This window comes from Peribacillus aracenensis, from assembly GCF_025175645.1.
Taxonomy (GTDB): Bacteria; Bacillota; Bacilli; order Bacillales; family DSM-1321; genus Peribacillus; species Peribacillus aracenensis.
Genome location: NZ_JANZMJ010000036.1, coordinates 1 through 57,671 on the forward strand (window position 1 = coordinate 1; position 57,671 = coordinate 57,671).

Here is a 57,671-nt window from a genome sequence, read left to right on the forward strand (position 1 = left end):
GTATAGGTAACATAGGTAAAAAGTATCAATAGTTATATATTTTGGAGGTGTATGTGTGAAATATTATATAGCATCAGACGAAAAAAATTTGAAGCAAGTAAGGTCATTAATCAAGAAATTGACTTCAAAAGGGTTTACTTGTGTGAATGACTTGAATTTAATTATGAATGATGAAAAAAACCAAATAAAGGACGTCATTGGAGAATATGAAAAAAAAGGGATTGAGGAAGCTGATTTCATGCTGATCTTCCTAACAGCAGGTAAAGGTAATCTATATGAGCTTGGATATGCTTTATCTTTAAATAAGAAAATTATAGTGTATTCACCCGAGAAAGACAATTATCATATTAATAAAAAATCAATATTTCATAATCTGCCAGAGGTTACAATCTGCAGCGGGACTTTTTATAAGCTGGTTAAATTGATACATACGCTTTCCCAGGAAGGATCTGAAAAAGATTCACTGCATCTAAAATGAATGTCAAATGTAAAATTTAAAGGATACCCTCAAATAAAATTTCTTTTGCACGAAGTGTTTAATGTAATGAAAATGAGGGTAAAGACCATTAAAAAAAGGGAGAGGACTGTTTTGGCCATTATTGATATCGACCAATTATTGTTAGCCACTGAAGCGATTGCGGAAGAGTCAGTTCCATTCCATCTTGATACATTTGACATCGATCAACTTTTAGATAAAACGGATTATTGGAATTGGTAAGGAAAAGCATGCCCAGAGAGGATATGCTTTTTTTTTGAGTGAAAAATAACCTGATTACCGGTATAAAATTATACATGTAATCAGGCAGGTGAGGATATTTTAGAAAAAATTAAAAACGGCGTCCTTTTACGAATCCTAAAATCACAAACATCGCGATGGTGCCTATTACAAAAATTGCTTTAATGGATGTTGAGAGAATTTCATCGTACATTTGTATTACCTCCTTGTATGTAATGACAGTGCGATTATGATTAGCTGTTGATGTATAAATTATAACATAAAGTCAATAACAGATGGTGGGAAAATAAAGACGATATGGGTAATAATGTATAGGTTGTACAATTAAAACATAAAAAAAGATATCCTCTAAACAGTGGATATCGGTATTGAAAATTATTTAATTCCAAGCGCTTTTTTCGTTTTTGGTCCGACGACTCCATCTGAAGTGAGGTTTTTGGATTTTTGGAATTTCTTTACAGCAACTTCAGTATTTTTTCCAAATGACCCATCTACTCCTTTAGTGCTGTATCCGAGTTTAGTTAATCTTTTTTGCAGTTCAATTACTTGGGGGCCACTGCTTCCTTTCTTCAGGGAAGGGTTGGTATTTACGGGAAGGCTCACAGATCCGCTCACTTTATAGCCATTCGTGGCAGCTATGGTGGCAAATGATTTATTCGAACTGGCAATCAACACTACAGTGTTCATTTTCACCCTTTCGTACAGCCATTGAACATCATTGTTATACATACGAATACAACCGGCACTTATATATTTCCCAATGGTGGTAGGATCATTATTTCCGTGTATTGCGTAGGTATTTCCTGGTGTATTCCTTGCATTGATCCCCAGCCATCTTTTACCTAGAGGGTTTTTTGGGTCTCCGCCTCTAATGTTGCCTTTATAATAGGGCCGATTCACAATCTTTGTCACTACCTTGAACTTTCCTTCAGGGGTATAGGAGGCATTCTTTCCTGTCGCCACGCTGAAAACCCTCACCAAATTATCATTTTCGTAATAGGCAAGCTGATTATTGGCTTTATTGATGATAATCAGTTGCCTTGCTGCCGCATCTGAAGTATTACTGAACCCAACTAAACTAAAAGCGAATATTAATAAAAATACCATCAATTTCTTCATGTTTTTCCCCGTCCCTCTTTTAAGCAACCTACATTTACACATACACTATCCTATGCATGAAGTGGAGCTAAAGTGACAATTTTTTAAAGTGGGGGTAGACTAAAAATATGTAATATTAAAACAAGGGCAACTTTCTGCTTTTTTGGCAAACGTAGAAATGATGGGCACTATTTTTGGCCATATTACATACATTATTGATGTGAAAGCGGAGGTGGGGAAGAATTGTCACGCCTAAAGGTGGAGGACTATCTAGAACAAGGCATCCATGGTCCAAAAGAAATCAAGCCTGGTGAACGCAGGGAATTTCTGGGCACATTAAGGGAGCGCGTCGTCATCGTCTTAAAAAAAAGCCAAGTCTTTGAAACGAATGTATATCCGGAGATAGAGCAAATGATGAAGCAGCATCCCCGTTCAAATTTATTTTTAAATGGTCAGATGGACTATCAATATTTAGGGAAATATATAAAATTGGCAATGAGTCATAATATTCCTTACAAAATTGTCCTGAACAAAGATCATAACTCCGATTTGGGTCTGGTATTAGCAGAACATAATGCCATAAATAAAGAGGAAATTTATATCGAGAAGAAATATCATGTGGAGCAGGTTATCAAAAAGAAAAGCTACAAAGCATTTTTTAAAAGAATTGTTAAAAAATTATTAAACAAACGTTGATAGAATTATCAACGTTTTTATTTTGTGTACAAAAGGGGGGATGGTCTCACCCGTACCATGATTTTAAAACAAAAATAGGTTATCCTTCTTGTTACGGTTTTATGAAATCAACGGGAACTTTTTTGAGGGTTTGTGAAATTTGAACTTTCATTTCCACTCCAGGCACTCGCTTTCCGAGGGCGGCCCGGGGAGCCTCCACAGCGCTCTTAACGCCTTTGGGGTCTCCCTTGGACGCATATCCCGCAGGAGTCTCGCGCCTTCCGTTCCAATCAACTGGAATGTTTTTTTAACGCTGTTTTCGCATAAATTGTTGCTTTCTTGCCCCCCTATTGATAGGTCGATAAAATCATGTTTAAGGTGGCGTACGGTATGTGGTTAGATGTGTATGAAGATGTAAATGAACTTACAAAAGAAGAGCAATTTTAGCTTTTAAAGCACTTAAAAACGACTTATTTCCAGATGAACCTGATAAGATTACCGAACTTCTCAAAACTATCCGAGAAACTCGTTTAAGTAGCGGAATGGCTTGGGTTCATTGTGGGAGTACAGCTGCAAAATGGAACGGAAAGTACAAGATACGTCAACGCTATCTGTGTAAAGATTGCAAAAAGACCTTTAACGATATGACCAAAACACCATTTTCAGGCTCACGCTATCCTGAAAAATGGGTAAAGTAAATGGAAATGATGGTTGGCTACACACTGCCTAAAATTGCTAAACGCCTAAAAATACACATCTCAACCGCTTTTTATTGGAGACATAAAATCTTAAATGCACTTCGTTCAATAGACTTTGAACAATTATAAGGTATTGTGGAAAGTGACGAGCCTTTCTTTCTTGAGTCAATGAAAGGGCAAGAAGTTACACACCGTAAAGCCAAGAAGCGTGCTGCAAAAGACGAAAAAAGAGGCATATCTAACCTAAAAATTGCTGTTGTGGTGGGCACGAGACCGTAATCATAATATCGTTGCTCTAAAAGCCGGTACAGGGCGTGTCAAAGCGAAGAGATTGATGCAGTGATTGGCAAATATATTCATCCAACTGCTTTACTATGCAATGATACGGCAACTAACTACAAGAAGTTTGCCAACATTAAAGGCTTAAATACGAAACAATCAATGAACGTCAAAAACTACGGGTGAAGAAAGGTATTTTTCATATACAGCACGTTAATAACTTTCATAGTCGATTGAAAACGTGGATTAGACGTTTCCAAGGTGTAGCTATAAAATACCTTGATAGCTATCCCTATTGGTTTCGTTGGTTAGAAATAGATAAGCATTTAGCATTTGAAAAACAAGTTGAGCAAAAGCTTATTTCAGCCTGTTAAGAATCAAATAATACAACAGTTCAGATGTTAAGAACTGCTTGAAAATCCCCACAGAAATAATTGTTAAATTATGGTATAATTATATTCGATTATACATATTTAGGAGGGTTACTAATGATTTTTGAAATGACTACTCAGGTTCGGGTTTCCAGCATAAAAGAAGGGCAAAGATGGTATGGAACACTGCTAAATAAGAAGCCTGAATTTACTCCACACGATGGATTTGCAGAGTGGGAACTCATTCCTGGTTGTTGGTTGCAGGTCGCTGAAGGAATTCTTACTGACGGTAACGGACCATTACGATTAGGGGTTACTAACATTGAAGCTGAAAGAGATAGACTTGTAGAAGAGCTAAAGATTGATAGTTTTGAAATTCATTCAAGACCAGAAGTTCCAGTTAAATGGGGAACTTTCACAGACCCGTGGGGAAATCGACTTGGATTTTTTGAATACTTGGATAAGAACGAAGAGCAAGAACGTATTAAAACAATCGTTGGAACAATAGAAGTTTAACAGCTTGTAGAAAGGGAACTTCAAGCAATTTTTGAGTTCCTTTATCTTACTAAGGCAAAAGCAACAAACTTTACCAAAACAGCGGTTTTTAAAATCCGCAGGTAAACTTATTGGATTTAAGAGCTTTGCGACACTCCTGCCGAAAAACTGGCTAGCCGAGACACCGCAGCCGCTTGCGGTGAGGAGGCTTGGCAGGCAGTCGGCGGAAAGGGAGCGGATTTCTGAAATCAATTGAACACTTTTCAAGAAAAAAACTGCAGCCAACCCGCTTCTCATTGAGGTTACTATATCTACAATCTGAAGCGTTGATAGGATGTCCTTTTTAAAAAAATTACTTCTAATTAGGATTACTTAGGATACAGCTCCTTAATTAAGTAACCCCTTTTCGTAATCTGTAAAATTTCCTGAAATTCCCTATAATCGTTTTTACTACGGAATAAGTGGGGATAGCGATTAAAATGCCAATGAATCCGTATATTGATCCTGCAGCAAGCAACAATAAGATAATGGTAAGCGGGTGAATGTTAAGCCGTTTTCCCATAATATTCGGTGTAACCAAGTGCCCTTCGACCTGTTGAACAACGGTAAGGACAATGAGTACTTTCACTGCCAATCCAATGTCTTGCTGTAAGGCAATGAAAAGGGCAGGGATGATGCTTATTAATGGACCAAGGAATGGTACAACGGTAAAAATCATGGCGAATATGGCTAATACGAGTGCATAATCGAGACCGATGATCAAGTAGCCGATATACATCAAAGTCCCAATGACGATTGATATGATGAATTGACCTATAATATAAGTTGAAAGGGCTTTATCGACGTCTTTTAATATCGTGTTTCCCTCTGATTCAACATCGTTCGGTATATATTTTAATAGAAATGGTCTTAATTTATCTCCATCCTTCAAGAAATAGAATAGAATGAAGGGTGTAATGACCAATACTGTTAATACACTCGTGATTGTGGAAAAAATGGTATTGACATTCACTATTAGTTTTTCCGAGTAATCTTTCAAATACGTGACCGCTTTTTCTTTTAGATCCTCCATATTAACCATGCCAAAATCATTTTTCTCAATCATCACTTCAGATTCTTTAGAGAATTCCTTGACTTTGCTTGGGAGGTTTTCAGATAATTTTTGAAATTGGTCCACGATTACAGGACTTCCAAAGTAACTTACCATCCCAATCATGCTAAATATAATCAAAAACACGGTGAAGATGCTAATTGACCTCGGGATAAATTCAGTTAATAAGTTAACTACCGGCCGTAATATATAGTATAAAAGCCCAGCCACAATAATAGGGAAAAACATGGCAGCAATGATTTTTTGTAGCGGCAGCAGAACGTAATCAATCTTACCTAGTAAAAAAATAATTAAAATGATCAAAATGGTCGCGCATGCATATTTGAAAAACGGTTTATTGATCCACAAGACAATCCCTCCTAAATCCATCTCTTACTTGATTCCCTGATTTAGCTTAATGTTAAACTATATAACTTGTTCAAAGTTTGGTGCAAAACATGTTATAATGATGAACGTTTATCATTCATCTTTAATTCGATTGGAATGTTTCACTTTTGAATCTAATCACCTGATATAAAAAGTTGGAATTCGTATTTCTTATACTTTTTTGGAATTCCGATAGATAAAGCAGCAACCAAACGAAGCTGTTGGAATCGAATACAAGACTTTCACTGTGAAATGATGGTTAATTTTTAAAAAAATATCGGTGTCGTTTTCCTGCCTTTACGTGCATAAGTCCTCAATAAAGTCCGCCTACAAGGATTGCACGGCTAACTGCATTTCCCATGACTACTGCGATTAAAGCATTAGAAATGATCACAACTGTACGAGCAAACATTCCGGGATGATGGCATAATCCATAAAATCTTCGGTTGTGCTACAGTTCAAAAAGATACACTGTAATAGCCAGAAACAAACTAAAAAAAGCATCATCAAAGGTAAATTCCGTTTAGGGAAGTTTACTTGATAATGCCTTTTTGCAAGTTTTTAAATTAGGATATTTTACTTAATGTGTTTGTTACTCCTTGATTCTGTGCTCTTTGCATTTTTTTAATGTCGAGACGCAGCCAGATGGAGATGGCGAATGCTATCGCTATTAATACTGCGAAAACGTAGAATACCGGGATGTAGCTGTTCGTACTTTCCCTGATTGCAGTAACCAACATTGGTCCGCAAACCCCGCCTAGAGACCACGTAGTTAAAAGATAACCGTGGATTGCCCCAATTTCCTTAGTTCCAAATAAATCCCCGGCAAACGCAGGGAGATTTGAAAATCCTCCACCATAACAACTAACGACCAGCAAGATGAGTCCTTGGAACAATAGTGTATTTGTAGTCGTCGGAAGTAAAAGGAACGCTCCGATTTGAATGATGAAGAAAATGACGAAAACATTTGGGCGGCCAATATAATCAGATGCTGCTGCCCAGCCAAGTCTTCCTCCGCCATTGAAGATTCCCATAATGCCGACTAATGTTGCTGCACCTGCTACAGACAGACCAACAACGTCTTGAGCCATAGGTGAAGCTACAGAAATCATCATGATTCCTGCACTGGTATTTATCAATTTCATGGACCATAACATCCAGAAGTGTTTAGTTTTAACCGCTTCTTTTGCAGTTAATTGCCTTAGGTCTTTCTTTAGTTCTTTCTTACCTGATTCAATATCTTTCTTCATTCCTTCAGGTAGCCAGTTGGCCTTTGGAGGTGCAATATAGGATGCACCTAAGAACATCAGTATGAAATAGCCTGCTCCTAAAATATAATAGGTAGTATAAATGCCAACGGATTCCATAAGGCTTGCAGCTACTGGGGCTGTAATGAGAGCTCCGGCACCGAATCCTAATACTGCCATTCCTGTTGCCAATCCCCGGCGATCTGGGAACCATTTGACTAAAGTCGATACTGGTGAAATGTACCCGATCCCCATGCCAAGTCCACTTAAAACCCCATATGTCAATAGGTATAGCGGAAGTGAATCGACCATCACTGCTAAACCGGAACCGGCTTGGCCTAAACCAAATAATACAGCCGCGACCATAGCTGACTTTCTCGGACCATTTTTTTCCACGAATTTACCAAAGAAGGCTGCAGAAGTTCCTGCAAGCGCCATCATTATTGTGAATGCTAACGTTACCTCAGTTTCTGACCACCCCATAGTCTCAACTAACGGTTTTTTGTATACGCTATAGGCGTACGCACCACCAATGGAAAGGTGAATGGCGATAGCTGATAAAGCGATTAACCATCTGTTTTTTGTCATGTTGTTACCCCTTTTCGTCAAAAATAAGAAAGTTGCATGCGTTTTATCTATAATATCTCATTTTGCATGCGTTTTATCTATCTTGTGGGATAAGTATATAAGATTATTATTTAGTAGTAAACTACTAAATTGAATTTTGTGAAAATTTCCCTCTTTATTCCATTTGATTAAAATTGGAAATGGCACGAAAAAGCCATTTTATGAATCAGTATAAAAAAAGTTATATTTTCTTAGGTGTTAGATAATATATATAAGTTTGTAGGTATCAGCTTTAAGTGTTTTTAGAGCACCTGCAATCACGAACTTGCTGCATATCTTTTTATTTATCGATTTTATTGTTTGTAAAAAGGAAAACGAATGAATTTACTTAAGGTGCCATGATGAAATAACTAGAATTATTCTCATTGGCTTTATTTTAATTATTTTGGTAAAATTATTCTAATATTCACTATTTCAGGACACCTTGGCGACAATCGGAATTGATATTTTTTGATAGATTTCAGGAATAATTCATCCTTTTTTCAGGAATCATAGTCTGGAAATCAAAAAAATTCCATTTATTTTGAAAAAATTCCGAAAATTTCGTCTTGAAGGCTTGAACTATGATTCCTGATAGGAGTAAACTAATTAAAGATAGATTTTATGGAAGTGAAATCTTGTAAATTTAATCAACAAGGGGTTTTGGTAATGAAGGAACATGACATGCAAATCACGCTTAGTACAACAAAGAAAGAAAAGCCACAGGCGGACCAGCTTGAGTTCGGTAAGCAGTTTACCGATCATATGTTTATAATGGATTACACACAAGGGCAAGGGTGGCATGATCCAAGAATTGTTCCTTATCAACCGCTCTCATTAGAGCCGTCAGCTATGATTTTTCACTATGGTCAATCCGTTTTTGAAGGATTGAAAGCATATGCAACACCTGAGGATGAAATTATCTTATTCCGTCCGGAAAAGAATTTCCAACGCTTAAATAGTTCAAATAGCCGATTATGCATACCGGATATCGACGTTGATTTTGCGTTGAAGGCCTTAAAGACTTTAATTAGCGTTGATAAGGATTGGGTTCCCCAGGCAGAAGGGACATCCTTATATATCAGGCCGTTCATTATAGCTACTGAGCCATATCTAGGAGTTTCTCCATCGGATAAATATCAGTTCATCATCATCATGTCACCAGTGGGCTCGTATTATAAAGAAGGTATTCATCCAGTTAAAATTGCAGTGGAGTCAGCCTTCACACGTGCAGTTAATGGAGGTACGGGTGAAGCCAAAACGGGCGGTAATTATGCCTCGAGCCTGAAAGCCCAAGAAGTATCCGAAAAGATGGGCTATGCCCAAGTTCTTTGGTTAGACGGAGTAGAGAAAAAGTATATCGAAGAAGTTGGAAGCATGAATGTTTTCTTCAAAATTAATGGTGAAATTATCACTCCTGCTTTAAATGGAAGTATCCTTCCGGGTATTACTCGTGATTCCATTATCGAATTGCTGAAACATTGGGGCCTTCCCGTGTCGGAAAGACGCATTTCGATGGAGGAAGTCCATGAAGCCTATAAATTAGGTCAATTGGAAGAGGCATTTGGAACGGGTACAGCCGCGGTCATTTCACCAATTGGTGAATTTTTGTGGAATGGTGAAGAAATGATTGTTCAAAGCGGGGAAACTGGAGAACTTTCTAGAAAGCTTTATGATACACTGACAGGTGTGCAAACAGGTAAAGTCGCAGACGAGTTGAACTGGACTGCGAAAGTTGAAGAAAAAGTAACTCAATAATACTTAAACAAAAAAAACCTTCTTTGAAGGTTTTTTTTGTTTTCACATAATCATTTTGTTTCTTATGGCAACCGCGACGGCCTCTGTCCGATGATTCACTCCCAATTTCCTGATAGCAGAAGAAATATGATCTCTGACGGTAAATTCACTAACGCTCATTATTGGTGCCATTTGCTTTAATCCCATTCCATTGGCTAAATATTGAAGGACCTCCACTTCACGTTTGCTTAGAAGGTAAGTGGGAGGGGCGGAATCCATTGTTGAACCGACAGCCAGTTTTAAATAATGGGAAAGCTTATTTAAATCATTCTTGGTAATTGGCTCGTTAGCGTGAATGGGGTCGACCAAAACTAAACCAACGGCCAAGTCATTCACAATTATCGGAATGATTGCCAATGATGAGATGGAAAATCTTTTAACGTATTTTGCAGGGATGGAGGATTTTGCATGCTGTATGGTTAAGTACATGGGTTTGTTATGGATGACTGCTTGGTGGATGGGGTATATATCATGAATATTTTCTCTAACATTATGTAATGAAAAGGTATCTTCACTTGTACATGCACATATTCCTTCACCCATTCCCGTTAAACATGAATAACTGAATAAAGATGCTCGTTGAAATGAAAAATAATCCACACAGCCTTTTACAATCATTTGTGATTTATCTGCCATATCTTTTTGTTGGGATATCTTTCTTACATGATTCAACAGAGTTTCCTCAAGCATTCGACTTTATTCCTCCCTACATTTTCAGTGCTAGGATAAACGCTACTAATATCTTACAATATAATGAAAACCCTTTCAAATTTTAAAAAATCCAGAGATTCAAAAGTTTAACGTTCATAATTTCAAGGAGGCATTACCATGAAAAGAATGAATTTAACGACCACCAGCCGGAGTTTTAAAGAAGATTCCCTACCATTTAAACTTTATCAAAAGGCAAAGAAATTCGGTATATGGAATCCTCGTGATATTGATTTCAACCAGGATAAAGAAGATTGGAAGTCATTTACTGATATTGAAAGGCAAGTGTTATTAAGGATCATTTCCCTTTTTCAGGGCGGGGAAGAAGCGGTGACTTTGGATTTGCTTCCCTTAATTATGACGATTGCCAAGGAAGGCAGGATTGAAGAAGAAATGTACTTAACGACATTTCTGTTCGAGGAAGCGAAGCATATGGAGTTCTTTCGTTATACATTAGATCAATTAGGTGAAACGGGTGATTTGACGGTTTATCACTCAGACACTTATAAATCGATTTTTTATGAAATATTGCCTGAAGCCATGGAGAAACTTTTATCCGATCAATCTCCTGAAGCATTGGCAGAAGCAGCCACTGTTTATAATATGTTTACAGAGGGTGTGCTTGCGGAAACTGGATATTTTGGGTTTTATCAGACCCTCGAAGCAAATAAAATGATGCCTGGTTTATTAAAAGGTGTGGGTCTTTTGAAGAAGGATGAATCACGCCATATTGCTTATGGGACCTTCCTCCTGCAGAGAATCATCAGTGAACATCCGCATATCTTTAAACAGGTTGAAAAGCGAATGGAGGAGCTTTCACCACTAGCCATCGCGTTAAATACAGAGGGATATGATCTGTTAGGAAATCCATTTGATAATGACCAACAAGCTATATTGAATTTTACCATGAAACAATTAACAGTACGGATGGAGATTTTAGCCAGGGCAAAAGGAAAGGGGATTGAAGAGATCTATCAAACTAACGAAAAGGAATATGGTGTTATATAAAGCCGATAAAAGAGACAAGCTTAGTGTCCATTTTACTTTTCATACTGACTGGCCATCAGAAACTTGATAGCCGGGCATGAACAATTCTTAATTGCGATTATAAACTAGTATATCTGAGGTGAAATTTTATGAAGGTAAACGCTCATTCGAATTTTTGGTTAAGGTCTTCAGTTTACAGTGGCACTAACACTCGTTCACTCATTCCGGCCCTATTCAATGGTTTCGGGGCCAAAAGGATTTTACTCGTGAGTGATGCCGGCTTGGAAAATGCAGGTGTCGTTAAAAAAGTTGCAGAAACTTTTGAGCAGCAGAAATTAGGTGCCAAAGCTGAAATAGTGGGACAGTTTCTGGATGTTACACAAGACGCAGCTAGTGAATGTGTAAACGAAGCATTGAAATATGCACGCGAAGTGAATGCCGATGCCATACTTGCCATTGGTGGAGGGAGTGTCATCGATACAGCAAAGGCATTGAAATTCGGATTATATAAAGGAATTACGGATATAAATGATTCGATACCAAGCGGTTATCTGTATGAGGGTTTTCCAAAAGCGCAATCCATGAATATCCCGCATATTTCCGTAGCCACAACAGCAGGGACCGGTTCTGAAGTATCCCCGATCGCAGTCATATATAATGAACGTAAAAAAGTCAAAATGAATATTTACAATGTTTTTTTAAGTTCGGATGTTGCCATTCTAGATCCCGAATTAACAGTCGGACTGCCATCTGACATTACGGCGTTTACTGGTGCAGATGCATTGACACATGCAATTGAAGCGATCGTTTCACCTGCAGCGACAACAATAACCGATGCGTATGCTTATCAGGCCATTCGAGTTATTGAAAGAAACTTACCGAGGGCCGTAAAGGACGGAACGAATATTGAGGCCAGAATGGAAATGCTTCATGGAAGCATGATGGGAATCACTGCATTTTGCAGTGCACTGAATGCGATTCCAGTTCATAACTTTGCCCACGCATATGGGGCGTTATTCCGTATTCCGCATGGTTTGGCTAATGCCGTATTATTACCGGTCGTCATGCAAACAAATCCGGATTTATATCTTCCAAAGGCCCATTTGATGGCCGAAGCCTTTAATGTGAAAATACAAGATGAAGATTCAAACGGGATCTTAGCGAAAGTGGTAGAAAAGCTCCGTGTTTTCCTATCTGATCTTGGGCTGCCTTCCGACTTCGGTGCCTATGGAATTGACCATTCAGATATGAGAAGAATTCTTAAAGCGGTAATGACGGATCCAGCTGCCGCAAATTACCCGATGTCGGAGGAATTAATAATGTCAGTAGTTTCAAGAGTTACACCCGTGAGAATTAATTAATACTAAAAAAGGCCAGCCTATGAAGGTTGGCTCTTTTGCGTTGAGTAATACTTGCCATGTACTAAGTTCCGAAATTTTTCGTTCATTCAGTTCGTTTAATATATGATCTTTTGAATAAACAACCCCAACCGGAATCGGCTCTTTTAATGTTTTTTTCCTAAGTTCTCCTGTGCCATCTTTATAAGTTCCTTGACCATGCCTCCGCCTAACTTTCCGCCTATTTTTCCATTCTGCTTGGAGGTCAGTTCTCCGTTATAATCTTTTTTCAGCGGTACGCCCATTTCTTTTGCTACTTCAAACTTTGCTTCTTCGGGATCCTTTGTACCAGCAACTTTGGCTTTTAGATCATCGAGTCCTTTTCGCGCTTCAGATACTAGAATTTTCCTTCTCCTTGCCAATTTGCATCACTCCTATTTTTTTCTTAGGTTATCCCAATGTAAAGAAAATGATTAATAGGCAGATCGAAAGTTTTTAATTGAATCCCGATGAATCGGGATTCAGTCATAATCTCTTAAATAATGAAGTAATTATATAGGATACGATTGATTGAGTTTATTCCAGCCAGAAGAAGTTTTAGTTTATTTAAAGCGGGTAACATATAATAAAATGATGTAAGGAGAAAAATGATGCTGACTGCTAATTCAAGTTTGTTAACAAAAGAAGATATGACAAATCCCGATCGAGTGCCGCAATGGTTAATTAAGGAATATCAAACATTCCATAATACAGTGACCGATAAAACCTTTCCTTGTTATTTTGGTATGAAAGCTGAAAATAAAGGGGAACTTCGTTATGCTTATATCACACAGGAAGATTGGTCCAATCTCCCAAAAGCAGTGGAAAGCTTTCTTGATTTATTTCAGGAACCACCATATATCAGGCATGGCCTTTTTGTCTTTATGGAGCCTGAATCGATAGAGGGTGATATAGAATTGTACCGTAAAAGGTTTTGGGATATCCTGCAATACCTGCATAAAGCAGATGAAAAACCTTGGCCAATTGAAACGCCGAAAGATCCCGAGCATTATTTATGGGACTATCATTTTGCAGGGGAACCAATCTTCGTCTTTGGTAATGCACCTGCTTATAAACAGCGTAAAACCCGAGATTTAGGAAATAGCCTTGTACTTGGATTCCAACCAAGGATGATCTTTGAAGGCCTGGAAGGTACGGAAAAAGGCGGAATTATGTCGCGTGAAAAGGTTCGGGAACGAGTGGAGAAATGGGATAACCTTCCAAAACATCCTGATATCAGTCACTTTGGAGATGTAAATCATAATGAATGGAAACAATTTTTCATTGGGGATGATATAGAACCGATAAAAGGTAAGTGCCCCTTCCATCATAAAGAGTTAACTTAACCGAGAGCAAATTGCTCTCGGTTTTTTCGTATCTTACTTGGAAGGTAATGGGGATAAAAAATCAATCCGTGAAAATTCATGAAATGGACATTTGAAAATTAAAAACAAATTTCTTGCCTTATTGGATTTTCGGTTTTATAATGTGAAAGTAGCAATTGCAGTTAATTCGAGATATATGGATTAAATGCTATTTTTTAAATAACATAAAAAATTAACAATTGGGGGAACAAAAATGTCTAAAGTATTATTTGTTAAATCAAATGACCGCCCAGCGGATCAAGCTATTAGTGTCAAAATGTATGAAACGTTTTTGAACACATATAAGGAAGCAAATAGTAACGATGAAATAACTGAATTGGATTTATTTAACCTGAACTTACCTTACTACGGAAATACAGCAATTACTGCTCTATATAAACGCAGCCAAGGTATGGAATTGACTGAAGAAGAAGTGAAGATTGCCGATATCGTGCAACAATACTTGAATCAATTCCTTGCTGCCGATAAAGTAGTATTTGCTTTCCCACTATGGAATGCAACGGTTCCAGCACCATTGGTAACTTATATTTCTTATCTTGCTCAAGCGGGAACAACATTCAAATATACAGCTGAAGGCCCAGTCGGCTTAGTTGGAGGTAAAAAAGTGGCATTACTTAATGCACGCGGATCCGATTATGCATTGCCTGGAATGGATGCTGGCGAAATGGCGGAGAAATACGTAACGATGAATTTGAACTTATGGGGTATTACAAACCCAGAAACAGTCGTAATCGAGGGACATAATCAATACCCAGATCGCTCACAGGATATCGTTGCCGAAGGATTGGCGAAAGTGGCTGAAACTGCAGCAAAATTCTAATTATAAAAGGCGAAACCAGTATGTATTTTCAGCATACTGGTTTTTCTATGCAGATTTTTCTGAAAGTCGATTATAATAAAGGGTAAGCCTATAAGCATGAAAGGAAGTGCAGACAATATGCAAACGTTTAAATCACGTGACGAAATAAAAATGGAAGAAACATGGAACTTAAAAGATATTTACGATGATCAGTCTAATTGGGAAAAAGATTATCAAGAAGTCCTTAAGATGACAGAGAAATTAAAAACTTACGATGGCCATATTCAGTCGGCTCAAGATTTGTTCGAGTATTTACGATTAAGTGAGGAACTTGGGTACATTTATAACAAGCTATATGTTTTTGCCATGCTTCAAGCGGATTTGGATACACGGGTAACCTCATCACAAGCATTACTGGATCGGGCTGGTAAGTTAGGGCAGAAAATAAGCAATGCTTCTGCATTTTTCATGCCTTTTCTTTTGAGCCTGGAAGAACGCATATTAAAAGGGTACATAAATGAAATCGAGGGTTTGAAATATTTTGAGGAGGATCTACTGGATTCCTTCCGCTATAAAGCCCATGTGTTAACGAAAGAACAAGAAGAGGTGCTTTCCCAAATAGGCGAAGCCTTTTCAGCACCTCAAAAAACGTTCGGGATGATAAACAATGCTGATATTAAATTTGGTGAAGTTACGAATGTAGACGGCGAGAGGGTAGAGCTGACGCGAGGAATGTATTCCAAATTGATCGAAGACGATGATCGCGATAAAAGAAAAGAGGCCTATTTCGCCTATTATCAGCCATATGTACAATTGAAGAATACAATCGCTTCCACACTTTCCACAGCAATCAAGAATAATGTGAATCTGTCAAAACTAAGAAATTATCCATCTGCCTTGGAAAAATCATTATTTGGAGATCAAGTTCCAAAAGAGGTTTATGATAATTTGATTATGTCTACTAAGCAAAATATCGGACCCATGCATAAATACATTCATTTAAGAAAAAAATTGTTGGGTGTAAAAGAATTGCGTGCCTATGATTTAAGTGTACCATTAGTCGAAGGCGCTAAAGAGGAGATTTCTTACGATGATGGTTTTTCTTTGATGGTGGAGGCCCTGAAACCTCTTGGCGAAGAGTATATCACAATCCTGAAAACCTTTAAGGAAAAAAGATATATCGACGTCAGGGAAACACCTGGAAAACGTTCAGGTGCTTACAATTTAGGACTTTATGGCGTTCACCCCTTCATCCTATTAAATCACCGTGATGACTTAGATAGTGTATTTACACTTGCTCATGAATCTGGACATGGTATGCATTCATACTATAGCTCAAAATACCAACCGCAAATAAGTGCTGGGTATTCCATTTTTGTCGCGGAAGTTGCTTCCACTGTGAATGAAATCCTTTTGATTCGCCATTTAATTAAGACTACAAAAGATGTACAGAAGAAAAAACACTTACTTAACCATTTCATAGATAGTTTTAAAGGAACATTCTTCACACAGGTGATGTTTGCGGAGTTCGAAAAGATCGTACATGAAAAAGCTGAAAATGATGAACCTCTAAATGCCGAGGTTTTTAATACAGCCTATGAATCGATATTTCGTGCTTATAATGGAGATGAAATAATTTTCGATGAAGAAGTGAAGTATGGCTGGTCACGCATCCCACACTTTTATCGTCCGTTTTATGTCTACAAATATGCTACTGGTTACGTTTCAGCCATTACTATCGCTGATAAGATCCTTTCTGGGGACAAAAAAACACTTGAAAGTTATTTGACTTTCTTGAAAAGCGGGAGTTCCGATTTCCCATTGGAGCTGCTAAAGAAAACAGGCGTAGATTTAACTAAACCTGATCCAATCGAAAATGCAATGAAGATTTTCAGCGATCTGGTCGACCAATTCACTGATTTGTCCGAAGGCTAATCTAAACCATTTCTTCCAAAAGAGCCCATGGTATGATGTTATAAATAATGGTATAGTTAAAACATTGGCGTAGGAAAGGCCCAATCAATAGATTGGGCCTTATTTTATATGCTGAAGAAACAGGTAATTCGCGAAAAAAGTCATGGTGACAGCGTTATTTTAAACATCGGAGCCTAGCCAATGGGCCAGTTTCTTTGTACTTCAATGGCATATTTTGTGAGGAAAGTGAAAAATGAATTCGACAGTAAATTATATAAAAGAATGGCAGCAGGCACTACAACTTGAGATCCTGCATTTGAAAAAGTATGGCAGCACAAAATACTTGGTTTCAAACGGCCATCTGCTTACAAGTGACGGTTCTTTCAATTATTATTTTGAAACAGGTTCATCGATAAAAATCCCTGTCGGTTCCCTCGTTCGACTTGAATGGGGAGGGATTAAACAAGATGGAAGGATCCTTTCATCAGAGGGGAAAAGTATAATCGTTGTTTTTGATCGTTCTTTAGGAGATATGATAGGTGAAGCCTTTTTATACCATGATCCCTGGGAATTGCTGGAACAATTGATTATGCGCTTGGATGAAATCAAGAGAAGCAAAAGGAAAAGGCTTCGGATCAAGCGCTTGATGGATCCGTCCATGCCGCAAAAACATCCATTAAATGAAAAACAAAGCAGTGTGAAAGAATTATATGCGCGCTCGAAGTTCAATCCTGTCACTTTTGTTTGGGGACCCCCAGGTACAGGAAAAACCTATACACTGGCTCGTACAGTAGCCAATCATTATTTACAAGATAAAAAAATTCTGGTTTTGTCCCATAGCAACCAGGCTGTCGATGTTTTGATGGCTGAAATTTCATCATTCATTAAAAAGAAAGATCGTTTCAAAGAAGGCGATGTGCTTCGCTATGGATCTCAAACCGGTGAATCACTAGCCAACCATGATGATATTGTTACAGGGCAATTATTAGGGAAACATGAACCGACATTAGTTAAAGAAAAAGAAGAGCTTGGCGAAGAAAAACGTCTATTAAAGTATGACTTGGCAGGGTCATTCAGTAAAAGGGATACAGATCAATTAATTGAGATAGAGAAAAAGCTGGCCAAAGTCTTGGAGAAAATCCGCCAAAAAGAGGTTCAATTCGTAAAAGAAGCAAAAGTCATCGGAACGACCTTAGCTAAAGCCGCAAATGATGAAACGGTTTATCAAAAAGAGTATGATCTGGTTATTTTGGACGAAGCGAGTATGGCTTACGTACCTCAGGTAGCTTTTGCTGCAGCGTTAGCCAAGCATATTATCGTTTGTGGTGATTTCAAACAATTGCCACCCATAGCTTCGGCTCGCGATTCCCTCGTGAAACTTTGGCTGAAGGAAGACATATTTCATCGGGCCGGTGTTGCCCAGTCTGTTGAAGAAGGAGAACTCCACCCTCATTTATTCCTATTAAAGGAACAGCGCCGCATGCATCCGGATATTTCAGCATTCACTAATCGTGTCGTCTATAACAATTTTGTTGGCGATCATAAAAGTGTTGCGACTAGCAGGGAAGGCATAATGCTGTCGGAACCGTTTGCCAATAAGGCAGCAGCACTTCTAGATACAAGCTTAGCAGGGGAATATTGCATTACTGAACGGACATCCCATTCGAGAATGAATATATGGCAATTGCTTTTATCTTTTCAACTGATTCATGAAGCTTATGTGGGCGGATCAAGGTCAATTGGTTATGTTGCCCCTTATCGTGCTCAGGCAGACTTAATGGAAAAACTATTGGATGACTTATATGGGAAAGAACGGCAAACGGCGGATATCATCGCTGCAACTGTACATCGTTTCCAGGGAAGTGAACGTGAGATGATGATCTTTGACACTGTTGATAGTTATCCGCAAAACAGGGCTGGAATGTTATTGACAGGGAGAGAAAGTGAAAGGCTCATTAACGTGGCCATAACAAGGACTAAGGGGAAGTTCGTACATGTATGTGACACTTCATTTGTTAACAAACACGTTTATCGCAGCAAAACACTTCGTCAGCTTGTCGATCATCAAATTCAAAATGATCAGATTGTATCAAAGAAAGACATTGGAAAATGGGTTAAACACCAGCACCCGAAATTGCAATGGATGCATGCCCGTAAATTGGGGGACTTTCAGGAAGATATTGAATCAACAAAACAAGAAATGGTTATCGCTGTTCCAGATTTGAACAGTTTGTCAGAAGAATGGCAGCAATATTTGATGAAAAGAAACCCTGCAGTGAAATTGACGGCCATTTCAGCAAAAAGAAACCCTGATATCAACGTTGATCATTTTATTTGTTCATCTGTTTCCTTTTCCTTTATCATCTTTGATAAAAGAGTTGTCTGGCTAGGTTTGCCCGTCGAGTCCAATAATCGGGTCCAGCCCCCATTTATTGCGGCTCGTTTGGATTCGCAAATAATGGCGGATGAATTACTATCTCAATTCAAAAAAAGTGAATAACTTCGGAAAGGCCCTTAAAAAGGGCTTTTCTTTATATGCATTTCTTCCAAAAAAACCTCGATAGAATAAGTGATGAAATGACTCCTTAAGCCAGCACCTGCGCAATTAATGTATTAAACCAAATACCTCGCTAGAATATATCGTTCGCTTCTACTCCCCGATTTAGTTTCAACCCCTTATAATATCCGTTAAAGGCTGCAAACTAAAATAACAAAGCAAGCGTTTCAAGCGACTTTCGACTAGTTATGATTTACCATTAAGTTACGAAAGCCAAGAAAGGCGGTAACAAAAAATGAAACTGAGCATTTTGGATCAATCCCCAATTGCATCCGGACAGTCAGCACAAGAAGCATTGCAGGCATCATTACAACTAGCACAAGAAGGGGATAGACTGGGTTATAGCAGAATCTGGTTAACGGAACATCATGATCTGCCGGGATTGGCCTGTTCCGTTCCAGAGGTTATGATAAGCTACATTGGTGCACAAACAAAAAATATCCGGATTGGATCAGGGGCAGTGCTGCTTCCGCATTATAAGCCATATAGGATAGCAGAGACTTATCATATGCTTGCAACACTTTTTCCAGGACGGATTGATATGGGACTGGGGCGTGCTCCTGGTGGCTCTGCCGAAGCAACGATGGCATTATCCGATAATTTTCTTCAGAATGTTTACAAAATGCCAGAACTTGTTCAAGAACTGGTGTATTTTCTAAGTGATGAATTTCCAAAAGAACATCCTTTTTCAAATCTCTCTGCTGCTCCTATCCCAATGGTACCGCCTGAGCCCTGGATATTGGGGACAAGTGGGAAAAGTGCAAAACTTGCCGCTGAGAATGGCATGGCATACGCGTTTGGTGAATTCATGAGTGAAAATGATGGCGTGCAGAGTTTTCACCAGTACCGTGAGGACTTTCAAACAAAAGGATTACTTAAAGCACCTAAAACGATCGTTACGGTTTCGGCCATATGCGCAGAAACCGAGGAACGTGCAAAAGAAATCGCTCTTAGCAACATTCTATGGAAAATTCAAAATGGGCAAGGGGAAAGAACGCAGGTTCCAAGTATAGAAGAGGTAAGGAACCATGTGTGGACTGAAAAAGAAAAAGCACTGGTGGAAACCTTGGATAAAAAACTGATTTTTGGTACCCCTTTACAAGTGAAGAATCGGCTTTTGGAGATTCAGGAGAAATATCAAGCTGATGAAATCATGCTGATAACCATCACTCATAAGTTGGAGGATCGGCTTAATTCGTTTCGTTTGATTGCCAGGGAAATTCTTAACAGTTAATCCGTTCGAGCATTTTATGTGCATTTTGTGTGCATTTTCTATATGATGGCTTTGCGTCCAATTTATCATAATTGAAAGAAAGAAGATGAAGATATGAATGCTGATCAACAAGCTAAAAAACTTAGCGACATTTCTTTTTCCGTTCTGGATTTGGCTTCTATCGTTGAGGGTGGTACAGTTTCGGGAGCTTTTAAAAATACAGTAGAATTAGCTAAACATGCGGAGCAATGGAATTACAACCGTTTCTGGGTTGCAGAACACCATAGCATGCCTGGGATTGCAAGCTCTGCAACGTCAGTGCTTATAGGCTATGTTGCAGGTAGGACGGAAAGAATTCGTGTAGGTTCTGGAGGTATAATGCTACCGAATCATGCACCGCTGGTTATCGCAGAACAATTTGGAACATTGGAAGCAATGTATCCTGGTAGAATAGATTTAGGACTGGGACGTGCTCCGGGAAGCGACCAATTTACAGCCATGGCACTCCGGGGGGATGTACGTAATAACGGTCAGGATTTTCCTGAACAATTGGCACAGCTCCGTAGCTATCTAGATGCGGACTCTAAACATAATCGTGTTCGCGCCATCCCTGGCGAAGGACAGGATATCCCGATTTGGCTGCTTGGTTCAAGCGGCTTCAGTGCAGCATTATCAGCACAGCTGGGATTGCCATTTTCATTTGCAAGCCATTTTTCCCCTGAAAACACTCAACCAGCTTTAGCTCGTTACCGCAATAATTTCCAACCATCCGACGTTCTTGATAAACCTTATGTCATGGTTGGTATCAATGTATTTGCAGCTGATACTTCGGAAGAAGCGCAAAGGATCGCTACATCTTATCAACAGCAGTTCTTGAATTTGATAAGGAACACGCCTGGTCAACTTGCTCCTCCAGTTGATACGATGGAGGGCCTTTGGACAGAATATGAAAAGGCCATTGTCATGAAGCAGCTGAACGCTTCCATTATAGGAAATCCAAAAGAGGTTAAAGAGCAGTTGCAGGCATTTTTAAATGAAACACAGGCGGATGAAATGATTATAAACTCTGCCATTTATGATCAGGGTGCACGCCTTCGTTCTTATGAAATCATTGCAGAAGTTACTGGAATGAAATAAGTGTCAAAGAATGAGCTTGCAGATTACGTGTCTGCAAGCTTTTTTATAAAATACATACCGATTGTCTTCATAAACAAAGTTAGGAGAGAAGAATGAAACGAGAAGATCCTTTATCCTTAATATTTCACTTCACAGATAAACAAGGTGACAGCCGGCCTCTTTATTTTACGAACCCGAAAAAAGTGTTCACCGCCCATTCAATTGAGGATGTCCTTCCCCAATTCCAAAAAGTCCAGGAAGCGATTCAACAGGGGCATTATGCAGCGGGATATGTCTCCTATGAAGCGGCACCTGCTTTTGAAAAATCTTTTAAAGTAAAAGATGGAGCCAAAATGCCATTATTATGGTTCGGGATTTTTGATCGACCGGAAGAAGAATTACCTAAAAAAATGACCGGGGCTTTTAATCTAGCTGAATGGCAATCAGAAATGGATTCAAATACCTATCATTCCGGGTTTCAAAGAATAAAATCCGAAATCGAGAAAGGCAATACGTATCAAGTCAATTATACGATGCGTCTGCAATCCCAGTTCAAAGGAGATGACTTCGCTTTCTTTGAGCGCTTGAAGAGAGCCCAACGCTCGAACTATAGCGCATATTTGAATGTGGGGACACATCGAATCCTATCGGCTTCACCCGAGTTGTTTTTCCGTTGGGAAGATGGTCAGCTGATTACTCGCCCAATGAAAGGAACGGTAAAACGGGGAACGACTCTGAAAATGGATCAGCTCAATGCAGAATGGTTAGCAGCCTCGGAAAAGAATCAAGCTGAAAATTACATGATTGTGGACTTATTGAGAAATGATTTGGGAATGATTGCAGAACCTGGAAGCGTCAAGGTTCCACAACTTAAGGCAATTGAAAAATATCCGACCGTTTGGCAAATGACATCCACGATTACAGCCGATACGAATCCGGAAACAACAATCATTGATATATTCAAGGCTCTTTTTCCATGTGGATCGATAACAGGTGCACCTAAAATAAAAACGATGGAGATCATTGCTGATATCGAGAATTCACCACGTGAAGTTTATTGCGGTGCAATCGGGTTTATCACCCCTGAATCCGAAGCCGTTTTTAATGTGCCGATTCGTACAGTCGTGATCGATAAGGCAACAGGGAAAGCTGAGTATGGGGTAGGCGGGGGAATCACCTGGGATTCCGAGTTATCGGAAGAATATGACGAAGCCTTTTTAAAAGCCAAATTATTGACGGTGGAAAGGCCTGCTTACAAACTATTGGAATCGATGAAACTCAAGGATGGCGAATATTATTTGTTGAATGATCATATCGATCGGATGAAACAATCCGCTGATTACTTCGATTACCGATTCTCTGAATTGTATTTAAGAGATCGGCTCCAAAAGTATGCGGAATTAAACCTTGGGACGTTGCAAAAGGTAAGGGTGCTACTTAATGAAAATGGTGAAATTGAAGTCTCCGGACAAGCAATCAAGCCCCTTGATGCGGAATTTACGGCCATCTTGGCTGAAACTCCAATATCAAGTGCAAATCCATTTCTATTTCATAAGACCACCAATCGTGATGTATATGAAGGCTTTCAGATGAATAATCCTGACTTCCAGGATGTTCTGCTTTGGAATGAAGAAGGATTCATTACGGAATTCACGAATGGAAATGTTGTGGTGAAGATAAATGGTGAACTCTATACCCCTCCGGTGGACTCAGGTCTCCTTGCTGGAACATTTCGTCAAGACTTAATCAGGAAGAAGGAAATCAAAGAAAAAGCCATTTCAAAGGATGATCTAAATAACGCTGAGGAAATTTGGTTTATTAATAGCGTGCGAGGGAAATTAAAAGTGAATTTATCTTTCTAAGCTGATTATTCGTAAAAAGTGAAAACTGAAATCTATATTGCAGTTTAAGAATGCTTGCGAGTGAAAAATATTTAATTGCTGACGATTAAACCGGAAATTCAGGAATGAGTATTAGAATAGCATTCGGCTCCAGACATTCGGCCGGAGTGTCGCAAATTTCTTCAACGGTTTCATCACAAATAAAAGTCTTGTATTAAAATCATGAAAGGGAATCGGGAAGAGAGCATTCCGAACCTCATTTTGTTTGACAAGTGCAAAGAAGTTCACGACAGTGAACTTCTTTTTCTTTATAAACCCCATGAGATCAATAAAAGGTGGATGGCCTTTTCCAATTCGGATTCAGGGATCCCTGCAAAGCCCAATATGATTTTTGGAGGGGCATCGTCAATTTTTTCAATAGAATATGTCGATAGTCCATAAATTTTAATATGATTTTCGTTTGCCCTTTGAATAAGTGTCTCTTCATCCATGCCGTTCTTAACGATGAGGACGATATGCAATCCTGACCGTTCACCAATGATCTTTATTTGCTTATGTGGTTTAAACAAATCGATCACTTTATCCAACTTGCGACGGTAAACTTTCCTCATTCGATTCAAATGCTTTTCGAAATCCCCTTCCTTCATGAACTGTGTCAACACATGCTGATCAATCCGAGAAACGGTGGAATGGTAAAAAGATAATTCCTGTTGATGAATTTGTAACAATGGAGCGGGAAGAACCATATAACTGATCCGAATCGATGGCATCAACGATTTGGAAAACGACCCTAAATAAATGACCTTATCACCAGCATCCATACTTTGTAAGGAAGGAATTGTTTTTCCACTATAACGAAATTCGCTATCATAATCGTCTTCGATAATATAGCGGTTAGTTGCCCCTTGGGACCAGTTCAACAATCGCGTCCGTCTGTTAACGGATAGGATCGTCCCATTTGGGAAGTGATGAGAGGGAGTGACATACACGACGTCGATCTTTGAATCTTCAATTTGGTTAACCTTTACGCCTTCTTCATCAATTTGCAGGGGGTGGACTTCATTTGGGTAGCTGCGTAAAATCCGGTGAATCAAGTGATACCCAGGATCTTCAACACCATAGATGGCATTTTTATCGAATAGGAGGACAAGCTGCTGCAATAAAATTTCCATTCCTGCACCAATGATGATCTGTTCGGGAACACATTGTACACCACGTGCATGATACAAATAATGTGCAATTTCACATCGTAGTTCATATTCCCCTTGAGAATCCCCCAGTAAAAGAAGATCTTGATGTGATTCATCGATTTTGCTTTTCGTGTATTTTCTCCATTTTTCAAATGGGAAGTGTTCCGTGTCAATTTGGCTGGGATGAAAATGATACAGTAATTCCCCTTTTTTATGATCATCTTTTTCCAAGGATACTTGGTTCGTTTGTGTATATTCTAAATCCTCGAATGTTTGAATATAGTACCCTTTTCTGGGTATGACTTCAACGTATCCTTCAGCAGTCAATTGTTCATATGCAGTCTCGACAGTATTTTGACTTATTTGAAGGAACTCTGCCAATTTCCGTTTGGACGGCAACTTTGTACCGTAAAGTAGACGGCCATCAATGATTTCTTTTTTAATATGTGAATATAATTGTTCGTACAAAGGTATTTCACTTAACCTAATTAAATCACAAGAAAGCATATTCATTTTGTTTCCACCTTTTATAATAATTTAATGCTGACCCCATTAATTTTATTAAAACTGATACTTTCAATGTGGTCAACTATTTTTTATACTAAGTCTAACAAATCTAAAAAATGCAAATATTAGGGGGAAGAGAAATGGAAAAATTATTAGGAACTGAAACAGTAAAAAGAGGAATGGCACAAATGCAAAAGGGTGGCGTAATCATGGACGTCATTAACGCTGAACAAGCAAAAATCGCAGAAGCATCAGGTGCTGTCGCTGTCATGGCATTGGAAAGGGTTCCTTCCGACATCCGTGCGGCTGGCGGGGTAGCTAGAATGGCAGATCCGCGAATTGTCGAGGAAGTAATGAATGCAGTGTCCATCCCGGTCATGGCTAAAGCAAGGATTGGCCATATTGTTGAATCAAGGGTACTTGAATCCATGGGAGTGGATTATATCGATGAAAGTGAAGTGCTGACTCCTGCTGATGAAGAATACCATATTCTGAAAAGTGATTTCACCGTACCTTTCGTTTGTGGATGCCGTGATTTAGGCGAAGCTGCACGCCGTATTGGTGAAGGAGCATCAATGCTTCGTACAAAAGGAGAACCAGGTACTGGTAATATTGTGGAAGCTGTGCGTCATATGAGAAAGGTACAGTCACAAATTCGTAAAGTGAGCATCATGAGTGATGATGAATTAATGACAGAGGCAAAAAATATTGGAGCCCCTTATGAAATTTTAAGAGAAATCAAACGCACAGGTAAATTGCCTGTAGTTAACTTTGCAGCTGGCGGAATTGCCACTCCAGCTGATGCAGCACTGATGATGGAATTGGGAGCAGATGGCGTTTTCGTGGGTTCTGGTATTTTTAAATCTGAAAATCCAGAAAAATTCGCATCGGCAATCGTTCAAGCTACTACATATTTCACCGATTATGAATTGATTGGCCGGTTATCCAAAGAGTTGGGCAGTGCAATGAAAGGAATTGATATTTCCAAACTAGCTCCGGCAGAACGGATGCAGGAACGTGGATGGTAATATGATAACTATTGGTGTTTTGGGATTACAGGGAGCAGTTGAAGAACACTTGAACCAAATCAAAGCTGCCGGCGAACAAGCAATTATAGTAAAAAAACCGGAACAGTTGCTGGAAATCGACGGCTTGATCATTCCAGGCGGAGAAAGCACTACGATGAGGAAGCTAATGGATCGTTATGGATTTATGGAACCGATCAAAACTTTCTTCGAGGGTAAAAAACCTATTTTCGGTACTTGTGCAGGGATGGTATTGGCGGCCAATGAATTGGCTGGCGATGAGAATGCCTATCTTGGACTAATGGACATTTCCGTGAAACGGAACGGATTTGGACGTCAACGGGATAGTTTCGAGGCGGAACTAACAATCAAAGGAATGGAAGACCCTTATAAGGCTGTATTCATCCGGGCGCCGTTTGCTGATGGAATTGGAGAAGGTGTGGAAGTATTGGCTGTTTATGAAGAGAATGTAGTGGCTGCAAGACAAGACCATGTCCTTGTCAGTGCGTTTCATCCAGAATTAACAGGTGATGATCGTTTTCTACAACTTTTCATTGAAATGGTGAAGACCTCCGTAAGTAAGGTCGAATTGAAAACCTCCTAAACAAATGAAGCTGTCCTATTAATAGGGCAGCTTCAATTTTGAATGCTCCTAACACTTTAAAAATACATTTTGCTTGAATTCAACATCCTTTACTTTTATAATAAAAAAGTAAGTGATCACTAACATACTTTTTATTGGTGAGAGGGGAATGGAAATGACAGCAAGAGTTGCAGTTATTACAGGAGGAGCAAGCGGAATTGGCCGAGCAACATGCTTGAAATTCGCAGCAAAGGGGGACAAGGTCGTCGTTGCGGATTTTAATGAGGAAATGGGACAGGAAACTGTTGAACAGATAAAAGCGGATGGTGGAGAGGCCATCTTTGTTAAAACGGATGTTTCTAAGCAGGAAGAAGTTGAATCGTTAATCAATAAAGCAGTGCAAACATACGGAAGGATCGATATCATGTTTAATAATGCCGGCATTGGTGCAGGCGGTATGATCCTCGATCAAGATATGGAGGGTTACTTCAAAACGATTGGAGTGAACCAGCACGGAGTTGCTTTTGGAATCATGGCAGCAGGAAGGAAAATGAAGGAGCTAGATAACAAGGGGGTCATTATAAATACCGCTTCCGTGTTTGGCTACTTAGCTTCCCATGGGACTTTTGCCTATCAGGCAACTAAAGGCGCAGTAAGAATGATGACACAGACAGCAGCTTTGGAATTGGGCGCTTATGGCATACGCGTAGTGGGCATTGCGCCAGGCGGGGTTGACACTCCTATCATACAAGGCTATAAAGATATGGGAATCATCGATAAATTGAATGCAAGTCAAATGCGCGGTAAATTAATCAAGCCAGAAGCCATTGCAAATGCCGTCTATCTATTATCGTTAGAGGAAGCGGATGCGATCAATGGAAGTGTAGTCATGGTCGATGATGGCTATGCATCTTTTAAGTGATTTTCAAAAAATAGAAACATCGTCCCAATCAGACGATGTTTTCTATTTATGATATATGGGAATATTAATTCTAACAAATCAAAGGTAATATTGACCGATTGCTACCACCGAGATATCATAGAAATAGATTGGTGAAACCGGTCTTATCTTTATAAAAGAAGGTTGATATTTTTGAAAAAAGGGCAGCAAACCAAAGAACGAATCATAAATGTAGCCCGGACTCTTTTTGCCACTAAAGGTTTTGACATGACAAGAACGAATGAAATTGCCTCTGCATGCAATGTTTCCGAAGCTACTATTTACAAATACTTTGACAGCAAAAAAGATTTGCTTTTGGCTACAATCACCCCTAATGAAAATGAGGAATCCGAAGATGTGACTAGCCATCTAGCCACGGATGAACTAGTGGAGAATCATGTTTGCACCATGATAAGAAAAATTCTTGAAAATAAAGAACAGTTTTCAATATTATTTAGGGAAACACAATTCGATCAAGATATTTCAAAGCAATATATAGATCAGATTTTCAAGCCAAATGCCAAGCATATTGAAATACAAAAGAGAATAGATAGCGGAGAGATACAATATATCTCTGACATTATCCTATTTAATGTAGGGATCATTTCTTTTACATTGGCATTATCTACACATTATGAAATCCATCAACAAAAAAAGGAGCCGTATTTTACTTCTGAACGAATTAAGAACATTGCACAACTTTTGGTATATGGTATTCATGGTAAACAAAATCATACATAAAGAAACGGTCATATTTAAAGGCATGTGCATCAAGCCGCAAATATGACCGTTTTATATGCATTCAGAAACGATACAGTCAAATTTGTGAATCCATTAAACCAGAGTGTAAGATTTGACTTATATTTTTCAGACTATTACGATAAATGCATACTACACGAAATGCTTTACGAAGAATTTATCTGGAAAATCATGTAACAATGGAGGGGTATTATATGAGCGATATCGTAATTTTATCAGGAAGTCCGGCTATTCCATCAAGAACGGACATTTCACTAAAACATATTCAATCATTAGTCGAAAAAGAAGGATTTACCACAGCTTATTTCTCAATAACGGATTTCTCAGCAGATGATTTATTCCAAGGGAAATATAATAGTGATGATATCTTAAAACTTTCAGAGAGAATTCAAGCAGCCAGAGGAATCATCATTGGTTCACCGGTTTATAAGGCTTCCTATACAGGTGTATTAAAAGCCTTGATTGATTTGCTGCCAGAAGGCGCTTTCAAGGGTAAGCCAGTTCTGCCAATCATGATTGGTGGAAGTAACAGGCATCTATTGGCGATTGACTATGCGCTTAAACCATTAATCTCAATATTAAAAGGCGAGCCGCTTCAGGGCATTTATTTTGTTGATAAAGAAATAGATAAACAGAATTCTGAAAATCCGATTAATGATTCACATTTAATTGACCGTGTCCAGAGTCAAGTTCAAGAATTTGTAGAAGCGATACAGTTAAGAAATTAATGAATTCAAGTAATCCTTTCAACAAAAGGACAGGCATTCAAACGTATTTCTTAAAGTGATTACAGCCGTCAATAATAGGTTTATTAATGAAAATAGACTCATTTTTTTGGAGACTTTATCTAAAAAAATAAGTCTATTTTCGTATTTAAATGAACATAAAATCATAAATTGAATAGTGTGTATAAAAATAACAGTTCATCCATAATATTAAACCAAGTTATTTTATAAGAAAACTCCATTGACAAGGATTAAATATATGTTAATATTTAAAATAATAAAACTTATCCAGAGCGACGGAGGGAATTGGCCCTTTGAAGTCCAGCAACCTGCATGATGGATGCAAGGTGCTACCTCCAACAAAATGTTGATCATTTTGGAAGATAAGGTAATGATATTTACCTTGGGATCTTTCCATCATGGAAAGATTTTTGTTTTTGGAAAAATTTCAGGTAAACCATAACAATGTAAGGTTGTATGGAATTATATAAAACTAAGAAATACATTTAATCAGCGTCGAAAATAAAATATTCGCGGATTTTCTTAAAGGAGGAACTGGTTTGGATAAAGAGAATCAGCTTGAAGAAATATTTGAACGACTTCAAGAAATGCTTAATTCAATGAAATATGGATCCATTACACTTATAGTCCAGGATGGTAAAATCATTCAAATGGAAAGAAATGAAAAATTAAGAATTAAATAAGGTATCTGCTGACTAGAAAAACTAGAGGCGGGTTTAACTGATATAAAGAGAGTATTGGTTAGATTCGTCTCTTTTTCCTAGAATCAGATAAACTGGGGAAGATTAAAACGGGTATTGATCAACAGATACTCTAACCTGATACAGCAAGTTTTTAGAGGGGGCTACAAAAGTTGGCTGGATTAATAAACTATGAAAATTTCAATTCAGGGGAATTCCCTGTATTTCCTGAAGACAGTGACACAAAAGGAGCTTTGGAAGTTCTGCAATGGGCGAATGACCATTATGGAAACAAACTGATTTATGCTTGCAGTTTTGGTATTGAAGGCATCGTGCTTACGGATTTATTGGCGAAGGTCAACCCTTCGGCAAAAATTGTTTTCCTTGATACAGATGTTCATTTTGAAGAGACCTACCAATTGATTGAGCAAGTGAAGAAGCGCTATCCAAAACTTTCAATCGAAATGAAGAAACCTGCCTTGACGCTTGAGGAACAAGCAGCGGAATATGGGGATGAATTATGGCTTAGTGATTCCAATAAGTGCTGTAACATCCGTAAGATCATTCCGCTTACCGATGTGCTTTCAACGGCAACAGCCTGGCTTTCGGGACTGCGGAGGGAGCAATCCGAGACAAGGGCTAAAACCGAGTATATCAATAAGGATAATAAGTTCAAGTCGGTTAAAATATGTCCACTCATACATTGGACATGGAAAGACGTTTGGCGCTACGCCCACAAAAACGGACTTCCATATAATATCCTGCATGATAATGGATATCCTAGCATTGGATGTAAAACGTGTACAGCACCTGCATTCAATGCAGATGATTTACGCTCAGGCCGTTGGCAAGGAGCACAAAAAACGGAATGCGGATTGCATTTATCTTAAATAAATAGAAACCATAGGGGGAAATTAGCATGACAATCAGTCTACCGCACGGAGGAACATTAATCGATCTTTGGGAACCAAAATATGATTTTAGTAAAATAACAAAGTCAATCGAAATCGATGAAATCGCTTTAAGTGATCTTGAATTGATAGGCACTGGTGCCTACAGCCCGATTAAGGGATTCTTTACAAAAAGTGACTATGAGACAGTGGTCAGGGAAATGAGGCTTAGCAGCGGACATGTATGGAGCATCCCGATTACGCTGCCTTTGACCGAAGAAATTGCAGAAACCCTTACTATAGGTGAAGAAGTAACGCTGACTCATGAGGGTGAAACATACGGGGTTCTCACCGTTTCCGATATTTACACTCCGGATAAGCAATTGGAAGCGACATTAGTATATCAAACGGATGATGAGAAGCATCCCGGAGTGAAAAATTTATTTAACCGCGGTGATGTATATGTCGGCGGGGAAATAAAGTTGATTAAGAGAATAGAGCGTCCGTTATTCCAAGCTAATTATCTGGACCCTGTCGAGACAAGGAAAGCTTTTGCTGAAAAAGGGTGGGAAACGGTTGTCGGTTTCCAAACGAGGAACCCTGTTCACCGTGCACATGAATATATTCAAAAGACAGCATTGGAGATCGTCGACGGCCTATTCTTAAATCCTCTTGTAGGTGCCACTAAATCCGATGACATTCCGGCAGATGTAAGAATGGAAAGTTACAAAGTGCTGCTTGAGAAATATTATCCCAAGGATCGTGTCTCCCTTGCTGTTTTCCCTGCTGCCATGCGTTATGCAGGACCTAGAGAAGCCATTTTCCATGCAATGGTCCGTAAAAATTATGGATGCACCCATTTTATCGTCGGACGTGATCATGCGGGTGTGGGCGATTATTATGGCACATATGATGCCCAAAAAATCTTTGGGAATTTTAACGCCGATGAGTTAGGGATCACGTTATTATTCTTTGAACATAGTTTTTACTGTAAAGCATGCGGCAATATGGCTTCCGCTAAAACTTGTCCGCACGGCAGGGAAGATCATGTCATCCTGTCTGGAACGAAGGTAAGGGAAATGTTGCGTAATGGAGAAATTCCTCCAGCTACCTTTAGCCGTAAAGAGGTCATCGAGGTGTTGATCGAAGGTCTGAAAAAGAATGAAGTTTATAACTGATTGGACATGAATTGAAGGATCACATGAAGAGGGGGATTATTATATGAGTAAAAGTACGAATGTCACTTGGCATGAAACGTCATTGACCAAGGAGCTCCGCCGGAAGCAAAACGGGCATGAAAGCACAGTTCTATGGTTTACAGGACTCTCGGGTTCCGGAAAATCAACGATTGCGAACGCGGTCGCAAAAGAATTATATAATCGGAATATTCGAAGCTATGTTTTGGATGGTGATAATATCCGCCACGGTTTAAATAAAGATTTAGGTTTTTCTGAAGAGGATAGAACCGAGAATATTAGGCGGATCGGTGAGGTTTCCAAGTTATTCGTGGATAGTGGGCAGTTCGTATTGACTGCCTTCATATCTCCATTCAGGGCAGATCGGCAGATTGTACGTGATTTACTCGAAGAAGGGGAGTTTATTGAAGTATACATAAAGTGTCCGATCGAAGAGTGTGAAGTGCGTGATCCAAAGGGTCTATATGATAAGGCACGTAAAGGAATCATTAAAGATTTTACAGGAATCGACTCTCCGTATGAAGAACCAGAACAACCGGAAATCATTTTAGAATCCGACCAATACAGCATTGAAGAGTGCGTTGAACAGGTAATCGGCTATTTGACAGCAAAGAAAGCGATTTAATCAAGGAGGAAATGTAATGGTTTACGAAAAATCTTGGTCGGAAAATCCACTAATCGCTAAAAATAAAACGGAAATCTGGAAATTGGAAAAAGACGGATTGAAGATATTTGATGATATTCCACATTACGCAGCAAATGGTTTTGATTCCATCCCTAAAGAGAATTGGGATATGTTCAAGTGGGCAGGTCTATACCTGCAACGGCCAAAAGAAGCTGGTTACTGGATGATGCGTGTCGTTATTCCCGGAGGTATCCTGACGTATGATCAACAAATAACTCTAGCTAACATCGCTAAAGATTACGGGAGGGGTGTATATGACATTACAACCCGTCAAGCCATTCAATTCCACTGGCTGACTATCGAACAAGTCCCGGATATCTTAAATCGTTTGGAAAAGGTTGGAATGACTACGGCTGGTGCTTGTGGTGATATCACACGTAATATCATCGGGAATGCATTAGCAGGCATCGATCCCGATGAACTTTTTGATACACGCGAGGTCCTCTATGATGTATTTGAGTATTTCCGCCTTAACGAAGACTATTCAAACCTTCCGAGGAAATATAAAATGTCCATCAGTGCTAATATCCATAATGCTTCGAATGCTGAAATCAACTGTGTTTCATTCAATCCAGCCACTAAAGAAATCGATGGGGTGACGGAAGTTGGATTTCACGTGAAAGTAGGCGGAGGGCTTTCCTCCGTTCCGATGCTGGCAGAAGAACTTGATTTATTCATTTTACCTGAAAAAACAGTGGAAGTAGCGGCCGCCATCACGACGATATTCCGTGACTTTGGGTACCGTGAAAAGCGTCATCGCTCGCGCTTGAAATTCCTTGTTGCTGACTGGGGTCCTGAACAATTCAAGGAAAAATTGCTGGAATACACCGGTCCGCTTCCTGAAAAGGGAGAAAGTGCGGTGAAGGGATGGAATGCAGGTTATTTCTACGGCATCCATAAACAAAAACAAGATGGTCTTAACTATGTTGGAGTCAATATACCAGTGGGTCGTCTAAATCCGGACGAAGTGATCGAGTTTGCCGAACTTGCGAAAAAATATGGAAATGGTGAAATCCGCAACTGTAATTCCCAAAATCTAATCATTCCCAATGTGCCGGATGCAAAACTTGAGGAATTAAAGCAGGAAACCATCTTTGAAAGATTTCCATATCAACCAAAGAAATTCATTGGTTATTCCGTTTCTTGTACAGGCATCGAGTATTGCAACCTGGCCCTTGTTGAAACTAAAAACCGAATGAGGACCATTTCTGAATCACTGGACAAGGAAATAGATCTCGATGTACCTGTAAGGATGCATATGGTCGGTTGTCCGAATAATTGCGGTCAAAGAGCCATCGCCGAAATAGGGCTACAAGGCATAAAAATGAAAAACCAGGACAAAAAGATGGTCGAGGCATTTGAAATATACGTTGGAGGAACGCTGGACGAAGGCGGGAAGTTCAATGAAAAACTTAAAGGAAAAGTGGAAGCTGATCAGCTCTATCATGTTTTGAAAGAATTGATCCTATTTTTCAAAGAAACAAAACTTCTATCAGAAACCTTTCTCGATTTTGTTGAAAGGATAGGGGTAGACGAGTTACAAAGTAAACTTGATGATATATTAGCGGGAGTTTCCGTTTAATAGGGGAAGGTAAGCATTCCATGAATCTATACCGTTTTGAAGTCACTATCAAGGAAAAACCAATCCATGTCATCATTGTTGCCGATTCAGATGAAAAGGCGTTTGAACTTGTTGATATCGAACTGGAAAAGCATTATTTGAAATTGCCTGAAGTGGATGACATCTCATTATATGAAAAAAGGAAAATTAAAAATGGAGCAGGTTTCGTTTTATCGGAATTCGAAACAATTCTCTAAGGGAAGGCAGGTTGCAAAAATGGGGAAAGTATATCTAGTAGGAGCCGGTCCCGGAGATCCAGATTTAATTACATTAAAAGGATTAAAATGCATTCAAGAAGCTGATGTCATTTTATATGATCGACTTGTGAATAAAGAACTATTGAATCATGCAAAAGACGGTGTAGAGCTGATTAATTGCGGTAAACTGCCGGATTATCATTTATTGCAGCAGGATACCATCAATCGGTTCCTGGTCAAATATGCAAAAAAGGGGAAAATAGTCACCCGCTTGAAAGGCGGAGATCCTTTCGTCTTTGGGAGAGGCGGGGAGGAAGCGGAAGCCCTTGCCAAAAGTGGCGTAAGCTATGAAATCGTACCAGGAATTACCGCTGGAATCGCCGCTACAGCTTATGCGGGAATTCCAGTTACACATAGGGACCATGCTTCATCATTTGCAATTGTTACCGGTCATCGGAAAAAGGATGAAGAGGATAATATCAAGTGGGAATCACTTGCAAAAGGAATCGATACATTGGCCATTTATATGGGCGTTAAAAACCTGCCATATATTCAAGGAAAACTATTGGAACATGGAAAAAGCCCTGAGACTCCGGTAGCCCTTATTCATTGGGGGACATTAAAAACGCAAAAAACAGCTGTCAGTACATTGGCTAATGTAGTGGAAACCGCCAATAACGAACAGATTTCGAACCCTTGCATGATAGTCGTGGGCGATGTCGTTAATTTACGAGAAAAAATTAAATGGTTTGAAGGAAAACAATCCGAAAATTTGTTGGCGAATGAGGCCTTTTAATGGAAGCCATTTTATATATTTGCCATGGAAGCCGTGTTAAAGAAGCTTCAACCCAAGCCATTGATTTTATTAAAGTTTGTATGCAAGCGCAGCCCAATTCCATTCAAGAGTATTGCTTCTTGGAATTGGAAACTCCAACAATTGAAGAAGCCTACGAACGATGCGTACAAAAGGGTGCGATGAGAATCATTGCCATTCCAGTTCTATTGCTAACAGCTGTACATGCAAAACATGATATTCCAGTCATATTGAACAAAATGAAAGAACGGTACCCTGCCGTTGACTTAAAATATGGAAGGCCGATTGGTGTCAGTGATAAAATGGTTGACATATTAGTGGAACGGTTAGAGGAAACAAATGTAAAGGTTACGGAGGATTCCTTGGTTTTATTGGTTGGAAGGGGAAGCAGTGATCCCGACGTGAAAAGGGATTTGTCTCGATTGGCCGATTTGCTAAGGAATAGGTTTCAAAAAATCCGTGTGCAAGAGTGTTATTTGACAGCTGCCACACCGAGCTTAGGAGAAGCATTGGAATTTGCACAGGAATCTCGATCAAACCAAGTATTTATCATTCCTTACCTATTGTTTACCGGTCTCTTAATGCAGTCCATCGAAAATAGTATAAAAATGATCAAAAAAAAGAGGAAGCAGAAATTCATACTTTGCCGATACCTAGGTTATCACCCAAAGATTGAAAAAGCCATATCGGAACGAATTCATGAAGTGAGTGGGGAGGGAGCTTATGTATCCAATTACGCTTAATATTGAGAAAAGAAAGTGTGTCATCATCGGCGGTGGAAAAATTGGTTTCTTTAAAGCGGGTCCATTATTGGAGGCCGGTGCTGATGTGACAGTCGTAAGCCCCGAGATATGCACAGGTTTTCAATTGTTGGAGAAAGAAGGTAAGATTCGAGTTTTACTTAAAGAAGTGGAAGAAACAGACTATAAAGATGCGTTTTTAATCATTGTTGCAACAAACTCTACTGAAGTTAATGAACGAGTGTACGAAAATGCATCAGAAAGTCAGTTGGTGAACGTAATCAGTAATCATGTGCTGGGTAATTTTCATATACCGGCGACAGTGAATAGAGGCATGCTTTCCATAAGTGTTTCCACCAATGGAGCAAGTCCAACGCTCGCAAAAAAAATTCGGAATGACTTAGGTAAAGTATATGATGAATCATATGAAGAATATCTTGAATTCCTTTTTGAAGCAAGGATGATAATAAAGAATGGTTCATTTTCAAAAGAGGAAAAATCCAAGTTATTGAAAGATTCAATAGAGGATATTTATAAATATTCCCTAAAAGAAAGATATCGTTTTTTAGCTAGGCTTTTACCAGTAGAAGCTGAAGAAAATATATCATTGGGCTGATCAGAAAAACTGAAGGCACCTAACCAACATGTCATTTATTTTGGTTAGGTGCCTCTTTGTGTCTTAACGGAAATCTAAATGACTTATACAGGCAAACGGTACCGTCGGGTCGGTGTTATTTAGGTTCTATTTTAGTGAAAAAAGGGGAATGTCATGAAAAAGTTAATCGTTTTAGCCTTTATTGGGTTTTTAGCCCAATTAATCGATGGCTCGCTTGGAATGGGGTATGGAGTGAGTTCCACTTCCTTATTGTTGACATTCGGGATTGCCCCTGCCGTAGCATCAGCATCCGTTCATTTATCGGAAGTAGTGACCACAGCAGTATCCGGAGCTTCGCATATTAAGTTTGGGAACGTGGATAGAAATATGGTCTATCGTTTGATCATTCCAGGTTCTGTTGGTGCATTTGTAGGTGCATGTTTCCTGAGCAACCTGCCAGCCGAATTAGCAAAACCGTATATTGCCATATTTTTATTTGGCCTGGGTGTTTACGTTTTATTCCGCTTTTTATTTATTTTTAAACCGTCGAAGGAAACTGAAATCGTAAAGCCATTGACCGCAAAACAATCCATTCCGTTAGGCCTTTTTGCAGGCTTTTGTGATGCAACAGGCGGAGGCGGTTGGGGACCGATTGCAACGCCCGTTTTATTGTCAAAAAAAGGCATGACGGCGAGAAAAGCCGTAGGGACTGTAGATACGAGTGAATTTGCCATTGCTTTCTTCGGAAGTCTTGGTTTTATCATTTCGCTTGGATGGGAAGCTGTCAATTGGCTTTGGGTCGTAGCATTGATAATTGGTGGTGTGGTTGCCGCACCGATTGCAGCCTGGCTCGTCAGGATGCTTCCTGCTCAATTAATGGGTGTTTTAGTGGGTGGTTTCATTATCTTAATCAATGTAAGAACATTATTAGCTACATGGATTCCGGTTGAAGCTCATATATATATCTATACAGGCATCGTGATTATATGGCTTTCTGGAATTCTTCTTACCGTCAATAAGATGTCCAATGCGAGAAAACATGATCATATCGAACAACGGCAAAATGTTTCCTGATTTCCGAGATTGAAAGAAGCGAATATACACAAAAGCGTATTCAGAAATGTAACTTAAAAACTCGTAGGTACATAAATGCCTACGAGTAAAGTATTTTGCCATGGATTACCCCTTTAAAGTTGTTGCTGTTTAATAAAGGTTCTTGATCCTGTGAAATAGATTTAACTCTCTTAATTATCGAGAGATTGAAGCCCCCGGTCTATTCTCCAAACAGATTAATCAATGGTATCCCCTTTAAAAAGTCAGCTATCGTGAGAGATTTAATAATTTTAGAACAGCAGCAGAACCATTAATTGATGGCCATGCATTTAGTTCAAATGATTGAATTGTACTTTCATATAATATAATAAGCGTTATAATATTTTTTTATTATCGATTTTAAATCCCTTCCTGTTTGAAAATCGGGATTTAGTTGTTGGAGGCTAATTCACCGTCCCAAAATATCAGAGATTTCTATAAAAAATAAAAGGGCCTTTCGCATGCCTTTGTTTTCAAAGTAACCAGGCCCGTAACTACAATTGGTCTGCATGTGCATTTTCACATTCTCTTGTTCACCAGTGAAATGAATGAACTCTTTCTTAATACTTAAAAAATTGGATGCAATCAGCTACATGCTTTAATGTCCATTAGCTGGCTGTCGTTTTTGACGATGATTACAGGAAGATTGGGGACATCCTCTATTTTTGAATCCCAAAAAGCTTTGTTTAAAAGCATGCACGTTATTGCTTTATGCCGGGTTGTCTTGGTGAGTATAGATTTGGGCACTCAGAGGATATTCACTTTTCTTCCATAATTCCAATGAAGGGGAATGGGGAGAGATCGATTATCAAATCCATTGCATTTAGTGGAGCATTCTTTGGGAAGTAATTTTGTATATGTTTTTTTAACGGTACATTAAATGCAACAGCGTCATTTGTAAACTGTAAAAAAACTTGTATAACTAATTTCCGGAAGTGTGTCCCGTGAAGAGTCATGAACGGATTTTTTTTAGGAGCAATAGGTTTTTTAATATTCAATTTGTCAGTTTTTCACACATATTATTCAGCTATCATCGTTCATTCTTTTCAAAACGTTATTGGTTTTGGCTGTTTTCGCCCACTTTGTTGCTATTTACCAAGTAATGTGGTGTGGTTGTTTTCCCCTCCAGATGCTCGCTTTCCGCGGGGCGGGCGGTGAGCCTCCTCGGCGTAAACACCTGTGGGGTCTTACCTGTCCCGCTGCTCCCGCAGGAGTCTCGCACTTCCACTCCAATCAACCTTAAATAGTCGCGTTTTAAAAACAACAATCTTAACGAGAAGAGCCTTGGTTTTTAATATAAGTCGTGAAAATGGCGGAAAAGGTAGTTAAATATTTTTCAGTTTTGTACAATGATTAAATAGTAAATAGCAAATTTTAAAGGAGTTTTAATATGGAGGGCATCTCTGATCATTTAAAGGAAGATTTGGATATATTGTTCGTAGGTTTCAATCCAAGCATTCGTTCAGGCCAGACTGGCCATCATTATGCGAATCCAAACAATCGCTTTTGGAGAATCCTCTTCGAGTCGGGGCTGACACCAAGGAAATATGAACCAACGGAAGACTCGTCTTTACTTGAACTAGGTTATGGTTTTACCAATATCGTTTCAAGGCCTACAAAAGGTGCGGACGAAATCACTAAAGAAGAGTACATAAAAGGAAGGAAGCAATTAAAAAAGAAAATTGAAAAGTATAAACCTAAACTAGTCTGTTTTGTAGGCAAGGGTGTCTATCAGGAATATCGTCAATTACGAAAAATCCCTTGGGGGCTTCAAGAAGAACCTTCATTGAATGAGACCATTGAATTCGTTGCCCCTTCTTCCAGCGGTTTAGTAAGAATGCCGATAGAACATATCATCGAAATATATAGGGAGTTGCCAATTCTGCTTGGCAAGCTGAAAAGCAATTGATTAAAAACAAGGGTGGAATTTTATGAGTCAGGATAGTGCTGAATGGAAAAGCGATGGATTTTCCGAGGTTAATGATGGGGAAGGCTTTTGGCAAGGAGTAAAGGATTGCATTCCTACATTATTGGGATACCTAAGTATCGGTTTTGCTGCAGGGGTCGTCGAAAAAACGTCTGGATTAAGTATGATTGAAGTGGCACTTATGTCGCTTTTACTCTATGCAGGGTCTGGTCAATTCATAGCTGCGGGGATGATAGCTGCAAGTCATCCAGTATCGGCCATAATTTTTACGATTTTTTTTGTGAACAGTCGCCATCTATTACTTAGTGCTGCATTAGCTCCATATTTCAAGCAGCAAAGTTTGAAACAAAACCTGATAACCGGAGCCTTATTAACTGATGAAACTTTTGGAGTGGCCGTCACGGCGGCACAGAAGAGGAAACAACTTGATTTTCAATGGATGCTTGGACTGAATCTTGCAGCCTATTTAAATTGGTTCATTGCAAATATGACCGGCGGTTTCTTTGGCCAATGGATTCCAAATCCAGAAAAATATGGGATGGACTTCGCCCTGCCAGCGATGTTTATCGGCCTTTTGGTTCTGCAAATATTAAGTAAAAAGGACTTTTTTATAGATCTTGCAGTCGCTTTTAGCAGTATATTAATTGTTGTTGCAGTAAGTTTCTTCTTTCCTGGCAGTACTGGCGTCATAGTGGCAACTGTTGTAGCTGCAACGATAGGGATGGTGATTGGCAGGTGGAAATAAGCGGATATATCCTTGCTGTGATTGTAGGGATTTCGATTGTAACTTTCATACCTAGAGTCGTTCCTTTGGTACTGCTTAGTAAAATGGAGATTCCAAAGTGGGGCATCGATTGGCTAAAGCATGTGCCAGTGGCTGTAATGGCGGCGTTGTTGGCTCAAGAACTTCTATTATCGGAACAGGTCTTTTCAATTAAGGATAATGCGTTGAATTTGGCCGCAGCTATACCGGCTTTCCTGGTTGCCATTTTTACGAGAAGTCTATTGGGTACGGTTATGATTGGCGTGCTTTCATTGATGATATTACGATTTTTCTTTTAATATATACTAAACATTTAAATGATAGGCCGATATAACCAGTAATGGATTGCCATTACTGGGTTTTTATTTTCCAAAGAATATATTTCATGACAGGCAGCTTTTTTTAGTTCGTTTCGGTTAGGCAAATGACGCTTTTTAATGAACATTGGAAGCTTGATTATCAAAAAGGGCAGTGATTACATAAACTAAGGTGAATGTACTTCTGAAAAATTGTTTTGGTTAGCTGAATTGAAAGCGCTTCTAATTGAAAATGAAACAACAAACGTTTAGAAAATGTGAGTCTGTCAACAATGGGAATAGGCAAATTACTATGGAGGTGTTCAATTAATGAATGTGAATGGTGCACTAGAGGTTCTTGATCGCATGCGGCTTCCTAATGGCGCATATACTGCAAGCGTTTCCGATGATTATAATTATGTCTGGATAAGGGATGTCGTTTATACTGTAATCCCTTTTATAAATGATCCATCCGATCGTTATGAGAAAGCATATCATGCTTTATTCGACTTATTTCAATCCTATGAGTGGAAGATAGATATTCATACGGAACAGAAACCCCGGTTTTTATTTGAACATATCCATGCAAGGTATTCCACTGAGCTTAAAGAACTGCCCGATGAGTGGGGCCATGCCCAAAATGATGCGATAGGTGCCTTTTTATGGGGTGTCGGTGAAGGGTATAGGCATGGTAAAAAGGTGATGAGAAATCAACGTGATTTACAAATTGTTCAAAAGTTGGTCAATTACTTGGAATGCCTGCAATATTGGCAATCGGAAGATAACGGGATGTGGGAAGAAAATATAGAAATCCACGCTTCAAGCATAGGTGCATGTGTGGCTGGTTTGAATTCAGTCAAAATGCTGGTCAACGTCAAGGAAGAACTGATTAAAAAGGGAGAAGAAACTCTTCGCTTCTTACTTCCAAGGGAAAGTTATTCAAAAGAGACGGATTTAGCCCTTTTATCCTTAATTTATCCTTATCGGCTGGTAGACCGTGAAATAGCACTTAAAATATTGAAGAATGTCACGGAGCGCCTTGAAAGAACAAATGGTTGTATAAGATATGAAAAGGACCTTTATTATAATGACGGTCAAGAGGCGGAATGGTGTTTCGGGCTTCCGTGGTTAGGCTTATGCTACCTAGAACTTGGAATGATGAACAAAGTTAAGGAATATATAGATAAAACGAAAATGATCATACCGGAAAATTGGGAAGTACCCGAATTATATATAGGGGGCAGGAATATTCCAAACAAGAATACTCCTTTGGCATGGTCAGTATCATTATCCTATTTATTTTTGACGAAGACTTCCATGATACGAACTGAACAAATAACATGAAGCATTCATACATGATAACTTAAAGCTCTTTCCAAAAAAATGGGGAGAGCTTTTATTGGTATAATAATATTTTTACAATAAATGTATATTTTTATTGAAAAATGTTTAAATTTACAAAAAAACGGCTATTTATAACAATATCTTCACCTCCATTTGAAGGATTAATATCATTTCCATCGAATATATATAATAACTGGGGAAGGATGGTTAAAATACTATCGATTCAATACTGATGGAGGGGTTTTATTGAGTGCAATTATTGACCAGCTACAAGAGATTTATCCAAGCGATTTCGATTTGTATTTGTTTCATGAAGGCACCCTTTATGAAAGCTATAAAATGCTTGGGGCACACATTGTAACATCATTAGGTAAAGAAGGAGTACGCTTCGCCGTTTGGGCCCCCCATGCCAAGCAAGTTTCAGTAGTCGGTAATTTTAATAATTGGGACGGAAAAGATCATGCGATGAAACGGATCGAGCGATCAGGTATCTGGGTGTTGTTCGTACCAGGACTACAAGAAGGGGAACTCTATAAATACGAAATACATACACCTGGAAGTAAACGAATCCTAAAAGCCGATCCATATGCCTTTTATTCGGAAGTCAGACCAAATACAGCCTCGATCATTAAAAGGCTGGATAATTTTGAATGGCAAGATTCGAAGTGGATAGCTAATAGGAAAAAGGAAAATATTTATCATAAACCCATGTCCATTTATGAAGTGCACCCAGGAACATGGAAACAGAAAGAAGATGGCGAGTTTTATTCGTACCGTGAATTGGCTGATAGATTGATTGATTATGTGATTGAAAATGGTTTTACACATATTGAAATCATGGCCATAATGGAACACCCATTTGATAAATCGTGGGGATACCAGGTCACGGGCTATTATTCTGTAACCAGTCGTTACGGCTCGCCGGAAGATTTTAAATATTTAATTAACCTTTGCCACAAAAAGGGCATAGGTGTAATTCTCGACTGGGTTCCCGCCCATTTTTGTAAAGACGCGCATGGACTTTCCCGTTTCGATGGTACGCCTCTCTATGAACCAATTGATCATACTAGAGCAGATCGCCCGTTATGGGGGACATACAACTTTGATTTTACCAAACCTGAAGTAATCAGTTTCCTTATATCAAATGTAATGTTTTGGATGGATGTATACCATATTGATGGAATCCGTGTCGATGCGGTATCGTCAATGGTTTACTTAAATCATGATAATCCATTGCCGATCAAGCTGAAAAACCAGTTTGGCGGTGAGGAAAACCTGGAGGCCATACAATTTTTACAAAAGCTTAACGAAGTGGTTTTCAAGAAATATCCCAATGCATTAATGATGGCTGAAGAAGCAACGGACCGACCACTTATAACTTCTCCTACCGATATAGGCGGCCTGGGCTTTAATTACAAATGGAATATGGGATGGACTAACGATATCCTTCGTTATATGAAACTTGAAACGGGGGAAAGGCCAAATCATCATAGTCTCTTAACATTTTCTTTTTTCTATGCTTTTTCAGAAAATTTTGTCTTGCCTTTTTCACATGATGAAGTGGTTCATGGCAAGAAATCTTTATTGAATAAGATGCCAGGCGACTATTGGCAGAAATTCGCTAATCTACGGTTACTCTTTGGGTATTTCATGACACATCCCGGAAAGAAGCTTCTATTTATGGGCGGTGAATTTGGCCAGTTCATAGAATGGAAAGATGAGGAACAATTGGATTGGCTTCTTTTGGAATATGAATCACACGAAAAGCTGGCCTATTACTTCCGCACCCTACAGGATTTTTATAGGCAATCATCCTCCCTTTGGCGACTGGATCATGTCCAGGAGGGATTTGAGTGGATAGATCCGAACAATAGTAAACAGAGTATCATTACCTTTATGAGAAAGGGTAAACGCAAAGGCGATTATTGCATTGTTGTCTGTAATTTTTCTGCACAGGCTCATGCTCAATATCAAATAGGCGTACCATCCCATGGTAAATATATAGAGGTTTTCAGCAGTGATTCAGCAGCTTTCGGAGGATCGGGTCAGATCAATGAGGAACCCATTAATGTCAAAAAGGAACCATACCATAATCAACCATTCAGCATGGAAATAACAGTACCTCCATTAGGCATTTCCATTTTTATGAAGCAAACAAAAAAAAGGCGGGGGAGAGTGAACGAATAATGGGAGCGAAAAAATGGATAGCAATGTTATTGGCAGGAGGCCAGGGTTCAAGGTTAGGTGAATTGACAATCGGTTTGGCAAAACCAGCTGTTCCCTTTGGCGGTAAATATAGAATCATCGATTTTCCATTAAGTAACTGCACTCATTCTGGTATTGATACGGTTGGGGTACTAACCCAATACCAGCCATTGATTCTAAATGATTATGTTGGTAATGGCAAAGCTTGGGACCTTGATCTGGATGTTGGCGGAGTTTCCGTACTTCCCCCTTATCAAGGGAAAGAAGGCGGGGAATGGTATAAAGGGACGGCAAATGCTGTTTATCAAAATATCCAATATATTGATAACTATGATCCGGAACATGTACTGATTCTCTCGGGTGACCATATTTATAAGATGGATTACAGTAAGATGCTGGATTATCACATCGAAAAAAATGCAGAGGCAACCATAGCTGTCATTCAAGTACCGTGGCAGGAAGCAAGTCGTTTCGGGATCATGAATACCAATGATGATGATAAAGTCACTCAATTCGATGAAAAACCAAAGTATCCAAAGAGCAATCTCGCTTCAATGGGAGTTTACCTTTTCAAGTGGAAAACCCTAAGAAAGTATTTAATAAATGATGAAAAGGATGAAAATTCCTCCAATGATTTCGGCAGCAACATCATTCCAAAGATGCTTGAAGACCGAAAAAAGCTATATGCCTATCGTTTCAATGATTATTGGAAAGATGTCGGAACGGTCGAAAGCCTTTGGCAGGCACATATGGACTTATTGGAGGATACGCCAAATTTCCAGTTGGATGATCAGCAATGGAAAATTTTTGCCCGCAATGCAAATCATCCGCCGCAATATATATCACCGGATGCCGAGGCCAGTCAGTCGCTAATCAATGAAGGGTGCATGATACATGGGAAAATTGAACATTCGGTTTTATCCTATAATGTACAGGTAGGCTATGGGTCAACCATAAAAGATTCAGTCATCATGCCTAATGTCACGATTGGTGAAAACGTTCATATAGAAAGAAGCATCATAGCCAGCAATTGTGTTATAGAAGATGGTGCCGTAGTTGGCAATTCAGCGATTACATCCGATATTACCTTAATTGGTGAAAATCAAACCATTATCAATCCAAACAAAAAAAAGATCACTCTTAATTAGAAAAAGGGGACGATGCTATGGAAAATGTGTTGGGTATTATTAATTTAATCAATGAAAGACAACATTTAAAAGATCTGACTGCGCACCGAAATGTAGCATCTGTGCCATTTGGTGGACGCTACCGTTTGATTGACTTTACGATGTCGAATCTCATTAATGCAGATGTATCAAAAGTAGCCGTTTTCCCAAAAGAAAAGTATCTTTCTGTTATGGATCATCTTGGCTCAGGTAAAGAATGGAACTTGGCTCGGCGTTCAGGAGGCTTATACATCTTGCCCCCTATCCATCCCGATGAAACGGTAACGGGTGATATGAAACAATTTCATGATCATCTCAGCTTTTTCGAACGTGCAGAGGCAGATACTGTCATCATTTCCCCTGGAAGCCATGTATGCAAATTGGATTTTAATGAAGTGCTTGATTATCACAAAAAACAAAAAGCGGATATCACTGTCGTATATAAGGATTATGTAGGGGAATTAATTGAAAAACCAATCTATCACACATGCTCGGTAGATAAGGATGAAGACATTACGGACATTAGCTTTTATACCATCCCTAGACCTGGTGACCATGTTTGTCTAGAAACCTTCGTCATAAGTAAAACGCTATTGGTGAACTTAATCAAAAGCTGTGTTGCCAGTGGGGAATACGACTTTTTGAAGGACGCTGTGAAAGCAAATCTTCATCGCTTTACAGTCAAAGGCTATAATTTTACTGGAGATATGCCATTCATCCATTCCATTGAAAGCTTTCATTCCAGTAATATGAATTTCCTGAATCCTTCGGTAATCCGGTCTTTCTTCGGGGATACTTGGGATGTTTATACAAAAATCAAACATGAGGCACCAACCAAATATTCAAGTTCTTCGAAGGTTGCCAATTCATTAATAGCAAATGGTTGTGATATTGAAGGGACTGTCGAAAACAGTATACTCTTCCGTGGGGTAAAGGTGAAAAAGGGTGCGATTATAAGAAATAGCATCATTATGCAAAAAGGCGTGATTGAAGAAGGAGCCATCGTTGAAAATGTCATAACTGATAAAGAAGTGAGAATTACTAGTGAAAAATCAGTTATTGGTTTAAAACAGCCTACTGTAATAAAAAAAGCAGAAGTAATTTAATAGAGGAGGTGCGGCAATGAATGTTGTGTTTGCTGCTTCAGAATGCGCCCCTTTTATAAAAACGGGAGGGCTCGGAGACGTTATAGGAGCGCTCCCGAAAGCGCTGAAAAAACAGGGAGTTCATGTAAGTGTCATCCTTCCTAAATATGGGGATCTTCCTGAACAATTTAAACAGGAATTGGAACATATGACGAGTATTGAAGTTCCTGTTGGTTGGCGCCAGCAATTCTGTGGCATCGAAAAACTTGTTGCTAAGGGAATTACATATTATTTCCTGGATAATGAATATTATTTCAAAAGACATGGTAGTTATGGTTTCTTTGATGATGGCGAAAGGTTCGCCTTCTTTTCCCGTGCAATTTTAGAGGCTTTACCCTATTTAGGAGAAAAGCCGGATGTCATACACTGTCATGATTGGCAAACGGCCCTTGTCAGCGTTTTGCTGAAAGCTCATTATAGTAACCATCCATTCTATCAAGATATTAAAACGATATTTACTATACATAATTTACGCTATCAAGGAGTTTATCCTAAAGCTGTTTTAGCTGAATTACTCGATTTGAGTGAGTTATATTTTAATATCGATGGTCTTGAATTTCATGGAAATGTAAGTTATTTGAAAGGCGGCCTAGCTTTTTCTAACATTGTCACAACTGTAAGCCCAAGTTATGCAGAAGAAATTCAAAGTCCTTATTTCGGGGAAAATCTGGATGGTTTTTTACGTAAGAGAAATGGTGACCTTAAAGGGATTATCAACGGAATCGATTATGAAGAATATAATCCGGCGGCAGATGAACATCTTGCTGTTCCATTCGATTCCTATGAGGGTAAGATGGAGAATAAGCGTCAGCTACAGGAATCGTTGGACCTTCCTGTAAATGAGGGGGTCCCGGTTATATCGATGGTAACCAGGCTTGTTGATCAAAAAGGAATTGATCTTATTCTTCATGTTTTTCATGAAATGATGAACCAAGGAGTTCAATTCATTCTCTTAGGTACGGGTGATGAGCAATATGAATCGGCATTTCGCCATTTAGCTGACCAATATCCAAATCAGGTTTCAGTCAATACATACTTTGATGAGGGTTTAGCAAGACGGATATATGCAGGTTCTGATTTATTCCTGATGCCGTCACAATTCGAACCATGTGGTATCGGCCAGCTTTTGGCGTTGCGGTATGGTACTCTGCCTTTAGTGAGGGAAACTGGCGGACTTCGGGATACTGTCATACCGTATAATCAATTTACTGGTGAAGGCAATGGCTTCAGTTTTACGAATTATAATGCACACGATATGCTTCATACAATTGAGCAATCTGTTGGTCTGTACAAATTCCAGCCGAAAAGGTGGCGGAAAATGGCCGAAAGTGCAATGAAGTTAGACTTCAGTTGGACATCATCCTCCTTAAAGTATATTGAGCTGTATGAAAGTTTGATTCCTGTCATGAAGTGATAATTGGATAGGTAATACACAAGCACTTACGAATAATGTTTTCGTAAGTGTTTTGTTTCTTTTACCATCAAATATGGGTATATGTTTAGATATATATATAATTTTGCTGTGTAGGAGAATGAAAAGATGAAAAGAAGAAGAATGGAATTTGTATTTTTATTTATTTTAATTGCTTCAATCTATATGATCCTGTTCACTCAAGTAAGCTTTGATGTGAAGCTATTTTTTATTGGATTATATATTTTGGTCATGTTTATTACCATATTTTCACTCATGCTTGAAAATAGATTTGCCCACGAGACCCTTTTGTGGATGTACGTGCTTTTGTTTTTTCCTGTATTTGGATATGTATTTTATTTATTCTCAGGTCAACTCTATTTAAAGGGATATTTATTTCGAAGTAAAAGGAAAAAAGATCGTGAAGAATGGAAGAGCCTTGTCACAAAGGTTTCATCTCCGGATCTATCATTCTTGAATAATCATCAGCAATCATTCGCAGCTTTTGCCAAAAATGCTTCTGAGACCATCATTAGTACATCATCGCAAACAGAAGTATTGAAAAATGGGAACGAAACATTTACAGAAATCATAAAACAGTTAAAAAAAGCTGAGAAATTCATCCATATTGAATATTATATTTTTCGTTCCGACAGGCTTGGTACTGAAATTATAGATATACTTATTGAAAAAGCAAAAAATGGTGTGGAAGTTTTATTCATTTTTGATGCTGCCGGAAGTTTAAGCCTTTCAAATAATGAAGTTAAACGGATGCAAAATGCCGGGATAAAAGCATATCCATTTTCGCCACTGAAACACGGGTTTTTCAATCAAAAGTTTAATTTTAGGAATCACCGTAAAATCATCATCATAGATGGGGAAGTTGGCTTTGTTGGAGGTTTAAACGTAGGGGAGGAATATTTAGGCCGAAATAAAAACATTGGTTTTTGGAGAGATACACATATGGTACTTAAAGGTGAAGCGGTATTTATGCTTCATACTGTTTTCCTTTTGGATTGGGAATATGTCAGTGGGGAAGATGTATTGCAAGAACGTCCAGAATTCAAGAATAAAGGGGAACAAGGGGATGGAGCCGTTCAGGTGGTAGCAAGCGGACCTGATACACAACAGGGAATCATGAGTGATTATTACTTTTCACTTATCACAAACGCTACTGAATCAATCTGGATTGCAAGTCCATACTTCGTACCTAATCAAGCGATTAAGGCAGCCATAAAGCATGCGGCAATTAAGGGGATACAAGTTAGGGTCATGGTTCCGGCAGTAAATGATGGGTTTTTAACCCAATATGGGAGTCGCTCCTATTTCGAGGAGCTGCTACAATTCGGTGTAGAGGTATACTTGTATAAAAAGGGTTTTCTACATCAGAAACTGATTATCGTTGATGGTGATATGGCTTCCATAGGAACGGCAAATATGGATATGAGAAGTTTTCATCTGAATTTTGAAGTCAATGTCTTTCTTATGGGCAGCCATTCCATTGAAGATCTCATCATTCATTACAAAGAGGATATGATGGATAGTGACAAACTAGATCCTATCGGGTATAACAAGCGCGGTTTACTGGAACGTTCAAAAGAATCATTTGCCAGATTGTTTTCGAATGTACTCTAATGGGAAAAAAAGCAGATTAATAGTATAGTTGAAATGTAAAGAAATTAATTGGCCATAAGGAGAATGAAAGAAAATATGAAATTGGTTTCCTGGAATGTGAATGGAATAAGGGCTTGTGTAAAAAAAGGATTTTTAGATTATTTTAAAGAAGTGGATGCAGATATTTTTTGCCTTCAAGAAACTAAGCTACAAGAAGGGCAGATTTCACTTGAGTTGGAAGGGTACCATCAATATTGGAATTATGCATTGAAAAAAGGATATTCCGGCACAGCCATTTTCACGAAGGAAAAACCGCTTTCCGTGAAATATGGCGTAGGGGAGCTGAACGAGGAGCCGGAAGGCAGGATCATAACACTGGAATTCGAGAAATTTTATATGGTGAATGTTTATACACCCAATGCAAAAAGGGATTTATCCAGGCTGAATTACCGTCTCGAATGGGAAGATGAGATGATAAATTATCTTAAGGAACTGGACTTGGTGAAGCCGGTTATCTTTTGTGGGGACCTTAATGTCGCACATTCTGAGCTGGATTTAAAAAACCCAAAAACCAATATTGGGAATTCCGGTTTCACTAATGAAGAGCGCGGAAAGATGACTGAATTACTTGATGCAGGGTTTATCGATACTTTTCGTCATTTTTATCCGGACCGGGAAGGTGCCTATAGTTGGTGGTCATATATGGCTAAAGTGAGAGAGCGGAATATTGGGTGGAGAATCGATTATTTCATTGTTTCAAAACGTTTGGCAGATTCCTTAAGAGAGGCTAACATTCACTGCGATGTCATGGGCAGTGATCATTGCCCGGTTGTCTTGGAAGCAAATCTCTAAATCGAATAAATCCTGTTAAATGGGGATACTAATGGTTATCCATATTCAACAGGAGGTTAGATTATGAACACATTTATCGTGGGCTTTCATCAGGAAGATAATGTAGACAGCATGCAAGTGCAAAAATTGACGTCGGCTGAGTTTGAAAAATCAACATCACGCGGTTTTCGCAGATTATTTGAACTGGATACAAATATCGGGTATTTCGTTTTTTTTGATGCTGAAGATGATGAGGGTGATTTATCTCATCTAGTTTTACAGTATGAAGAAGATAGTCAGGATCCAAGTGATTGTTATTCTTTTACTAAAAATGATTTTTATGAGTTCATGGCTCTTTATTTACAAGGGATGGATGAAGAGGAAGTGGAGAATGAAGAAGATGACGACAATGAAGAGTATGGACCAATCCACCATCTTGCCCATTTGATGTTTCATATTGTTGAAGAAGGAAAATCCGTAAAGCCATAATGGACGAGTTATGAAATGAAAGGTACTTGTGAGCTTTGTGACAGGGATGAGATAGAACTGACCACCCATCATTTAACACCTAGAGAATTAGGCGGCAGCCATTTACCCATTGCCTATCTCTGTAAATCCTGTCACAAACAGATTCACGCCCTGTATTCAAACCGAGAGCTGGCCTTCCGACTGAATACCCTGCTATTGCTGAAAGATGATGAAGCATTAAAAAAATACTTAAAGTGGATTAAAAAACAACCAGTAACGAGGGCTGTGAAGATTAGAAAATCAAAAACGAAATAATGCAAAAGCCCATCTTGAAAAGATGGGCTTTTGCATTTCATTCAGCTTGCTTTATTTTTCAACCGATCCAATAAAAATCCACCTTTAAAATAACGTGGTTCATATGAAATGATGAAAGCCTTAGGTTCAAACTTTTCAACGGTTGCTATCAATTCTTGTTCCCGATTGCGTTTTGTCAAAATTTCCATGCGATAACGGTTGCTATCCCTGCCCTCGCCCGTATAAAGAGTTACACCAAATCCGTTGTTCCTCAGTGTATCTACCAAATGTTCATTTTTGGTTTGAGTATTAACGGTTACATTAATAAAACCGATGGCAAGCTTCTGCTCAATTTTCGTACCAAAAATTATTCCGATTCCAAAACCGACTGCATATACAACCATGGCGAGTATGCTTTGGTCACCGCCAAATACTAGGGATAAACCAAAAACGTATATTAACATTTCCGCTATACCAAGTATCGAGGCAAGTATGGTAATATTTTTTACTAAGAAAATGGTTCGCAACGTGTAAATCGGAACATAAATAAGTTGTAATAGTAGAATCAGAAGTATTTCTTTCACTTGAGCACCTCACCAACATCTTCCAGTTAAATTAGACGTTTCAACTTGGGGATTGTTCATTCCATAAGTAACATCTTCCATAATCTAACCACAATATAATAGTGGAATTCAATGGGGAATATTATGTATTTTTTGTGTCATTTCCATCGACACAAAATTAAAATTCCATAAGATTTTTCAATATTCTTTTTTTAAATAATTTGGTATCATTATCCTTATTAATTCATATGGGGGAATGATGATGTTTGATTATGATGGTCGGATATTCAAAGCTAAAGTCAATTCTGAAAATGGAGAAGTGTCAGGAAATACTTCCTTCCACTATTCACAAGAAGGCTCAATTCTTTCAGCAAGTTATCAGGGCGGAGAGATTGTTAAAGGGACTTTAATAGGGCTTGTCAATTTGGATGGAACTCTGGAATTCAGGTATAATCATATCAATGAAAAAGGGGAAATAAGAGGAGGCAGCTGTCGTTCCACCCCTGAAATGTTGCCTGATGGAAGGATACGCTTGCATGAAAAATGGAAATGGTCAGATCTCGAACAGACTGAAGGACATTCCATCATTGAAGAAGTGAAGAAATAACAATTTACTTAGAGGGGTTTGAGGACAATTACTACTATTTGTTTAGTGCGGCATGGTCAAACAGATTGGAATGCACTAGGGAAACTGCAGGGGCAGACTGATATCCCTTTAAATGAACTCGGAAAGATACAAGCACGGCAATGTGGTGAATTTTTGTCAAAAGATGATTGGGATGTAATTATTTCAAGCCCTTTAAAAAGGGCAAGGGAAACGGCAGATATCATTTCGCATTATATTGAAGTCCCGGTTATTGAAAAAATGGAATTCATTGAAAAGAATTTTGGCGTTGCTGAAGGAATGACAGCAGCTGAAAGGGAGTCAGCATTCGTGAATAAAGAATATCCTGGTCAAGAAGATCAGGAATCTTTACGAAACAGGCTGATGAATGGACTCCAGGAAATTCAGAAGGAGTATCCTGAGGGGAAAGTCATACTTGTTGCACATGGAGCCGTCATTCATTTTATTTTACGTTTGATGTCAAACGAGTCAATCGTATTCAACGAAATGCGATTGTTCAATGCATGTTTGAGTACGATTAGATTTGAAGCCGACTCTTGGATAATTGATGATTTCAATCAAATAAATCATTTATCTTAGTGATATAAAGCTTGGTTAGAGTTAAAGAGGATATGATTGATAGTAAGGTGCTAATTATAGAAAGAAGGGAATCATGACTAATAAGACGGCATTGGTTTTAGGGGCTACAGGTTTAGTCGGCGCCCAGTTGGTGAAAGAGCTAAGCAACAGCAATATCTATAGTGGAATCCATTTACTGACAAGAAGCGAAATGAAAATCACGGATGCCAAGTGCATAGGCCATGTGGTGGATTTCGATAATTTATCCAAGTACGCCGATTTGTTCAAAGTCAGCGATGTTTTCATTTGTTTGGGTACTACGATCAAAAAGGCTAAATCGAAGGAAGCTTTTCGTAAAGTGGATTATGACTATGTTATCGAAGCAGCTAAAATGGCAAAGACAGCCAATGTTGAAAAATTACTCGTCATAACTGCAATGGGAGCGGATTCCAAATCAAAGTTTTTCTACAGTCGTGTTAAGGGCGATGTAGAAGGAACACTACAACACTTGGAATTGAATACTGTACATATATTCCGCCCTTCCTTACTTCTTGGAGAACGCGAGGAATTCAGGGCAGGTGAAAAGATTTCAGGGCTGATAAGTACTTTTGCTAAATATGTCTTTGTGGGTCCTATACGCTCATATCGTGCAATAGAAGCAAACAAAGTGGCTGCTGCAATGTACGCTGCGGCCCAAACGACGGCAAAAGGATATCATTTTTATAATTCTGATGAAATAGAGAAACTTGCACAAAGTGAAACTATTTATCAGTGAACCGAGCCTCCAAAAGGTTCGGTTTTTTAATTTATTAGCAAATTTTGATCCCTGCTTTAAGGAAAAATAAACGGATGAACATTTGCTGCTGAAAAAAGGAATGGAGTAGAGGTGGAGAACCAGAGGACTTGGTAAAGCAAAAACTGTAGGGACCTAAAAAGTCAATCTATAGAAATCCGTGATAGTAATCTTCCGGATGAAACTTGATTGTAACAAGGATTTCCACTACAATTTGTAGTGGGAGGTGGTAAAGGATGAATATTAAAAATTTTAAATATGATGAAGTTGGACTGAATCGTTTCTTTGGTCCATTGGAAGCTAATATCATGGAGTATTTATGGGATAATGATGAACAGAGCATTAAATCTGTTCAGCAATCATTGGAAATTGACAAACCTATCAATTTCAACACAGTTATGACCGTCATGAATCGATTGGTGGAAAAAGGCATTCTTGAAAAGAGGGCTGAAGGTAGACTTTCATTATTTCGCCCGGTGCAGACCAAAGCGGAGTTTTTAGAAGAGCAGTCAAAGAAGCTGACTGAGAATTTGCTGGATGAATTTGGTGGGGCGGTTATAAGCCATATGCTGGATGCCATGAAAGACGCTGACCAAGGCTTGATTGAAAAATTGGAACAAAAAATCCAAGCGTTAAAAAAGGATAAATTATAATGTGGAAGAGAAAGTCTTATTTTGTGATAAGCCTGAGTCTTTTAATTGCCTTTGCAGTATGGTGCCAAATGGGGGCGTTTTTAGTACATATCTTTTTTGGTGTGAATATTAAGGCCAACTTTTTTAAATTTTGTTTTAGTTTATTCAAGGAAGATTCAGTATACTACTTTGTGGTCGTCACCCTGCTCAGTATAATAATATCCTATAGTATATTGAGCACATTATTTACAATTGCAGAGCAATATTTCTTATCCAGAAGATTTAAACAAAAGCTTTTTCTTTCAAAAAACGTTGATATGACAAGGTCCATAAATGAAACATTCAATCGTTTCAACAATGATATCTTAGTTGTGAACGCTGAACAGCCTCTTGCGTTTACGCTTGGTTTCAGAAGGCCTTTCATTGTGTTAAGTACTGGTTTAATTCGATTATTGGACTTTGATGAACTGGAAGCGGTAGTGGAGCATGAAGCCTTTCACCAAAAAAAATATGATCCGCTCGTAATCTTTAGTCTTCAGTTGATTTCAGATGGGTTATGGTTCGTCCCACTGACAAAATGGTGTCATAAAAGTTATAAAATAATAAGTGAATTATCAGCCGATGAAAATGCGATTAATAAAATGGGGACTGAATTAGGCATAAGTACAGCTTTGTTGAAGTTAATTAAACATGGCTGCACTGATAAATCCTCTCCAGTCCTTGTCCACTTCTCCAATGAATCAGTTAACTATAGACTTCAGCAATTAATTGAACCTCATAAATCAATTCCTTTGAGGGCTGAAACTACTACGATTTTCGTTTCTATTTATGTATTGGTCTTACTTCTGGGAATGACCATAGTGATTGTCGGATGACTTTCACTTGATTTTTTTACCATTTTACACTACACTTTGTAGTGTAAAATAAAAAAAGGAGATGTATCATGAATAAACAAGAGATCGGTACCTTTTTATTAAGAGTTATGTTGGGAGTTTCATTCTTCATTCATGGTTTGTCAAAATTCAAAGGCGGATTGGATAACACTGCAGGATGGTTTCAAAGTATAGGCATTCCAGGATTTATGGGCTATGTAGTAGGTATTATTGAATTGGTTGGAGGAATTGCCTTAATGATAGGTCTTGGAACAAGAATAATTTCTGCCCTCCTTGTTTTCATCATGGCTGGTGCAATTGTTTATGTGAAATTCCCAGCAGGTTTTATGGGGAATGGAGAAGGTACTGGATACGAACTGGATCTTGTTCTTATGATTATTGCACTTCATATGGTAATGAATGGGAGTCGATTCCTATCTATAGACTCTAAATTACGAAACCTTAAAAAAGAACAAGATTCAGAAATGATAGCAAGTTAATTAAAACAAACGATATCCTAAAAAATTAAACTTTTTAAACAGTATTGAGGCATGAAACCGGCAATCTACTGGGGTCATGCCTTTTTCTTTACACCTTGTTCTTGTTTGAAATGGTTCATGGTGAAAATTCGATGATAAATCAAATCAAATCAAATTTTGGTCATGGAAAGTAGTTTTCCATGACTGCATTATCGTAAAATACTTTGCGGAATGACAATAATGCAAGCCTGGACCAAACACCTTGGAAATTTCAATTCAATCGTTAACACGATAGTTTTCAGTAAAATCTCATTGACGAACACATGTTCTTCGTTATAAAATACAATCATGGGTAATAATGGTATAGTGGTTATTGTCACTGACCATTTCTATAGGAAGCTTGGAAATTTCTCAAGCTAAAAAAATCAAAGTAAAAGGAGCTATTTAATTATGACAATGCGATTATCTCCATATTTAATGATGAATGGAAATGCAAAAGAAGCAATCCAATTTTACGAAAAAGCATTGGATGCAAAAATCGTCTTTAATCAAACTTTTGGGGAAATGCCAGAAAACCCGGAATTTCCTCTGCCAGAGGAAGCAAAGGATCTTGTGGCACACGCAATGTTAAAGGTTGGGGAAACGGACCTCATGTTTTCCGATACGTTTCCAGGTCAAACCAGTCAATCTGGAGATCAAGTCACGATCTGTATTTCAATTAATGATATTGAAAAATCAAAACGAATCTTTGAAACTTTGTCGCAAGGTGGAGAAGTGAAAATGCCACTGCAGGAAGCTTTTTTCAGCCCTGCTTATGGAATTGTATCAGATAAATTCGGTGTAACCTTCCAAATTTATACAGAGGGTCAACAATAATTTTCTTTTGTTAAATCATATCAACATGGAAAAGCGGCTGTTTTAGAGTCATTTAGTTGCAACTTAAATCGTAATTGATGAATAAATAAATCCCAATTTCTCATTTATATCTATGAGAGATTGGGATTTTTAATATTGGAATTTCCTTAAACGCTGTAAATCCACGTTTTGCTTGCGGTACTCCTTATAAGATTATTGGTATGATTCCTATCTCTTTTCATATGCAGCCAAAGATCATCCCGCAAGGTAGCATAGCATCTGGTAATATCATGTTTATGTATAATGTAGCGTACATTCTTTCACATGATCCTGGATTCAATCTGAATGTATATATTACGCTTAATAAACGAACTCCACCATTGATATCATGACTTTAGTAGTTACCAATCATGTATTTTTCGTTCCACACTTTTAGTTTTGAAACCTTATCGTTATCTCTCTGTGATATTCGTCATACATTCTTCATCTATTTGTTCTTTGTCTAGAAAATGGCTATGCTATTATTTAAAACATTGACATACAAATTAGTCGCATTCGTTGTAAAATACATTCCTTTTAATAAGCTAATATCAATCGATTAACATTACATTGCGTAATAAGAGGAAAGGGGGAACAATGTGAACACAGATCAAGCTTTCGACCTGTTAAAGGATGCAGGAGTAACAGAAAGTAGCAGTATACAAACTGTTAGACGCTGGCTTCGTGAAGGTAAGATTAAATATGAGGGAGGAAACAAGAATAGAAAAACTGGATACATAATGGATGGCACAGATCAAGCATTTGAAATGTTAAAAGATGCAGGAGTAACAGAAAGTAATAGTGTGCAAACTGTTAAACGCTGGCTTAGCGAAGGTAAGATTAAATACTCTGGAAACGGTAAGAGGAACAATGGTTACACAAGCGATGACTTAGCTCCAAAGCTGGCTATAAATGATATCATAGACCAAAATAAGGACGAAATCATACACCGATTAAAATTAAAAATACAAGCTCAAGATAAGCATATAGAAGGTATTGAAGAACTTCATGAAACTGCAAAAAGAATATTGATTCAGCAGAGGGATATGTTCAAAAAGGAAGTTGGCATTCTAAAGAATGAGAAAAGTGAATTACAAAATGAAACAAAGGATTTATTAAAAGAAAATATTGAATTACGTAATGAATTGATAAAATT

Annotated in this window: 57 protein-coding genes, 1 pseudogene and 1 riboswitch (1 of these 59 running past the window's edge); of the genes and pseudogenes, 51 read left to right on the top strand and 7 right to left on the bottom strand. The window is 38.6% G+C overall.

Going from position 1 to position 57,671, the window contains the following annotated elements:
* The first annotated feature begins 55 nt into the window (after nt 1-55).
* Both N0M92_RS24505 and N0M92_RS24510 read left to right on the top strand, forming a co-directional pair.
* Nucleotides 56-478 (top strand): nucleoside 2-deoxyribosyltransferase, encoded by a 423-nt coding sequence (locus N0M92_RS24505; RefSeq protein WP_260288267.1) that lies wholly within the window; start codon nt 56-58, stop codon nt 476-478.
* A gap of 111 nt (nt 479-589) precedes the next feature.
* Nucleotides 590-718, top strand: a complete 129-nt coding sequence (locus N0M92_RS24510) for a hypothetical protein (protein ID WP_260288268.1) — start codon at nt 590-592, stop codon at nt 716-718.
* Nucleotides 719-1,111: 393 nt separating this feature from the next.
* Here the strand turns inward: N0M92_RS24510 and N0M92_RS24515 are convergent, their stop codons facing one another.
* Nucleotides 1,112-1,855 (bottom strand): L,D-transpeptidase family protein, encoded by a 744-nt coding sequence (locus N0M92_RS24515; RefSeq protein ID WP_260288269.1) that lies wholly within the window; start codon nt 1,853-1,855, stop codon nt 1,112-1,114.
* 222 nt (nt 1,856-2,077) lie between these two features.
* Here N0M92_RS24515 and N0M92_RS24520 point away from each other — a divergent pair, with 222 nt between their 5' ends.
* From N0M92_RS24520 to N0M92_RS24535, 4 genes and pseudogenes are all read left to right on the top strand, one after another.
* Nucleotides 2,078-2,530 carry a YueI family protein gene (locus N0M92_RS24520; RefSeq protein WP_260288270.1) on the top strand — a complete coding sequence of 151 codons (453 nt, stop codon included), beginning with the start codon at nt 2,078-2,080 and terminating at the stop codon, nt 2,528-2,530.
* 369 nt (nt 2,531-2,899) lie between these two features.
* Nucleotides 2,900-3,860, top strand: a pseudogene (locus tag N0M92_RS24525) (IS1595 family transposase).
* 114 nt (nt 3,861-3,974) lie between these two features.
* The gene (locus N0M92_RS24530) at nt 3,975-4,373 is read left to right on the top strand and encodes a VOC family protein (protein WP_260288271.1); all 399 of its coding nucleotides are present in this window, start codon (nt 3,975-3,977) and stop codon (nt 4,371-4,373) included.
* Between the two features lie 31 nt (nt 4,374-4,404).
* Nucleotides 4,405-4,608: a hypothetical protein gene (locus tag N0M92_RS24535; RefSeq protein WP_260288272.1), complete on the top strand. Its 204-nt coding sequence runs from the start codon at nt 4,405-4,407 to the stop codon at nt 4,606-4,608.
* 135 nt (nt 4,609-4,743) lie between these two features.
* Here N0M92_RS24535 and N0M92_RS24540 read toward each other — a convergent pair whose 3' ends face one another.
* Nucleotides 4,744-5,811, bottom strand: coding sequence for an AI-2E family transporter (locus N0M92_RS24540; RefSeq protein WP_260288273.1), 1,068 nt, complete (start codon nt 5,809-5,811; stop codon nt 4,744-4,746).
* A gap of 584 nt (nt 5,812-6,395) precedes the next feature.
* Nucleotides 6,396-7,664, bottom strand: a complete 1,269-nt coding sequence (locus N0M92_RS24545) for an L-lactate MFS transporter (RefSeq protein WP_260288274.1) — start codon at nt 7,662-7,664, stop codon at nt 6,396-6,398.
* 687 nt (nt 7,665-8,351) lie between these two features.
* On the opposite strand from N0M92_RS24545, the gene N0M92_RS24550 reads away from it, so the two are divergent.
* Nucleotides 8,352-9,440, top strand: coding sequence for a branched-chain amino acid aminotransferase (locus tag N0M92_RS24550; RefSeq protein WP_141994439.1), 1,089 nt, complete (start codon nt 8,352-8,354; stop codon nt 9,438-9,440).
* A 42-nt stretch (nt 9,441-9,482) separates the two neighbouring features.
* Here N0M92_RS24550 and N0M92_RS24555 read toward each other — a convergent pair whose 3' ends face one another.
* The gene (locus N0M92_RS24555) at nt 9,483-10,169 is read right to left on the bottom strand and encodes a helix-turn-helix transcriptional regulator (protein ID WP_260288275.1); all 687 of its coding nucleotides are present in this window, start codon (nt 10,167-10,169) and stop codon (nt 9,483-9,485) included.
* Nucleotides 10,170-10,307: 138 nt separating this feature from the next.
* Here N0M92_RS24555 and N0M92_RS24560 point away from each other — a divergent pair, with 138 nt between their 5' ends.
* On the top strand, nt 10,308-11,195 hold the full coding sequence (locus tag N0M92_RS24560) for a R2-like ligand-binding oxidase (protein WP_260288276.1): 888 nt from the start codon (nt 10,308-10,310) through the stop codon (nt 11,193-11,195).
* A gap of 128 nt (nt 11,196-11,323) precedes the next feature.
* On the top strand, nt 11,324-12,535 hold the full coding sequence (locus N0M92_RS24565; protein ID WP_260288277.1) for an iron-containing alcohol dehydrogenase: 1,212 nt from the start codon (nt 11,324-11,326) through the stop codon (nt 12,533-12,535).
* Between the two features lie 143 nt (nt 12,536-12,678).
* Here N0M92_RS24565 and N0M92_RS24570 read toward each other — a convergent pair whose 3' ends face one another.
* Nucleotides 12,679-12,933 (bottom strand): alpha/beta-type small acid-soluble spore protein, encoded by a 255-nt coding sequence (locus tag N0M92_RS24570; RefSeq protein ID WP_260288278.1) that lies wholly within the window; start codon nt 12,931-12,933, stop codon nt 12,679-12,681.
* Between the two features lie 228 nt (nt 12,934-13,161).
* Here N0M92_RS24570 and N0M92_RS24575 point away from each other — a divergent pair, with 228 nt between their 5' ends.
* The 7 genes from N0M92_RS24575 to pabB all read left to right on the top strand — a co-directional run bounded on the left by N0M92_RS24575 (nt 13,162) and on the right by pabB (nt 23,396).
* On the top strand, nt 13,162-13,896 hold the full coding sequence (locus N0M92_RS24575) for a YqcI/YcgG family protein (RefSeq protein ID WP_260288279.1): 735 nt from the start codon (nt 13,162-13,164) through the stop codon (nt 13,894-13,896).
* Between the two features lie 232 nt (nt 13,897-14,128).
* Nucleotides 14,129-14,755: an FMN-dependent NADH-azoreductase gene (locus tag N0M92_RS24580; RefSeq protein WP_192204950.1), complete on the top strand. Its 627-nt coding sequence runs from the start codon at nt 14,129-14,131 to the stop codon at nt 14,753-14,755.
* A 117-nt stretch (nt 14,756-14,872) separates the two neighbouring features.
* Nucleotides 14,873-16,669 (top strand): oligoendopeptidase F, encoded by a 1,797-nt coding sequence (gene pepF, locus N0M92_RS24585; RefSeq protein ID WP_260288280.1) that lies wholly within the window; start codon nt 14,873-14,875, stop codon nt 16,667-16,669.
* Between the two features lie 232 nt (nt 16,670-16,901).
* Nucleotides 16,902-19,148: an AAA domain-containing protein gene (locus N0M92_RS24590; protein ID WP_260288281.1), complete on the top strand. Its 2,247-nt coding sequence runs from the start codon at nt 16,902-16,904 to the stop codon at nt 19,146-19,148.
* Nucleotides 19,149-19,440: 292 nt separating this feature from the next.
* Entirely contained in the window at nt 19,441-20,439 is a 999-nt protein-coding gene (locus tag N0M92_RS24595; RefSeq protein WP_260288282.1) for an LLM class flavin-dependent oxidoreductase, read from the top strand.
* A gap of 93 nt (nt 20,440-20,532) precedes the next feature.
* Nucleotides 20,533-21,555, top strand: a complete 1,023-nt coding sequence (locus N0M92_RS24600; protein WP_260288283.1) for an LLM class flavin-dependent oxidoreductase — start codon at nt 20,533-20,535, stop codon at nt 21,553-21,555.
* Nucleotides 21,556-21,647: 92 nt separating this feature from the next.
* A complete protein-coding gene (pabB, locus tag N0M92_RS24605) occupies nt 21,648-23,396 on the top strand; it encodes an aminodeoxychorismate synthase component I (protein WP_260288284.1) in 1,749 nt (582 codons plus the stop codon).
* A 287-nt stretch (nt 23,397-23,683) separates the two neighbouring features.
* Here pabB and pdxR read toward each other — a convergent pair whose 3' ends face one another.
* A complete protein-coding gene (pdxR, locus tag N0M92_RS24610; RefSeq protein WP_260288285.1) occupies nt 23,684-25,078 on the bottom strand; it encodes a MocR-like pyridoxine biosynthesis transcription factor PdxR in 1,395 nt (464 codons plus the stop codon).
* A gap of 134 nt (nt 25,079-25,212) precedes the next feature.
* Between pdxR and pdxS the strand changes: the two genes are divergently transcribed.
* From pdxS to N0M92_RS24745, 27 genes are all read left to right on the top strand, one after another.
* Nucleotides 25,213-26,100 carry a pyridoxal 5'-phosphate synthase lyase subunit PdxS gene (pdxS, locus tag N0M92_RS24615; protein WP_192204942.1) on the top strand — a complete coding sequence of 296 codons (888 nt, stop codon included), beginning with the start codon at nt 25,213-25,215 and terminating at the stop codon, nt 26,098-26,100.
* Nucleotide 26,101: 1 nt separating this feature from the next.
* Complete coding sequence (gene pdxT / locus N0M92_RS24620; protein WP_260288316.1) at nt 26,102-26,701, top strand: pyridoxal 5'-phosphate synthase glutaminase subunit PdxT; 600 nt, start codon at nt 26,102-26,104, stop codon at nt 26,699-26,701.
* 154 nt (nt 26,702-26,855) lie between these two features.
* Entirely contained in the window at nt 26,856-27,602 is a 747-nt protein-coding gene (locus tag N0M92_RS24625) for an SDR family NAD(P)-dependent oxidoreductase (RefSeq protein WP_260288286.1), read from the top strand.
* A 171-nt stretch (nt 27,603-27,773) separates the two neighbouring features.
* On the top strand, nt 27,774-28,361 hold the full coding sequence (locus tag N0M92_RS24630) for a TetR/AcrR family transcriptional regulator (RefSeq protein WP_260288287.1): 588 nt from the start codon (nt 27,774-27,776) through the stop codon (nt 28,359-28,361).
* 212 nt (nt 28,362-28,573) lie between these two features.
* Nucleotides 28,574-29,107 carry an NADPH-dependent FMN reductase gene (gene ssuE / locus N0M92_RS24635; RefSeq protein WP_260288288.1) on the top strand — a complete coding sequence of 178 codons (534 nt, stop codon included), beginning with the start codon at nt 28,574-28,576 and terminating at the stop codon, nt 29,105-29,107.
* A 278-nt stretch (nt 29,108-29,385) separates the two neighbouring features.
* Nucleotides 29,386-29,494: riboswitch (SAM riboswitch) on the top strand.
* Nucleotides 29,495-29,664: 170 nt separating this feature from the next.
* Nucleotides 29,665-29,808, top strand: coding sequence for a YezD family protein (locus N0M92_RS24640; protein WP_072273036.1), 144 nt, complete (start codon nt 29,665-29,667; stop codon nt 29,806-29,808).
* A 182-nt stretch (nt 29,809-29,990) separates the two neighbouring features.
* On the top strand, nt 29,991-30,695 hold the full coding sequence (locus tag N0M92_RS24645) for a phosphoadenylyl-sulfate reductase (protein ID WP_260288317.1): 705 nt from the start codon (nt 29,991-29,993) through the stop codon (nt 30,693-30,695).
* 29 nt (nt 30,696-30,724) lie between these two features.
* On the top strand, nt 30,725-31,873 hold the full coding sequence (gene sat / locus N0M92_RS24650) for a sulfate adenylyltransferase (protein WP_260288290.1): 1,149 nt from the start codon (nt 30,725-30,727) through the stop codon (nt 31,871-31,873).
* A gap of 43 nt (nt 31,874-31,916) precedes the next feature.
* Nucleotides 31,917-32,516, top strand: coding sequence for an adenylyl-sulfate kinase (cysC, locus tag N0M92_RS24655; RefSeq protein ID WP_061463380.1), 600 nt, complete (start codon nt 31,917-31,919; stop codon nt 32,514-32,516).
* 16 nt (nt 32,517-32,532) lie between these two features.
* Entirely contained in the window at nt 32,533-34,158 is a 1,626-nt protein-coding gene (locus N0M92_RS24660) for a nitrite/sulfite reductase (RefSeq protein WP_260288292.1), read from the top strand.
* A 20-nt stretch (nt 34,159-34,178) separates the two neighbouring features.
* Entirely contained in the window at nt 34,179-34,394 is a 216-nt protein-coding gene (locus N0M92_RS24665; protein WP_260288293.1) for a DUF3906 family protein, read from the top strand.
* A 19-nt stretch (nt 34,395-34,413) separates the two neighbouring features.
* Nucleotides 34,414-35,190 carry a uroporphyrinogen-III C-methyltransferase gene (gene cobA / locus N0M92_RS24670; RefSeq protein WP_260288294.1) on the top strand — a complete coding sequence of 259 codons (777 nt, stop codon included), beginning with the start codon at nt 34,414-34,416 and terminating at the stop codon, nt 35,188-35,190.
* Nucleotides 35,190-35,951: a sirohydrochlorin chelatase gene (locus tag N0M92_RS24675; RefSeq protein WP_260288295.1), complete on the top strand. Its 762-nt coding sequence runs from the start codon at nt 35,190-35,192 to the stop codon at nt 35,949-35,951. The genes cobA and N0M92_RS24675 overlap by 1 nt, the downstream gene beginning before the upstream one ends.
* A complete protein-coding gene (locus tag N0M92_RS24680; protein ID WP_260288296.1) occupies nt 35,932-36,564 on the top strand; it encodes an NAD(P)-binding protein in 633 nt (210 codons plus the stop codon). The genes N0M92_RS24675 and N0M92_RS24680 overlap by 20 nt, the downstream gene beginning before the upstream one ends.
* A gap of 153 nt (nt 36,565-36,717) precedes the next feature.
* The gene (locus N0M92_RS24685) at nt 36,718-37,617 is read left to right on the top strand and encodes a sulfite exporter TauE/SafE family protein (RefSeq protein ID WP_260288297.1); all 900 of its coding nucleotides are present in this window, start codon (nt 36,718-36,720) and stop codon (nt 37,615-37,617) included.
* 1,408 nt (nt 37,618-39,025) lie between these two features.
* Entirely contained in the window at nt 39,026-39,544 is a 519-nt protein-coding gene (locus tag N0M92_RS24690; protein WP_260288298.1) for a mismatch-specific DNA-glycosylase, read from the top strand.
* A gap of 22 nt (nt 39,545-39,566) precedes the next feature.
* Nucleotides 39,567-40,307 carry an AzlC family ABC transporter permease gene (locus tag N0M92_RS24695; protein ID WP_260288299.1) on the top strand — a complete coding sequence of 247 codons (741 nt, stop codon included), beginning with the start codon at nt 39,567-39,569 and terminating at the stop codon, nt 40,305-40,307.
* Nucleotides 40,298-40,624, top strand: a complete 327-nt coding sequence (locus N0M92_RS24700) for an AzlD domain-containing protein (protein WP_260288300.1) — start codon at nt 40,298-40,300, stop codon at nt 40,622-40,624. The genes N0M92_RS24695 and N0M92_RS24700 overlap by 10 nt, the downstream gene beginning before the upstream one ends.
* A 327-nt stretch (nt 40,625-40,951) precedes the next feature.
* A complete protein-coding gene (locus tag N0M92_RS24705; RefSeq protein WP_260288301.1) occupies nt 40,952-41,965 on the top strand; it encodes a glycoside hydrolase family 15 protein in 1,014 nt (337 codons plus the stop codon).
* Nucleotides 41,966-42,211: 246 nt separating this feature from the next.
* Nucleotides 42,212-44,152, top strand: coding sequence for a 1,4-alpha-glucan branching protein GlgB (gene glgB / locus N0M92_RS24710; RefSeq protein ID WP_260288302.1), 1,941 nt, complete (start codon nt 42,212-42,214; stop codon nt 44,150-44,152).
* Entirely contained in the window at nt 44,152-45,318 is a 1,167-nt protein-coding gene (locus N0M92_RS24715; protein ID WP_311202599.1) for a glucose-1-phosphate adenylyltransferase, read from the top strand. Before glgB ends, N0M92_RS24715 begins: the two co-directional genes overlap by 1 nt.
* 17 nt (nt 45,319-45,335) lie before the next feature.
* A complete protein-coding gene (gene glgD / locus N0M92_RS24720; protein WP_260288303.1) occupies nt 45,336-46,442 on the top strand; it encodes a glucose-1-phosphate adenylyltransferase subunit GlgD in 1,107 nt (368 codons plus the stop codon).
* Between the two features lie 16 nt (nt 46,443-46,458).
* Nucleotides 46,459-47,895 (top strand): glycogen synthase GlgA, encoded by a 1,437-nt coding sequence (gene glgA / locus N0M92_RS24725; RefSeq protein WP_260288304.1) that lies wholly within the window; start codon nt 46,459-46,461, stop codon nt 47,893-47,895.
* A 126-nt stretch (nt 47,896-48,021) separates the two neighbouring features.
* Nucleotides 48,022-49,527: a cardiolipin synthase gene (cls, locus tag N0M92_RS24730; protein WP_260288305.1), complete on the top strand. Its 1,506-nt coding sequence runs from the start codon at nt 48,022-48,024 to the stop codon at nt 49,525-49,527.
* A 75-nt stretch (nt 49,528-49,602) separates the two neighbouring features.
* Nucleotides 49,603-50,358 (top strand): exodeoxyribonuclease III, encoded by a 756-nt coding sequence (locus tag N0M92_RS24735; RefSeq protein WP_260288319.1) that lies wholly within the window; start codon nt 49,603-49,605, stop codon nt 50,356-50,358.
* 63 nt (nt 50,359-50,421) lie between these two features.
* Entirely contained in the window at nt 50,422-50,826 is a 405-nt protein-coding gene (locus N0M92_RS24740) for a cytosolic protein (protein ID WP_260288306.1), read from the top strand.
* A 15-nt stretch (nt 50,827-50,841) separates the two neighbouring features.
* Nucleotides 50,842-51,120: an HNH endonuclease gene (locus N0M92_RS24745; RefSeq protein WP_260288307.1), complete on the top strand. Its 279-nt coding sequence runs from the start codon at nt 50,842-50,844 to the stop codon at nt 51,118-51,120.
* Between the two features lie 41 nt (nt 51,121-51,161).
* Here N0M92_RS24745 and N0M92_RS24750 read toward each other — a convergent pair whose 3' ends face one another.
* Nucleotides 51,162-51,683 (bottom strand): DUF2179 domain-containing protein, encoded by a 522-nt coding sequence (locus tag N0M92_RS24750; RefSeq protein WP_034306915.1) that lies wholly within the window; start codon nt 51,681-51,683, stop codon nt 51,162-51,164.
* Between the two features lie 241 nt (nt 51,684-51,924).
* On the opposite strand from N0M92_RS24750, the gene N0M92_RS24755 reads away from it, so the two are divergent.
* The 8 genes from N0M92_RS24755 to N0M92_RS24790 form a co-directional block, all read left to right on the top strand.
* The gene (locus N0M92_RS24755) at nt 51,925-52,269 is read left to right on the top strand and encodes a n-acetylglutamate synthase (RefSeq protein WP_260288308.1); all 345 of its coding nucleotides are present in this window, start codon (nt 51,925-51,927) and stop codon (nt 52,267-52,269) included.
* Nucleotides 52,270-52,296: 27 nt separating this feature from the next.
* Nucleotides 52,297-52,866 carry a histidine phosphatase family protein gene (locus N0M92_RS24760; RefSeq protein WP_260288320.1) on the top strand — a complete coding sequence of 190 codons (570 nt, stop codon included), beginning with the start codon at nt 52,297-52,299 and terminating at the stop codon, nt 52,864-52,866.
* A gap of 73 nt (nt 52,867-52,939) precedes the next feature.
* Complete coding sequence (locus N0M92_RS24765; protein WP_260288309.1) at nt 52,940-53,620, top strand: NAD(P)H-binding protein; 681 nt, start codon at nt 52,940-52,942, stop codon at nt 53,618-53,620.
* A 254-nt stretch (nt 53,621-53,874) separates the two neighbouring features.
* The gene (locus tag N0M92_RS24770) at nt 53,875-54,291 is read left to right on the top strand and encodes a BlaI/MecI/CopY family transcriptional regulator (protein ID WP_260288310.1); all 417 of its coding nucleotides are present in this window, start codon (nt 53,875-53,877) and stop codon (nt 54,289-54,291) included.
* Nucleotides 54,291-55,145 (top strand): M56 family metallopeptidase, encoded by an 855-nt coding sequence (locus tag N0M92_RS24775; protein ID WP_260288311.1) that lies wholly within the window; start codon nt 54,291-54,293, stop codon nt 55,143-55,145. The genes N0M92_RS24770 and N0M92_RS24775 overlap by 1 nt, the downstream gene beginning before the upstream one ends.
* 68 nt (nt 55,146-55,213) lie before the next feature.
* Entirely contained in the window at nt 55,214-55,642 is a 429-nt protein-coding gene (locus N0M92_RS24780; RefSeq protein WP_260288312.1) for a DoxX family protein, read from the top strand.
* Nucleotides 55,643-56,071: 429 nt separating this feature from the next.
* Entirely contained in the window at nt 56,072-56,497 is a 426-nt protein-coding gene (locus tag N0M92_RS24785) for a VOC family protein (protein WP_260288313.1), read from the top strand.
* Nucleotides 56,498-57,114: 617 nt separating this feature from the next.
* Nucleotides 57,115-57,671 carry the 5' portion of a molecular chaperone DnaJ gene (locus N0M92_RS24790; protein ID WP_260288314.1) on the top strand. The gene runs 223 nt beyond the window's last position, so 557 of the gene's 780 nt are visible here — the first part of the coding sequence; it begins with the start codon at nt 57,115-57,117; its stop codon lies off the right edge, out of view.

What these genes read in the sequence shown, in the direction of transcription:
- N0M92_RS24515 (WP_260288269.1), bottom strand. Translation starts at nt 1,855, where the DNA reads ATGAAGAAATTGATGGTATTTTTATTAATATTCGCTTTTAGTTTAGTT.
- N0M92_RS24530 (WP_260288271.1), top strand. Translation starts at nt 3,975, where the DNA reads ATGATTTTTGAAATGACTACTCAGGTTCGGGTTTCCAGCATAAAAGAA.
- N0M92_RS24545 (WP_260288274.1), bottom strand. Translation starts at nt 7,664, where the DNA reads ATGACAAAAAACAGATGGTTAATCGCTTTATCAGCTATCGCCATTCAC.
- N0M92_RS24550 (WP_141994439.1), top strand. Translation starts at nt 8,352, where the DNA reads ATGAAGGAACATGACATGCAAATCACGCTTAGTACAACAAAGAAAGAA.
- N0M92_RS24555 (WP_260288275.1), bottom strand. Translation starts at nt 10,169, where the DNA reads ATGCTTGAGGAAACTCTGTTGAATCATGTAAGAAAGATATCCCAACAA.
- N0M92_RS24560 (WP_260288276.1), top strand. Translation starts at nt 10,308, where the DNA reads ATGAAAAGAATGAATTTAACGACCACCAGCCGGAGTTTTAAAGAAGAT.
- N0M92_RS24565 (WP_260288277.1), top strand. Translation starts at nt 11,324, where the DNA reads ATGAAGGTAAACGCTCATTCGAATTTTTGGTTAAGGTCTTCAGTTTAC.
- N0M92_RS24575 (WP_260288279.1), top strand. Translation starts at nt 13,162, where the DNA reads ATGCTGACTGCTAATTCAAGTTTGTTAACAAAAGAAGATATGACAAAT.
- N0M92_RS24580 (WP_192204950.1), top strand. Translation starts at nt 14,129, where the DNA reads ATGTCTAAAGTATTATTTGTTAAATCAAATGACCGCCCAGCGGATCAA.
- pepF (WP_260288280.1), top strand. Translation starts at nt 14,873, where the DNA reads ATGCAAACGTTTAAATCACGTGACGAAATAAAAATGGAAGAAACATGG.
- N0M92_RS24590 (WP_260288281.1), top strand. Translation starts at nt 16,902, where the DNA reads ATGAATTCGACAGTAAATTATATAAAAGAATGGCAGCAGGCACTACAA.
- N0M92_RS24595 (WP_260288282.1), top strand. Translation starts at nt 19,441, where the DNA reads ATGAAACTGAGCATTTTGGATCAATCCCCAATTGCATCCGGACAGTCA.
- N0M92_RS24600 (WP_260288283.1), top strand. Translation starts at nt 20,533, where the DNA reads ATGAATGCTGATCAACAAGCTAAAAAACTTAGCGACATTTCTTTTTCC.
- pabB (WP_260288284.1), top strand. Translation starts at nt 21,648, where the DNA reads ATGAAACGAGAAGATCCTTTATCCTTAATATTTCACTTCACAGATAAA.
- pdxR (WP_260288285.1), bottom strand. Translation starts at nt 25,078, where the DNA reads ATGAATATGCTTTCTTGTGATTTAATTAGGTTAAGTGAAATACCTTTG.
- pdxS (WP_192204942.1), top strand. Translation starts at nt 25,213, where the DNA reads ATGGAAAAATTATTAGGAACTGAAACAGTAAAAAGAGGAATGGCACAA.
- pdxT (WP_260288316.1), top strand. Translation starts at nt 26,102, where the DNA reads ATGATAACTATTGGTGTTTTGGGATTACAGGGAGCAGTTGAAGAACAC.
- N0M92_RS24625 (WP_260288286.1), top strand. Translation starts at nt 26,856, where the DNA reads ATGACAGCAAGAGTTGCAGTTATTACAGGAGGAGCAAGCGGAATTGGC.
- ssuE (WP_260288288.1), top strand. Translation starts at nt 28,574, where the DNA reads ATGAGCGATATCGTAATTTTATCAGGAAGTCCGGCTATTCCATCAAGA.
- sat (WP_260288290.1), top strand. Translation starts at nt 30,725, where the DNA reads ATGACAATCAGTCTACCGCACGGAGGAACATTAATCGATCTTTGGGAA.
- cysC (WP_061463380.1), top strand. Translation starts at nt 31,917, where the DNA reads ATGAGTAAAAGTACGAATGTCACTTGGCATGAAACGTCATTGACCAAG.
- N0M92_RS24660 (WP_260288292.1), top strand. Translation starts at nt 32,533, where the DNA reads ATGGTTTACGAAAAATCTTGGTCGGAAAATCCACTAATCGCTAAAAAT.
- N0M92_RS24665 (WP_260288293.1), top strand. Translation starts at nt 34,179, where the DNA reads ATGAATCTATACCGTTTTGAAGTCACTATCAAGGAAAAACCAATCCAT.
- cobA (WP_260288294.1), top strand. Translation starts at nt 34,414, where the DNA reads ATGGGGAAAGTATATCTAGTAGGAGCCGGTCCCGGAGATCCAGATTTA.
- N0M92_RS24675 (WP_260288295.1), top strand. Translation starts at nt 35,190, where the DNA reads ATGGAAGCCATTTTATATATTTGCCATGGAAGCCGTGTTAAAGAAGCT.
- N0M92_RS24680 (WP_260288296.1), top strand. Translation starts at nt 35,932, where the DNA reads ATGTATCCAATTACGCTTAATATTGAGAAAAGAAAGTGTGTCATCATC.
- N0M92_RS24685 (WP_260288297.1), top strand. Translation starts at nt 36,718, where the DNA reads ATGAAAAAGTTAATCGTTTTAGCCTTTATTGGGTTTTTAGCCCAATTA.
- N0M92_RS24690 (WP_260288298.1), top strand. Translation starts at nt 39,026, where the DNA reads ATGGAGGGCATCTCTGATCATTTAAAGGAAGATTTGGATATATTGTTC.
- N0M92_RS24695 (WP_260288299.1), top strand. Translation starts at nt 39,567, where the DNA reads ATGAGTCAGGATAGTGCTGAATGGAAAAGCGATGGATTTTCCGAGGTT.
- N0M92_RS24705 (WP_260288301.1), top strand. Translation starts at nt 40,952, where the DNA reads ATGAATGTGAATGGTGCACTAGAGGTTCTTGATCGCATGCGGCTTCCT.
- N0M92_RS24715 (WP_311202599.1), top strand. Translation starts at nt 44,152, where the DNA reads ATGGGAGCGAAAAAATGGATAGCAATGTTATTGGCAGGAGGCCAGGGT.
- glgD (WP_260288303.1), top strand. Translation starts at nt 45,336, where the DNA reads ATGGAAAATGTGTTGGGTATTATTAATTTAATCAATGAAAGACAACAT.
- glgA (WP_260288304.1), top strand. Translation starts at nt 46,459, where the DNA reads ATGAATGTTGTGTTTGCTGCTTCAGAATGCGCCCCTTTTATAAAAACG.
- cls (WP_260288305.1), top strand. Translation starts at nt 48,022, where the DNA reads ATGAAAAGAAGAAGAATGGAATTTGTATTTTTATTTATTTTAATTGCT.
- N0M92_RS24735 (WP_260288319.1), top strand. Translation starts at nt 49,603, where the DNA reads ATGAAATTGGTTTCCTGGAATGTGAATGGAATAAGGGCTTGTGTAAAA.
- N0M92_RS24740 (WP_260288306.1), top strand. Translation starts at nt 50,422, where the DNA reads ATGAACACATTTATCGTGGGCTTTCATCAGGAAGATAATGTAGACAGC.
- N0M92_RS24745 (WP_260288307.1), top strand. Translation starts at nt 50,842, where the DNA reads ATGAAAGGTACTTGTGAGCTTTGTGACAGGGATGAGATAGAACTGACC.
- N0M92_RS24755 (WP_260288308.1), top strand. Translation starts at nt 51,925, where the DNA reads ATGTTTGATTATGATGGTCGGATATTCAAAGCTAAAGTCAATTCTGAA.
- N0M92_RS24765 (WP_260288309.1), top strand. Translation starts at nt 52,940, where the DNA reads ATGACTAATAAGACGGCATTGGTTTTAGGGGCTACAGGTTTAGTCGGC.
- N0M92_RS24770 (WP_260288310.1), top strand. Translation starts at nt 53,875, where the DNA reads ATGAATATTAAAAATTTTAAATATGATGAAGTTGGACTGAATCGTTTC.
- N0M92_RS24775 (WP_260288311.1), top strand. Translation starts at nt 54,291, where the DNA reads ATGTGGAAGAGAAAGTCTTATTTTGTGATAAGCCTGAGTCTTTTAATT.
- N0M92_RS24780 (WP_260288312.1), top strand. Translation starts at nt 55,214, where the DNA reads ATGAATAAACAAGAGATCGGTACCTTTTTATTAAGAGTTATGTTGGGA.
- N0M92_RS24785 (WP_260288313.1), top strand. Translation starts at nt 56,072, where the DNA reads ATGACAATGCGATTATCTCCATATTTAATGATGAATGGAAATGCAAAA.